General features: G+C 61.3%; 47 protein-coding genes and 1 other RNA gene (2 of these 48 only partly in view). 12 read left to right on the forward strand and 36 right to left on the reverse strand.

Features of this window, described 5'->3' with window-relative positions; genetic code table 11:
• Both JF539_RS14815 and JF539_RS14820 read left to right on the forward strand, forming a co-directional pair.
• Positions 1-104 carry the 3' end of an FGGY-family carbohydrate kinase gene (locus JF539_RS14815; protein WP_207141434.1) on the forward strand. 1,381 nt of this gene lie to the left of the window's left edge, so the window shows 104 of its 1,485 coding nt (coding positions 1,382-1,485); the start codon falls outside the window, past its left edge; the stop codon is at positions 102-104.
• A complete protein-coding gene (locus JF539_RS14820; protein WP_207141435.1) occupies positions 101-733 on the forward strand; it encodes an HAD family hydrolase in 633 nt (210 codons plus the stop codon). The genes JF539_RS14815 and JF539_RS14820 overlap by 4 nt, the downstream gene beginning before the upstream one ends.
• Positions 734-868: 135 nt before the next feature.
• Here the strand turns inward: JF539_RS14820 and JF539_RS14825 are convergent, their stop codons facing one another.
• Together JF539_RS14825 and JF539_RS14830 are read right to left on the reverse strand one after the other, a co-directional pair.
• Positions 869-4,708: an AsmA family protein gene (locus tag JF539_RS14825; protein WP_207141436.1), complete on the reverse strand. Its 3,840-nt coding sequence runs from the start codon at positions 4,706-4,708 to the stop codon at positions 869-871.
• A 221-nt stretch (positions 4,709-4,929) separates the two neighbouring features.
• The gene (locus JF539_RS14830; protein ID WP_207141437.1) at positions 4,930-6,354 is read right to left on the reverse strand and encodes an FAD-binding oxidoreductase; all 1,425 of its coding nucleotides are present in this window, start codon (positions 6,352-6,354) and stop codon (positions 4,930-4,932) included.
• Between the two features lie 120 nt (positions 6,355-6,474).
• Here JF539_RS14830 and JF539_RS14835 point away from each other — a divergent pair, with 120 nt between their 5' ends.
• Complete coding sequence (locus JF539_RS14835) at positions 6,475-6,972, forward strand: thioesterase family protein (protein WP_207141438.1); 498 nt, start codon at positions 6,475-6,477, stop codon at positions 6,970-6,972.
• A gap of 105 nt (positions 6,973-7,077) precedes the next feature.
• Positions 7,078-8,721 (forward strand): chloride channel protein, encoded by a 1,644-nt coding sequence (locus JF539_RS14840; RefSeq protein ID WP_207141439.1) that lies wholly within the window; start codon positions 7,078-7,080, stop codon positions 8,719-8,721.
• A 10-nt stretch (positions 8,722-8,731) separates the two neighbouring features.
• On the opposite strand, the gene JF539_RS14845 is transcribed toward JF539_RS14840, so the two are convergent.
• Positions 8,732-10,546 carry an aminopeptidase P family protein gene (locus JF539_RS14845; RefSeq protein ID WP_207141440.1) on the reverse strand — a complete coding sequence of 605 codons (1,815 nt, stop codon included), beginning with the start codon at positions 10,544-10,546 and terminating at the stop codon, positions 8,732-8,734.
• A 233-nt stretch (positions 10,547-10,779) separates the two neighbouring features.
• Between JF539_RS14845 and JF539_RS14850 the strand changes: the two genes are divergently transcribed.
• The gene (locus JF539_RS14850) at positions 10,780-10,998 is read left to right on the forward strand and encodes a hypothetical protein (RefSeq protein WP_207141441.1); all 219 of its coding nucleotides are present in this window, start codon (positions 10,780-10,782) and stop codon (positions 10,996-10,998) included.
• Between the two features lie 179 nt (positions 10,999-11,177).
• On the opposite strand, the gene JF539_RS14855 is transcribed toward JF539_RS14850, so the two are convergent.
• From JF539_RS14855 to JF539_RS14870, 4 genes are all read right to left on the reverse strand, one after another.
• Complete coding sequence (locus tag JF539_RS14855) at positions 11,178-11,654, reverse strand: GNAT family N-acetyltransferase (protein WP_207141442.1); 477 nt, start codon at positions 11,652-11,654, stop codon at positions 11,178-11,180.
• Positions 11,655-11,754: 100 nt separating this feature from the next.
• Entirely contained in the window at positions 11,755-12,645 is an 891-nt protein-coding gene (locus JF539_RS14860) for a 50S ribosomal protein L11 methyltransferase (RefSeq protein WP_207141443.1), read from the reverse strand.
• A gap of 102 nt (positions 12,646-12,747) precedes the next feature.
• On the reverse strand, positions 12,748-14,085 hold the full coding sequence (locus tag JF539_RS14865; RefSeq protein ID WP_207141444.1) for an ATP-binding protein: 1,338 nt from the start codon (positions 14,083-14,085) through the stop codon (positions 12,748-12,750).
• On the reverse strand, positions 14,082-14,837 hold the full coding sequence (locus JF539_RS14870; protein ID WP_207141445.1) for a response regulator: 756 nt from the start codon (positions 14,835-14,837) through the stop codon (positions 14,082-14,084). Before JF539_RS14870 ends, JF539_RS14865 begins: the two co-directional genes overlap by 4 nt.
• A 195-nt stretch (positions 14,838-15,032) precedes the next feature.
• Here JF539_RS14870 and JF539_RS14875 point away from each other — a divergent pair, with 195 nt between their 5' ends.
• Positions 15,033-15,536 carry a hypothetical protein gene (locus tag JF539_RS14875; RefSeq protein ID WP_207141446.1) on the forward strand — a complete coding sequence of 168 codons (504 nt, stop codon included), beginning with the start codon at positions 15,033-15,035 and terminating at the stop codon, positions 15,534-15,536.
• A 135-nt stretch (positions 15,537-15,671) separates the two neighbouring features.
• Here the strand turns inward: JF539_RS14875 and JF539_RS14880 are convergent, their stop codons facing one another.
• The 5 genes from JF539_RS14880 to ligA form a co-directional block, all read right to left on the reverse strand.
• Entirely contained in the window at positions 15,672-18,122 is a 2,451-nt protein-coding gene (locus JF539_RS14880; protein ID WP_207141447.1) for a DUF3553 domain-containing protein, read from the reverse strand.
• Between the two features lie 427 nt (positions 18,123-18,549).
• Positions 18,550-18,846: a GIY-YIG nuclease family protein gene (locus JF539_RS14885; RefSeq protein WP_236042488.1), complete on the reverse strand. Its 297-nt coding sequence runs from the start codon at positions 18,844-18,846 to the stop codon at positions 18,550-18,552.
• Between the two features lie 301 nt (positions 18,847-19,147).
• Entirely contained in the window at positions 19,148-20,848 is a 1,701-nt protein-coding gene (locus tag JF539_RS14890) for a methyl-accepting chemotaxis protein (protein WP_207141449.1), read from the reverse strand.
• A gap of 109 nt (positions 20,849-20,957) precedes the next feature.
• Positions 20,958-21,413, reverse strand: a complete 456-nt coding sequence (locus tag JF539_RS14895) for a cache domain-containing protein (protein WP_207141450.1) — start codon at positions 21,411-21,413, stop codon at positions 20,958-20,960.
• 554 nt (positions 21,414-21,967) lie between these two features.
• Positions 21,968-24,121, reverse strand: coding sequence for an NAD-dependent DNA ligase LigA (gene ligA, locus JF539_RS14900; RefSeq protein WP_207141451.1), 2,154 nt, complete (start codon positions 24,119-24,121; stop codon positions 21,968-21,970).
• Positions 24,122-24,285: 164 nt separating this feature from the next.
• On the opposite strand from ligA, the gene JF539_RS14905 reads away from it, so the two are divergent.
• Positions 24,286-24,468, forward strand: a complete 183-nt coding sequence (locus tag JF539_RS14905) for a hypothetical protein (protein ID WP_207141452.1) — start codon at positions 24,286-24,288, stop codon at positions 24,466-24,468.
• 24 nt (positions 24,469-24,492) lie between these two features.
• On the opposite strand, the gene recN is transcribed toward JF539_RS14905, so the two are convergent.
• The 23 genes from recN to rnpB form a co-directional block, all read right to left on the reverse strand.
• On the reverse strand, positions 24,493-26,163 hold the full coding sequence (gene recN / locus JF539_RS14910; protein WP_207141453.1) for a DNA repair protein RecN: 1,671 nt from the start codon (positions 26,161-26,163) through the stop codon (positions 24,493-24,495).
• Positions 26,164-26,466: 303 nt separating this feature from the next.
• The gene (locus JF539_RS14915; protein WP_207141556.1) at positions 26,467-27,279 is read right to left on the reverse strand and encodes an outer membrane protein assembly factor BamD; all 813 of its coding nucleotides are present in this window, start codon (positions 27,277-27,279) and stop codon (positions 26,467-26,469) included.
• Positions 27,280-27,556: 277 nt separating this feature from the next.
• Positions 27,557-28,501, reverse strand: a complete 945-nt coding sequence (gene lpxC, locus JF539_RS14920) for a UDP-3-O-acyl-N-acetylglucosamine deacetylase (protein ID WP_207141454.1) — start codon at positions 28,499-28,501, stop codon at positions 27,557-27,559.
• Between the two features lie 255 nt (positions 28,502-28,756).
• Positions 28,757-30,544: a cell division protein FtsZ gene (gene ftsZ / locus JF539_RS14925; RefSeq protein WP_207141455.1), complete on the reverse strand. Its 1,788-nt coding sequence runs from the start codon at positions 30,542-30,544 to the stop codon at positions 28,757-28,759.
• 115 nt (positions 30,545-30,659) lie between these two features.
• Positions 30,660-31,982 (reverse strand): cell division protein FtsA, encoded by a 1,323-nt coding sequence (ftsA, locus tag JF539_RS14930; RefSeq protein ID WP_207141456.1) that lies wholly within the window; start codon positions 31,980-31,982, stop codon positions 30,660-30,662.
• Positions 31,979-32,857, reverse strand: coding sequence for a cell division protein FtsQ/DivIB (locus tag JF539_RS14935; protein ID WP_209017300.1), 879 nt, complete (start codon positions 32,855-32,857; stop codon positions 31,979-31,981). Before JF539_RS14935 ends, ftsA begins: the two co-directional genes overlap by 4 nt.
• A gap of 23 nt (positions 32,858-32,880) precedes the next feature.
• A complete protein-coding gene (locus tag JF539_RS14940; RefSeq protein WP_207141458.1) occupies positions 32,881-33,807 on the reverse strand; it encodes a D-alanine--D-alanine ligase in 927 nt (308 codons plus the stop codon).
• Positions 33,808-34,779, reverse strand: a complete 972-nt coding sequence (murB, locus tag JF539_RS14945) for a UDP-N-acetylmuramate dehydrogenase (protein WP_207141459.1) — start codon at positions 34,777-34,779, stop codon at positions 33,808-33,810.
• A 9-nt stretch (positions 34,780-34,788) separates the two neighbouring features.
• The gene (gene murC / locus JF539_RS14950; RefSeq protein ID WP_207141460.1) at positions 34,789-36,189 is read right to left on the reverse strand and encodes a UDP-N-acetylmuramate--L-alanine ligase; all 1,401 of its coding nucleotides are present in this window, start codon (positions 36,187-36,189) and stop codon (positions 34,789-34,791) included.
• Positions 36,190-36,206: 17 nt separating this feature from the next.
• The gene (gene murG / locus JF539_RS14955) at positions 36,207-37,307 is read right to left on the reverse strand and encodes an undecaprenyldiphospho-muramoylpentapeptide beta-N-acetylglucosaminyltransferase (protein WP_207141461.1); all 1,101 of its coding nucleotides are present in this window, start codon (positions 37,305-37,307) and stop codon (positions 36,207-36,209) included.
• A 16-nt stretch (positions 37,308-37,323) separates the two neighbouring features.
• Positions 37,324-38,481, reverse strand: a complete 1,158-nt coding sequence (gene ftsW, locus JF539_RS14960) for a putative lipid II flippase FtsW (RefSeq protein WP_207141462.1) — start codon at positions 38,479-38,481, stop codon at positions 37,324-37,326.
• Positions 38,481-39,881, reverse strand: a complete 1,401-nt coding sequence (murD, locus tag JF539_RS14965) for a UDP-N-acetylmuramoyl-L-alanine--D-glutamate ligase (RefSeq protein WP_207141463.1) — start codon at positions 39,879-39,881, stop codon at positions 38,481-38,483. The genes ftsW and murD overlap by 1 nt, the downstream gene beginning before the upstream one ends.
• A 5-nt stretch (positions 39,882-39,886) precedes the next feature.
• A complete protein-coding gene (gene mraY, locus JF539_RS14970) occupies positions 39,887-40,972 on the reverse strand; it encodes a phospho-N-acetylmuramoyl-pentapeptide-transferase (protein ID WP_207141464.1) in 1,086 nt (361 codons plus the stop codon).
• Positions 40,973-40,982: 10 nt separating this feature from the next.
• On the reverse strand, positions 40,983-42,413 hold the full coding sequence (locus JF539_RS14975; protein ID WP_207141465.1) for a UDP-N-acetylmuramoylalanyl-D-glutamyl-2,6-diaminopimelate--D-alanyl-D-alanine ligase: 1,431 nt from the start codon (positions 42,411-42,413) through the stop codon (positions 40,983-40,985).
• Positions 42,410-43,879: a UDP-N-acetylmuramoyl-L-alanyl-D-glutamate--2,6-diaminopimelate ligase gene (locus tag JF539_RS14980; RefSeq protein WP_207141466.1), complete on the reverse strand. Its 1,470-nt coding sequence runs from the start codon at positions 43,877-43,879 to the stop codon at positions 42,410-42,412. Before JF539_RS14980 ends, JF539_RS14975 begins: the two co-directional genes overlap by 4 nt.
• A 107-nt stretch (positions 43,880-43,986) precedes the next feature.
• The gene (locus JF539_RS14985) at positions 43,987-45,699 is read right to left on the reverse strand and encodes a peptidoglycan D,D-transpeptidase FtsI family protein (RefSeq protein WP_207141467.1); all 1,713 of its coding nucleotides are present in this window, start codon (positions 45,697-45,699) and stop codon (positions 43,987-43,989) included.
• A gap of 10 nt (positions 45,700-45,709) precedes the next feature.
• Complete coding sequence (gene ftsL / locus JF539_RS14990) at positions 45,710-46,066, reverse strand: cell division protein FtsL (protein ID WP_207141468.1); 357 nt, start codon at positions 46,064-46,066, stop codon at positions 45,710-45,712.
• A 1-nt stretch (position 46,067) separates the two neighbouring features.
• Complete coding sequence (gene rsmH, locus JF539_RS14995) at positions 46,068-47,108, reverse strand: 16S rRNA (cytosine(1402)-N(4))-methyltransferase RsmH (RefSeq protein WP_207141469.1); 1,041 nt, start codon at positions 47,106-47,108, stop codon at positions 46,068-46,070.
• Positions 47,105-47,572, reverse strand: coding sequence for a division/cell wall cluster transcriptional repressor MraZ (locus tag JF539_RS15000; protein ID WP_207141470.1), 468 nt, complete (start codon positions 47,570-47,572; stop codon positions 47,105-47,107). The genes rsmH and JF539_RS15000 overlap by 4 nt, the downstream gene beginning before the upstream one ends.
• Before the next feature lie 578 nt (positions 47,573-48,150).
• Entirely contained in the window at positions 48,151-49,962 is a 1,812-nt protein-coding gene (locus JF539_RS15005) for a type VI secretion system contractile sheath domain-containing protein (protein ID WP_207141471.1), read from the reverse strand.
• 172 nt (positions 49,963-50,134) lie between these two features.
• Positions 50,135-51,634 (reverse strand): hypothetical protein, encoded by a 1,500-nt coding sequence (locus tag JF539_RS15010; RefSeq protein ID WP_207141472.1) that lies wholly within the window; start codon positions 51,632-51,634, stop codon positions 50,135-50,137.
• A 443-nt stretch (positions 51,635-52,077) separates the two neighbouring features.
• Complete coding sequence (locus tag JF539_RS15015) at positions 52,078-52,299, reverse strand: hypothetical protein (RefSeq protein WP_207141473.1); 222 nt, start codon at positions 52,297-52,299, stop codon at positions 52,078-52,080.
• 93 nt (positions 52,300-52,392) lie between these two features.
• An RNA gene (rnpB, locus tag JF539_RS15020) (RNase P RNA component class A) lies at positions 52,393-52,800 on the reverse strand.
• 295 nt (positions 52,801-53,095) lie between these two features.
• On the opposite strand from rnpB, the gene JF539_RS15025 reads away from it, so the two are divergent.
• The 4 genes from JF539_RS15025 (at position 53,096) to JF539_RS15040 (ending at position 55,740) form a co-directional block, all read left to right on the forward strand.
• Positions 53,096-53,662, forward strand: coding sequence for a carboxymuconolactone decarboxylase family protein (locus JF539_RS15025; protein WP_209017301.1), 567 nt, complete (start codon positions 53,096-53,098; stop codon positions 53,660-53,662).
• Positions 53,663-53,713: 51 nt separating this feature from the next.
• Positions 53,714-54,331, forward strand: a complete 618-nt coding sequence (locus JF539_RS15030; protein ID WP_207141474.1) for a TetR/AcrR family transcriptional regulator — start codon at positions 53,714-53,716, stop codon at positions 54,329-54,331.
• 106 nt (positions 54,332-54,437) lie between these two features.
• The gene (locus tag JF539_RS15035) at positions 54,438-55,100 is read left to right on the forward strand and encodes a CoA transferase subunit A (protein WP_207141475.1); all 663 of its coding nucleotides are present in this window, start codon (positions 54,438-54,440) and stop codon (positions 55,098-55,100) included.
• Positions 55,090-55,740, forward strand: coding sequence for a 3-oxoacid CoA-transferase subunit B (locus JF539_RS15040; protein WP_207141476.1), 651 nt, complete (start codon positions 55,090-55,092; stop codon positions 55,738-55,740). Before JF539_RS15035 ends, JF539_RS15040 begins: the two co-directional genes overlap by 11 nt.
• A 13-nt stretch (positions 55,741-55,753) precedes the next feature.
• On the opposite strand, the gene JF539_RS15045 is transcribed toward JF539_RS15040, so the two are convergent.
• Positions 55,754-57,196, reverse strand: a complete 1,443-nt coding sequence (locus JF539_RS15045) for a PLP-dependent aminotransferase family protein (protein WP_209017302.1) — start codon at positions 57,194-57,196, stop codon at positions 55,754-55,756.
• 128 nt (positions 57,197-57,324) lie between these two features.
• Between JF539_RS15045 and JF539_RS15050 the strand changes: the two genes are divergently transcribed.
• Positions 57,325-57,671: the 5' portion of a pyridoxamine 5'-phosphate oxidase family protein gene (locus tag JF539_RS15050; RefSeq protein WP_207141478.1), read on the forward strand. It continues 328 nt past the right edge of the window; 347 of the gene's 675 nt are visible here — the first part of the coding sequence; its start codon is at positions 57,325-57,327; its stop codon lies beyond the right edge, outside the window.

Here is a 57,671-nt window from a genome sequence, read left to right on the forward strand (position 1 = left end):
GCGATGCCCTGATCACACCGAATCCGGAGAACCGCCAAGTCTATGACGCTGGCTACGCCCAGTTCAGAAATCTCTATGAACGCCTGGAAGGAAGCTCTTCATGACCCTGCGTGCGATCGCCTGGGACATTGACGGAACGCTTGTCGACAGCGAGCCCCTGCATCATCGTGCGCTCGTCGCGGTCTGCGCTGCCTATGGCCTGGAAATCGATCCGCAGGACCAGAGTTTCGTCGGCGTTCACATCGGCCATGTCTGGGAGCGTTTGCAGCCGCGGTTTCCCGTCGCCGTCGAGGAACGGCAGTGGCACGAACAAATCCGCGCCTTCTACGCCAGGCACAGCGACAGCCTCGTCCCGATCCGGGGAGCCGTCGAAACGGTCAAAGCCCTTGCCGAGGCCGGCGTCAGACAGATCTGCGTTTCAAATTCCGACCGTGCTGTCGTCGATGTGAACCTGGCGAGCCTCGGCATTGCGGATATCATGTTGGGATCGATCAGCCTCGACGATGTGCCCGCCGGCAAACCCGATCCCGCGCCATACCGGATGGCGGCGGAGGCCCTGGAGCTGCCGCCGCAGAATGTTCTGGCGGTCGAAGACAGCGAAACGGGGATGCGATCGGCCCTCGCCGCGGGTCTGAAGGTCGCCCTGTTGGGAGGCAATCCGACGGACAGTTCGGCGCGCGCGCACTTTTGTCCGGTAAGCCTCTCCGAAATCCCCGGGCTTCTGGCCCGTTGAGCGACGGCGGCGGTTTGTGAAACGCGGAACCAGACCGCCGGGGCCGCCTTGATCCGGACATTCGCGTCAAAGCGCTTGACGGCAGATAGACGTCAGACCGGAGGATCGCTCCGGTCCATAGCCTGCGATTTCTCTTTATTGCACACCGGGAAGCACCAGAGGACCTTCCGTTTCCTGCGTGATCAGGTCATCGATCGAAACCGGCGGTTCGAGCGGCGGCAGACTGCCCGCCGGCTTGGCGGCCGGCGCTCCGCCCGGAGGCGGTGACACGTTGCCGAGACCGGAAGGCTCCAGAACAGCCCGAATGCGCTCGGCGAAGGGAGCCGGAGCCCCGGAAGGCGTGACGACGCCCTGCCGGAGCGGATCGGCCGAGCCGGACCCGGGCACGTCCGGCGCGGATGCGTCCGGCGACGGAAGCGCCGAATTCTCCAGGTCTTCAGGCTCTGCCTCTTGGGGAGCGGTCTCCTCAAGCTCCAGCCGCAAGCGCTCTTCCTCCGCGCGCTGCGCCGCCTCCGCCGCGAGCCGTTGCCGCCGGGCCTGCGCCTCTCGCTGGAATTTCAGCTCACGCAGCAGCCGGTCTCGCTCCAGGATTTCCGCCTGCAGCTTTTCGACCCGTTCGACTTCCTGCTCGAACGCGCGCAGCGTGAGATAGGCAGTAAAGGGTGCGATGTCGACCCGTCGTTCCGGACCGTCGACCGGTCCCTCGAACAACAGCCCGACCTGCGGTTCCGCGCCGGTCACCGCGTCTTCGCCGGGGTCAACCTTCAGGGAGAAATCCGCATCGAGACCGAGCTTGGACAAATCGACTTCCGCCGACCCGAAAATCTCCGCTTTTTCCGAATCGACAACCACGTTTCGGGCGCTCAGACGTCCGCCCACCAGGGTCAGAGTGCCGTCCACCCGTTTGAAAGGCAGGCTGCCCGCCGCCATGTGGCTGACAAAGACTTCCCGGATCTTTTCGTCGCGCAGATCGAGCCCCGCGTCGACCGCACGGGTAACGAGGGGAAAGGCCTGAGGATTAAGCCCGCGGAAATCGCCTTCTTCCATCTTGAAGGTGCCGCCGCCGTTCAGACCGGCAACGATCGCCGAAATCGAGCGGCCCGCTCCTTCGAACTCGAGAAAAAGGTCGAGTGACCCGGACGCCACGGCCCGGTTGTCAGGGCGCCAGATCACTTGCCGGAGGTCGGCCTTGTCCAGTTTGACCCGGCCGGACAAGGCGGCTTCGGCTTCGGTCCTGCGCAGGGAAAGGCTTCCTTCCAGACCGCCCCCGGCAAACGCCCCCGAAAGCCCGTCAAGCCGGAGCATGACGGGCGTCAGCCGCAAATCCGCGCGCGGGTTGGCGATCTCCGTGGTCTCGTCCACCATGAGCCGGCCGGCTTCAAAGGCCAGCGACAGGTCCAGACCGCCCAGAAGCGGTGCGCCGAATGTGGCAACCGGCCAGATGCTGGAGCCGTCTCCTGCGGAATACCACTGGTCCGGACCGAGGATCAGCTCCGTCAGGTTGCGCAGATCGGCCTGGGACACAGTGAGCGCCCCCGAGAACCGGCGGTTGCGTTCTCCCGGCGCCGGTTCGAGATCGCCCTCCAGATGACCTTCGAAACGCGTGCCGTCGATCGTGCCTTCCGCCGAGGTGATGGCAATTTCGCTGCCGGTGCCTTCCACGGCGACGGCGATTTCCGCAGGAATGGATCCGGTCATGACGGGCAGAACCCGGCCCGCCATCAGGGCGAGTGGGCCCAGGTCGCCGGTCGAACCCGTGAATTCAAAACGGTAATCGGGGTCGGTATCCTTCTTCAGGACGAGTTCCCCCTCGCCCGCCAGCTTGGACCCGCCGACCTCGGCCGCAAGGGTCACCGCCAGACCGTCGGCGGGCACTCCCGCGGCATGAAAGGACAGGCTGCCGCCGCCACCGGCATCGACCGGGAGAACGTCGAACCCGAGCTGTTGCAGCAGTTTCGCGCCGTCCGGACCTTCAAGAGAAAGGCCGAGATCCACCGCGGCTGCCTGCCAGCGGTCGACGCGGCCTTCCAGTTCCGCGTTGACGGCGGCATCGGCTCCGCCCGCGTTTCCGGCAAGGGTGAGCGTCATATCCGTACCCTCGCCAAGGGCGGCGGCTCTCAGTTCCGCATCGAACCTGGCCGGCACAAGGCTTCCCGCCGCCCTTTCCAGCCGGTCCAGGAACGCGGTTTCCGGAAACAGCCCGGCCGCCAGGGCGACAACGCCCGACAGGTCCCGGGCATCGAGGGTTCCGGTGACCACCCCTTGCGGCGCGGAAAACAGGCTCTTGATTTCCCCGGATACATCGAGCCGCGCACCCGCAAGGTCCTGGGCAAAGAGCCGGTCGATCCTGACCCCGCCGTCGGAATAATCCGCTTCGAGCGCAAGTCCCTCTCCGTCGACTCCGCGCGCCGATACCGTCTTGGCCCTGATGCGAACCGAGACATCGACGCCCTTCGGGTCTCCGGCGGTGTCCGGGCCGCTTTCCGGCCGGACCAGCGCCGCAAGGCCTTCGATCTGATCCAGATCCAGCCGGTCGGCATCCAGAGAGAGCGTGAATTCGGCATTTCCGGACCGCGGCTTCCGGTAGGACAACCCGCCCCGGGCCTGCGCGCCGGCAAGGGTCAGGCGAAGATTGTCCAGAGCGGCGCCGTCAGGAACCACATTCAGGCGACCTTCGAGCGCGACCGGATCGATTGCCGAAACACCCGTATCCTTCCGTTGCCACCAGCTCATGAGAGCCCCGGGTTGTTCCGAACTCACGGAAACCGCCCCCCGGTAGGTCAGAGCCGGATCGAGGCTTAGATCGCCCTGGGTCGCGACCGTCGTCCGTCCCGGCAGCCGTCCGGCAAGCCGCGCGATGCGCCAGCCACCAAGGATTGTTTCAAGATCGAGCCGGACATTCTGGATGATCCCGCCACCGGCGACCAGAGCCGGTACATCCAGCGAAACCGCTCCTTCGACCGGAGGCAGCGGAACCGCCCTCAATGCCGCAATCAGGCGGTCGCCCGCCTTGTTGACGTCAACGGGATCCTGAGGTCCTCCGCCCAGGAGCCGGTCCAGATCGATCTGTTTCGACTTCGCCCGGATCTCGAACCGTTTTTCGCCTGCATAGACAAGGTCCGCGCTTCCCGTCAGACTGAAGCGGCGGTCGTCAGGTCCGTAACGAAATTCGAAATCGGGCACGGCGACCTCGGCAATTCCGGCGGAAAATCCGCCTTGTGCCGTCCAGGCGGTTTGATCGTTGTCCTCAAGAGCGATCGAGGCGATGTTGAATTCGCCCTGAAATTCCGGAGCCGCGTCCGACTGGTTCAGCATGCCGTCGAAAGCGAAGTTGACCGGCAGATCGGTCGGCGTTACCTCACCCTTGACCCGCAGTCCGCTTCCCTCCTGCGCCCGGCCCGTGGCAAGGCTGATGTTGTAGGGTGCATCGTTGAGGGTCAGCCGGCCCGCCGCCTTGTAGGGTCCTTCCAGCGAGCGCGCGGAAACGGAAAGATTGCCCTCGTCGATCCGGTGGATGTCACCGGTTCGGGCATCGATGATCGACAGCGCCCCGTCGCGGATCTCAATCCTTTCAAAGGCCACGTCCTCAGGATCGATCCTGGCCAGGGCACCGCCCGGCGTCATGGCCGTCAGCCAGTCGAGGCGGCCGTCTTCATCGAGCGACAGGGTCAGGTGCGGCCGGTCCAGTTCCATGTCCAGCACGCGGATCTCGCCCTTCAGGAGCGGCGGCAACTCGATCCGCATCCTGAACTGGGAGACCACCAGTAGCGGGTCTTCGGCGGGCCCGACCCGGACATCGGAAAAACTGATGGAAGGCGCGGGCAGAAGGCGCAGATCCGCCTCGCCCAGAACCGTCACATCGTGCCCGAGCACCCGTTCCGCGTAGCTTTCGAACGTGGATCTGTATACCGTCCAGTCAATAAAGAACGGCCCGACCAGTGCGGCAACCAGCACCAGAATAACGGTAATGCCCAACGTGATGTAAACGTTGTTCAGACCCTGTCTCCTTGCTCTTCAAAATCACCGGCTTGTCAGATTCACCGGGAAACCGGCCCGACGGATACAGACCGGCTTCGCAGCGGTGCGAACACGCCGGCGAAGCCTTTCCGGCCCCGCCGAGGCCACACGCTCGAATGCGGCCCAGGCTACCGCCGGCACGGCTTCTTCAACTGATTCCGCACACTATCATGACTGCCTCATGACTGCGGCAGGATCTTGCCGGGATTCATAATATTATCGGGATCCATGGCCTGTTTGACCGCCTGCATGACGTCGAGCGCATCGCCATGCTCGCGACGCAGATATTTCGCCTTGCCCTGGCCCACGCCATGCTCTCCGGTACAGGTTCCCCCCACCTCGATCGCCCGGATCGCCAGACGTTCGACAAAGGCTTCCGTTTTGCGGACTTCCTCTTCGTTTGACAGGTCGACCAGGATCTGGACATGGAAGTTTCCGTCGCCGACATGCCCGACGATGGGGGCCAGAAAACCGTTTTCGCGAATGTCTTCCGCCGTCGACGTGACACACTCGGCAAGGCGGGAAATCGGTACGCAGACATCCGTCACCATGATGTCGGCGTCCGGTTTCAGGCCCTTGCCCGCCCAATAGGCATCGTGGCGCGCGGACCAGAGCCTGGTGCGTTCCTCTGCCGCCGTCGCCCATTTGAACGGTCCACCGCCGAGGTCCTCGGCGATCGCCGAAAAGGTTTCCGACTGTTCGCGCACGCCTGCCTCGGAGCCGTGAAACTCGAGAAAGAGTGTAGGCGTTTCCGCAAGGTCCATCTTCGAATAGGCGTTGCACGCCCTCACCTGCATTTCGTCCAGCAGTTCGATCCGGGCAACCGGAATACCCATCTGGATGGTGGCGATCACCGCGTTGCAGGCCGACTGCACGTCCGGAAAGGGGCAGACGCCACCGGAAATCGCTTCCGGCTGACCGCTCAGGCGCAACGTCAGCTCGGTGATGATGCCAAGCGTCCCCTCCGAACCGATGTAGAGCCGGGTCAGATCGTAACCGGCGGAGGATTTCTTGGCGCGGCCGCCGGTCCTGACGACCTTGCCCTGAGGTGTGACAACGGTGAGACCGAGAACCACATCCTTCATGGTGCCGTAACGCACCGCGTTGGTACCCGATGCCCGGGTCGCCGCCATCCCGCCGATGCTGGCGTTGGCCCCCGGATCGATGGGAAAGAACAGTCCTGTGTCGCGGATATAACTGTTGAGGTCCTTGCGCGTCACACCCGCTTCCACGCGGCAGTCGAGATCCTCCGCATTGACTTCCAGCACGCGGTTCATCCGCGACAGATCGATCGATATGCCGCCCAAGGGCGCGTTGAGATGGCCTTCCAGGGAAGACCCCGTGCCGAAGGCGATGACCGGAACCTTGTGTTCGGCGCAAAGACGGACCACCTCCGCGACATCCTCGGTGCTTTCGGCGAAGACAACCCCGTCCGGCGGCTGGTTCTTCAGCCAGGTCGTGGTGTGGCCGTGCTGCTCGCGCAACGCCATGGAGGTGGAAAAGCGGTCCTGAAACCGTTCCCTCAGTTTTGAGACAACAGCGTCGATATCGCTGTTCTGGTTGCTTGCTTTCAGCTGATCCATCGTGCTTGCCAGATCCGGCATGTTACTTTCCTCTCGTCGCACGGCTTTGCCGTGCGGTGAATATTTTGAATATGTTAGTGCCGGGGCTGACGTTCAAAGTCAAATCCGATACGACGCACCAATTGACACGGGAGAAACCGGATGACGGCATCCTTCGACGCGACCCCGCTTCAAAGCAAGGTCATGACGGTCAAGGAAGACTGGCTCGACTATAACGGCCATTTGAACATGGCCTATTACAATGTTCTGTTCGACACCGCCCTCGATGAAGCCCTGGAGCGCCTCAGGCTCGGCGCCGACTATCTGAAGACCAGAAACGCCTCTTATTTCACGGCCGAGGCCCATGTCTGTTACCTGCGTGAACTGGGCTCCGGTATGCCGGTCACCGGAACCGTTCAGCTTGTCGATTTCGACGCCAAACGCGCGCATTTTTACCAGGAACTGCATCATGCGGAGGAAGGCTGGCTCTCGGCGACCTCCGAGCAGTTGAGCCTTCATGTCGACATGGGCGCGCGCAAGGTCTGCCCCTGGCCGGAGGATATCCTCTCCAACCTGACCGCGCTCTTCAAGGCCCAATCCTCCCTTCCCCGCCCGGAGCGGGCCGGACGGAAGATCGAGATCCGGAAAAAGCCGGCCTGAACCCGATTGAGCTGGCAATTCGGCCTTAAAAGCTGTTCATTCGCGCCGACTCGGGCACAATGTGTGCAAGAGTTCAGTCCAGAATGATTTCGGCAAATCCGTTCGATGCGCAAAATTTTTGAAACAGCCGGTCAACTCCCTGAAATCCTGATCAGCTGGATAACCCCCAATTTGCGGCAGTTCCGGTCGAACCGGCTCCATTGGGTCTGGTTTCTTGCCGTGCTCGTCGGCGCCCTCGTCGCTCTGGCCGCGATTGCGTTCCGCACGGCCATTGGACTGGTCCAGCTGCCCTGGCTCCAGACAGCGAGCGAACTCACCATGCAGGCGGCGGCCCGACAACCCTGGTGGGTCATTCTGCTCGCACCTGCGGTCGCCGGCTTGCTGGTCGGCTGGATCCTTCACAAGTTTCACCCCTATCAACGCGCGGGCGGTGTCGCCGATGTGATCGAAGCCCGCGCCCATGGCGGGCGCGGGCTTCCGCTCGGAGCAGGCCTGTGGTCCGCGCTGGTGACGGTCATTTCGCTGGGAGGAGGCGCAAGTGCCGGTCGCGAAGGTCCAGTGGTCCATCTCGGCGCAACGCTTGGAACCGCGGTTTGCGAATATTTCAAACTGCCGGATTCCGCCCGGCGCATCCTTTTGGCCTGCGCCGTTGCGAGCGGCGTCTCCGCCTCGTTCAACGCCCCGATCGCGGGCGTTCTCTTTGCCCACGAAGTGGTGCTCGGCCATTACGCCGTCTCCGCCTTCGTGCCCATTGTCCTGGCCTCCGTGATGGGCGGGCTCATCTCGCGCATCTGGTTCGGCGATGTCGCGGCGTTTGAAATCCCGCAGTACGAAATCACCTCCTATCTCGAGATCCCCGCGTTCGCGCTGCTCGGCCTGACGTGCGCCGCCGTGGCGATCATCTTTCAATTCGCGCTGATCGGGACCGACTGGACAGCCCGCAATATCTCCATGCCGCTGTGGCTTCGCCCCGTTCTCGGCGGACTGGCCGTCGGCGCGCTCGGCATCTTCTTCCCCGGCATTCTGGGCGTCGGCTACGAGGCAACCGATCTTGCGCTCAAACATGCCCTGCCAATCTCGACCCTCCTGACCCTGCTGGTGGTCAAGACCGCGGCGACCGCGATCACTCTCGCCTCGCGTTTTGGCGGCGGCATTTTCTCGCCGTCGCTCTATCTCGGCGCGATGACGGGCGGGGCTTTCGGTCTGATCGCGGCTTCCGCCTTTCCGGAGATGGCGTCCTCGCACGGGCTCTACGCCATTCTCGGCATGGGCGCCGTCGCAGCCGCCGTTCTGGGGGCGCCGGTTTCGACAACCGTGATCGTCTTCGAACTGACCGGCGGCTACGCGCTGTCCATCGCGCTCCTGCTTGCCGTGTCGATCGCGACCGGCCTCACCCAGGCCGTCCACGGCAAATCCTATTTCCACTGGCAGCTCGGCATGCGGGGGTGCTTCGTGAACGAAGGCGTGCACCGGTTCTTGAGCGAAACCGTCAAGGTGAGCGACTTCATGGACCCGCCTCCGGAAGCCGAAGAGGAGCGTGTTTTCAATCCTGGGGAAGACGGTCCCTACCTTCACGAGACCGACAGCCTGGAGAGCGCGCTGAAGAGCTTCGATAGCTGCGGCAAGGCCAGCCTGCCCGTGGTTCGCAAGGGCGACGCCACCCGTATCGTCGGCATCGCCCGCCATGTGCGGGGGTTGCGCTATTTCAACGCCGCTCTCATCACCGCGACCCGGGAAGAGCACAGGTAAGGCGCTTGCCTCAAACCGCCCTTGTCGCGTGTTCCAGCCAGATCCTCTCCCGCGCGCCGACCAGCGGCCCGACCTCCCAGCGCACTCTCTCATGGTAGCGGTTTAGCCAGTCCCGTTCGGACTGCGTCAGCAGCGCGACCTCAACAAGACGCAGATCGAAGGGCACCAGCGTGATCGTCTCGAAGCCGAGCATCGGCCGCTCCCCTCCTTCAATCTCCCGCGCCTCGGTGACGATTTCCAGGTTCTCCAGCCGGATGCCGTATTCGCCGGCTGGATAATAACCCGGTTCATTTGACAGGATCATGCCGGGCTTCAACGGCACCGTGCCTGTCTTGGCGATGCGCTGCGGGCCTTCGTGCACACTCAGATAGGCACCGACACCGTGTCCGGTGCCGTGGTCGAAATCGAGCCCCGCCTTCCAGAGATCGATACGCGCGAGCGTATCCAGTTGCGCCCCCGTCGTGCCTTCCGGGAACTTAGCCGTCGAAATCGCGATATGACCTTTGAGCACCAGCGTGTAGTGCCGTTTCATCTCCGCGCTCATTTCGCCCACGGCAAGCGTGCGCGTGATGTCGGTCGTGCCATCGTCGTACTGGGCGCCGGAATCGATCAGATAGGGTTTTCCGAGCGGGATTTTCAGGTTGCTTTTCCAGCTCACACGGTAGTGGCAGATCGCCCCGTTGGGTCCCGCGCCGGAGATCGTTTCGAAGGAGATGTCCTTCAGGACGCCGGTGGCCTGCCGGAACTCCTCCAGCCGGACAGCCGCGCCGATTTCGTCGAGCTCGCCTTTCGGCGCTTCTTCGTCGAACCAGCAAAGGAAATTCACGTATGCCGCCGCATCGCGCAGATGGGCCGCCCGCGCACCTTTCAGCTCCACCGGATTTTTGACCGCTTTCGGCAGCAGGACCGGGTCCTGTGCCTCGATCAGCGTCCCGCCTGCCCCGGTTATGGCGTCGGCGATGCCGATCCCGGCCAGGGCGGGATCGATCAGCACCCGGGCACCGGCCTTGCCGAGGGTTTCCAGCCCCCCCTTGAACGCCCCAGGCTCGCCAAGTTCTGTAAGCCCCGACAGAACGTCGCGAACGGAGTTGGACAGTTTTCGGCCGTCGATGTAAAGCGACGGTTTTCCTTCCGCCGGAACGGTCGCGAAGGACAGCGGCAGCGGCGTATGGCTGACATCGTTGCCCCTGATATTGAACAACCAGGCGATGGAATCGGGCTGCGTGAGCACGCAGGCGTCCGCCTTCTTGTCCGAGAGCCCGGCCTGGATTTCGGCGATCTTGTCGCTTGCGGCTTTCCCCGCCAGCTCATCCGGATAAAGCGCGACCTGGCCCAGTGGCGGTTGCGGACGGTCTTCCCACACGGCGTCGACCGGGTTGTCCTCGAGCGCGACCAGCTCCGCGCCCGCCTCCTCGCACACCGTCTTGAGCCGGCGCACCTCACGGACCGTATGCAGCATCGCGTCGATGCCGAGTTTCTGACCGGGCTTCAGCCGGGCCGCCAGCCAGTCCGACACGGGCTCGTTCACCAGATGCTGCGCCGGAAAGACCGTCATATCGACCTGCTCGCGCACCTGGATGGTATAGCGCCCGTCGACAAAAATCGCTGCTTCCTCCCCCAGAACGGCCGCCGTTCCAGCCGAACCGGTAAAACCGGTCAGCCATTGCAGGCGGCAGTCGTGCGGCGGCACATATTCACCCTGATGGGCGTCGGCGCGGGGGATCAGAAAGCCGTCGAGCCCGCGGCGTTCAAGTTCTTTCCTCAAAAGCGCGGCATGCGGCGCTCCGCAGGAAGGATCGCTGAGATCGTCAAAAGTCTGGAACATGCGCGAACCGTAATTTGACCGCGCACGGGGATCAAGACGGATAATTATTCCAGATCTCATCGTTTGAAGGAAACGGATTTCCGATCTTTTGCATTGCAGCAATTCTTTTCGCATATGCGAAATGCGCAAGGCAGGCATGCGTTTGACGCCCTACCTAAGCCGGACGTGAATCGGCATATATCGATCAAGACAACAAGAAAGATGTTTTCCCTAGGGAAGCTCTAGAACTTCAAATGGGACTGATCACGATGACCATCGCAACAACCACCTCCACCCGCGCCGGCGGCGCATTCGTACGCCGTGCATTCGACCGAATGATCGAAGCCCGTACGCTCCAGGCCCGCCGTTACGTAAACGGTTACCTGCTTTCGCTCGACGATGCGACGCTTGCCGCCCACGGCTACGACCGCAACGAACTTGAGCGCGAAGGCGCAAGCACCAGCGCCTTTTAAGGGCTCGGGAAACCTTCAAGTCCACGTGGCACATCACCAAAGCTGTTCAGGCGGAAATCCGGCTTGAACGTAAAAGCGCCCCGCAGAGAAAAACTCTGCGGGGCGCTTTTACGTTCGCATATTTTCTCGCGTTTATAAAAACAACTGTTAGCAGATGGCTTTTCTGAACCCTGCTTTACCTAGAAAGGCGGCCCCTTCACTGGGCGTTGCAAAAAGCAGTGAGTTTCTGTCTGCCCAATTTCAACGAAACCATGGCGACGATAGAGTGAACCCACCGGATTCCAGTGCAGGTACTCGAGCCTGACCGGCAAGCTCAAACCATCCGAGATGGAAAGGCAGTGCTTAAGCACATGCGTGCCGGTCCCTCGCCTTTGAAAATCGGGAAACAAGTAGAACTCTCCGAGCCTGACGTGATCGGAGAAAACCTGAAAAGACAGCGTACCAAGACGACTTTCTCCCTTCCGGATCTCAAAGAATGGCTTTTCGGAAAAGCGTTGTATGTGCAGTTTTCGCTGAAAAGACTCCTCCCATCCCCAGCGTGAAACAATGTGAGGCCCCATCGCTGCCTGTTTCGCTTCGAATGCGAACTCGATGTCACTATGTAAGAGCCTAAGCTTTGGGAAAGTTATGTCGGGTTCCAGATCAGGGATATCCATCCTCGCAGAATAGCCTGCTGATAGTGACAGTTCTACCTAGAGAACTCGCTAACGGCAGATCCCTTTTTACTATTCAGATCTCCTTGAGCGACCACCCGGCTCAGGCGTGTTTCCGGCCCCGAACCAGCGTCAGGGTCAGCCAGCCGTCCTTTTCGCCACGCCGGTCTAGAATGAACCCCTGGCTTCGGTAGGCGAAGAGAATGCGCGGACCGTCCTCCACCCTGAGGCCGGACAGGACGAGGGTCGCCACAGGCGCCGTATGCGCGCCGATGGATTTCGCCATCCTCATGAGCGGCCGTGCCAGGATATTGGCGATCACGAGGTCGAACGGGCCGTGATCCAAGAACTTCCGGTCGTCCATACCGTTGGCGGTGAACGCCCTCACGAGATGGGCCGCTCCGTTGAGGCGAGCGTTTTCCAGGGCCGTGCGTGTGGCCACCGGATCGATGTCGGTCGCCAGAACAGGCTGCCGTGCCTTGAGGGCGGCTGCGATGGCGAGAACACCCGTTCCTGTGCCCAGATCGAGAATGCTGCCGTAATCGCGCAGGGACAGCAGCCGGTCGATCTCCTCAAGGCATCCGGCCGTCGTGCCATGATGCCCGGTTCCGAAAGCGAGCGCGGCCTCGATCTCAAGACCGATCGCTCCGGGCGGAACCTTGTCGCGATCGTGTCCACCGTGAACGACGAACCGTGCGGCGCGAACAGGTTTCAAGCCTTCCAGGCTCTTCTCGACCCAGTTGATATCGGGCAGTTCCTCAGCCTCGAGCGGGGCGGCAAAGGCGTCCGCTCCCACCCGGTCGCGCACCGTGTCCGCGGCTTCTTCCGGCTCCATGTCGAACAAGAGGATCTCCGTGGCCCAGATCCTGCCGTCCCCGGAGGCTTCGTAAACGGTCACCGGGTTGCCATCGTCCTCGAACGCGCGTTCCAGGATGTCGGAAATCCGCTTGGCTTCCAGTTCTTCGGCGGTGATCCGCACCCGAATGGTCTTCATGAGAGCTTGCGCCTTGATAAAAGAAAGTGAGGCGAGCGGTATAGCGGCAAGGCGCCGGTTAAGCCAGACTCAAAAACATGCGCAGACGTGTTGCGTGATGCTCTAACAGACCGGCAAAAGGAGCCGCACCGTCAGGCCGCCACCGGGGGTCTCCAGCAATTCGAGGCTTCCGGACGCTTCCTCGACAGTTGCCTTGCTGGTCGCCAGTCCGAGACCGAACCCCGCGCCATGGCGCAATTGCCTGGCGCTGTCGCCGCGTTCGAACGGTTCCAGCACGCGCGCACGATCCGCTTCGGCGATCCCCGGACCGTGGTCGACGATGTCGATACGTACCAGATCCCCCGTCCTTGCGGCCCGGATCTCGGCGCCGTCCGCGTAATGCAGGGCATTGTCGATCAGGTTCGACAGCGCGCGTGTGAGTTCGCCACTGCGCGCCATTACGGAGGCCTTGCCGTCGTAACGGATCTCTATCGGCCGCCCGGTATCCGAATACTGGTCGGCAAGCGACTGCAGAAGACTTGGAATGTTGACCCTCAGAACAGGTTCCGAACTCGCGCCATCGCGCAGGAAGGTCAACGCCGTGTCGATCTGCCGGTCCATGATATTCAGGTCTTCAAGGCTCCGGTCGCGGATATCGCTGTCCTCCAGAAGGTCGAGGCGCAACCTGAGCCGTGTCAGCGGAGTCCTGAGATCGTGGCTGATTGCCGCCAGCATCCGCGTCCGTTTCTCAACGAATTCGTTGATCCTGAGCTGCATCCGGTTGAAGGCACGGGCGGCCGTGCGCACTTCCTTGGGCCCGTGTTCGCGGATCGGCATCGGTTCGGTGGAGGTCGTTCCGAAGGACTTGGCGGAAACCGAAAGGTCCTTCAACGGTCCGACTAGGCCGTTCGCGGCCCAGACCAGCAGCCCGCACACCGTCAACGCCAGAATTCCGTAAAACAGGTACCCCGTCAGTCGGAAAATCGGCGGCGGAATGTTGCCGAAGCCCCACTCGACGCTCAAGAGGTTTCCATCCTGCATGCGGATGAACAGAACCGGCGCCCCCCTGTCCCGGCGCTCGTCCGGTCCGATCACATGTTCGATGCGCATCCCGAGCAGCGTCTTTCCGGTGATGAACGGACCGAAGTGTTCTCCCTCGCTCGCACCGCCCGCTTTTGTCAGGCGATCCTCATCCACGAATTCAATGGTCAGTTCCGGGACCTCGCGCCGCAGCTCGCTGAGGACCGCCTGGCGGTCGTCCGCAGGCGTCTCGTTCAGTTTGGCCACAGCGACGCTGACGATATGACTGTCCATGACCGGCGACGTCGTGTCGAAAGCCTGGCGGATATAATAGGAGACTACGGCCCCCGCCAGCATCATGACGACACTGGCAACCGCGATGAGAACCAGGATCTGGTGGAGCATTCTATCCGGCCAGATGCGCCTGATACCAAGGTTCATCGATGCTCCATAGCCAGGGCACTGACCGGTTCTGCGCTTTCGCGGGTGACCGGCGCGACAAACTCATACCCACCGGCCCTCACGGTCCGGATGAACTTGTAAGGCGCCCCACCCGCTTCCAGTTTCGAACGCAAGCGGCTGATAAGAATATCGATATTGCGCCCGTTCGAGGCGCCGATCCGGCCAAGGGTGAGATCGATAAGCTGGTCGCGGCTCAACACGCGTCCGTTCCGCTCGGCCAGGACCTGCAGAAGATCGAACTCCGCCGGCGTCAGGGAAACCAGGGCGTCTTCGGCATTGAAAAGCTGCCGCGACCGGCTGTCCATCCGCCAGCCTTCAAAAAACAGTTTGCCGTTTTCCGTCTGGCGGGTCACCCCGCCCAGTTCGACACGCCGGAACAGCGCTCTGACCCTGGCGATCAATTCGCGGGGGTTGAAAGGCTTGGCCACGTAGTCGTCGGCGCCGATCTCCAGGCCGATGACACGGTCGACATCCTCGTTCTTGGCAGAGACGATGATGATGGGGACCGGGCTGGAGGCACGCAGCCGGCGGCAGATACTGATGCCGTCTTCGCCGGGCAGCATGAGGTCCAGAAGAACAAGGTCGAATCGGCCGCTCTTGAGCTGCCGGTCCATTTCAACGCCGTCCTGCACCAGCGTCACTTTAAAGTCGTTCGAAACAAGATGGCGCTTGATCAGCAACCCGATTTCAGGATCGTCTTCGACAACGAGGATATTGAAGGATCTTTGCATGGCCGCGACTTTACGCCCGAATGCAACGATATGACATTCGAAATTTTCACGAGAATTGTTTCTGAAGATTTCAGTGCCCGACTTCGGAAACACAGCGAAACCACTGCCCGCGAACGGTTAAGATCGGGTTAACCTATTGGGCAGCACGGTGATCGGGCTACACGGCGTTAGCGACATAATTCAGGAGCAAGTCCCATGATGTCAATAGGCTCAATGCCCGCCATGCCCCCTTCCGGGCCATCACCGCGGGACCAGATTGTAAGCGAATTGGAAGAACAGGTCGAGGCGGGAGAAATCACCTCCGAAGACCAGGATGCCATGCTGGAAGCGCTGGACGCCATCCACGCCGAACGCATGGAAGCCGGCCCGCCCGACTTCAGCGCCGGGCCTCCTTCGGAAGAAGAAATGCAGGCCAATTTCGAATCCATGCTGTCGGAGCAGGTCGAAGCCGGCACGCTGGATCAGGACCAGGCCGATCAGCTTTCTGAAATGTTTGCCAGCGGCGAACTCGGCGGCCCTCCGGCCGGCGGCGACATGCCTCCCCCGCCGCCTCCGGGCGGAGGCGAGTCCGGCAGCGACTCGACGGAAGAGCTTATGACCACTCTCCTTGAGAGCCTGCAAAGCAGCAACAGCTACAACGAATCCGGAGATCAGGCCACGACCAGCATTTCTTCTCTGCTGGCCGACTACAAGGTCTGACCGTTCGAAATCGTCCGGACTCCCACGCCGGACGTGACCATAACAACGATTTGCCTGCCTTGAAAACTTGCGGCCGCTCTGGAAGCGGCCGTTTTGTTTTGCCGGGGCTCCTGTCGGGACGACGCAGACCCGGCCTCAATGACGTTCGACGAAGCTGTCGATGACCTTCTTCACGCCGGCCTTCTCGAAGTCGATGGTCAGTTTGTTGCCTTCAATGGACTGGATCGCGCCGTAGCCGAACTTGATGTGGAACACCCGTTCTCCAAGGGAATAGTCCGACGGCGTCTCGCTGACGGATTTGGCGACCAGCTCGCCCTCGATGGTCAGTGGCCCCTGCCGCTTCATGCGGGCCGATTTGTAGCCACGCCCGCCGCCGTCGGAAAACCCATCCGACGCCTGCCGCGCCTTTTGCGCGCGCTGCCAGCCGGGCGTGGAATAGCTGCCCTTGTCGAAAGGATCGTGGCTGTCGAAACGCGATGGCCCATAGCCACCGCCGCCATACCCGCCGTAATTGGAGGAAGGTTCCCCGATCTCGACATGGTCCGGCGGCAATTCGTCGAGGAAGCGCGAAGGGACCGTCGATTGCCACAAGCCGTGGATGCGCCGGTTGGACGCGAAGTAAAGCTTGGCGCGTTTTTTGGCGCGCGTGATGCCGACATAGGCGAGCCGCCGCTCTTCCTCCAGTCCGGCCCGTCCGCTTTCATCCAGGGAACGTTGATGCGGGAAAAGCCCCTCTTCCCAGCCCGGCAGAAAGACCGTGTCGAACTCCAGCCCCTTGGCCGAATGCAGGGTCATGATCGACACGGCGTCGGTTGCGTCGGCGTTGTCGCGGTCCATGACGAGAGCGATATGTTCCAGAAACCCCGCCATCGACTCGAAGTCTTCCATGGAGCGGATCAGTTCCTTCAGGTTGTCGAGCCGGCCGGGCGCCTCGGCGGAACGGTCCTGACGCCACATCTGCGTATAGCCGCTTTCGTCCAGAATGATTTCGGCAAGCTCCGTGTGCTTGATCCGGTCGAGCTCCCGCCGCCAGCGGTCGAAATTGTCGAGCACGGCCTTCAGCGCGTTGCGCGGCTTCGGTTTGAGCTCTTCCGTGTCGATCAGCTGGCTGGCCGCCTGCATCAGCGGCATGCGCTCGGCGCGGGCCAGCCCGTGCACGAGCTTCAGGGTTGCGTCGCCAAGGCCGCGCTTGGGCGTGTTGACGATCCGTTCGAACGCCAGGTCGTCCGCCGGCTGGGCCACGCAGCGGAAATAGGCCATGGCGTCGCGGATTTCCATGCGCTCGTAGAAGCGGGGGCCACCGATGACCCGGTAATTGAGACCGAGTGTGACAAAGCGGTCTTCGAACTCGCGCATCTGGAAGGACGCGCGCACCAGCACAGCCATTTCGTTCAGGGAATGGCCCTTCGCCTGCAGGGCCTCGATCTCATCGCCGATCGTTCGGGCCTCTTCCTCCGAATCCCAAACTGACGCAACAGAAACAAGATCATGGTCCGGTTCGTTGAAGTCGGTAAACAGCGTCTTGCCGAGGCGCCCCTCGTTGTGGGCGATCAGATGCGAGGCGGCGGCGAGGATATGGCTGGTGGAGCGGTAATTGCGCTCAAGCCGGATCACCTCCGCGCCCTTGAAGTCGTGCTCGAAGCGCAGGATGTTGTCCACCTCCGCACCGCGCCAGCCGTAGATCGACTGGTCGTCGTCGCCGACGCAACAGACGTTCGGATTGCCCTGGGCCAACAGCCGCAACCAGAGATACTGCGCGATGTTGGTATCCTGATACTCGTCCACCAGCATGTAGCGGAACCGGCGCTGGTATTCGGAAAGCACGTCCGGGTTGGTCTTGAACAGCGTGATGACATGGAGCAGCAGGTCGCCGAAGTCGGCGGCGTTCAGCACCGACAGGCGGTCCTGGTATTCTTCGTAGAGCTTTCGGCCCCTGCCGTTGGCGAAGGCCCGCGCCTCCCCTTCCGGGACCTGGTCCGGCGTCAGCGCGCGGTTCTTCCAGCTGTCGAGCGTGCTGGCGAAAGCCTTGGCCGTCCAGCGCTTGTCATCGAGCCCCTCGGCCTGGATGATCTGCTTGATCAGGCGAATCTGGTCGTCCGTGTCGAGAATCGAGAAACTCGATTTCAGCCCGACGAGTTCGGCATGCTTGCGCAGGATCTTGACGCAGATGGAGTGAAACGTGCCGAGCCAGGCCATGCCCTCCACATTGCCGCCGACGAAACCGGCGATACGCTCCTTCATCTCGCGAGCGGCCTTGTTGGTGAAGGTCACTGCTAGAATTTCCGAAGGCCTTGCTAGTCCCGATGCCAGAATATGCGCGATGCGGGTGGTCAGGACCCTTGTCTTGCCGGTACCCGCACCGGCCAGCACCAGAACCGGCCCCTCCGTCGTTTCCACGGCAAGGCGCTGTTCCGGGTTGAGACCGGTCAGATAATCCGGCGCCCGCCGGGCCGCCATGGCGCGGGCGGCAATCCCTCCTTGCGGGCGTTCCGGTACAGGCGCCGGGTTCGCTCGCGTGCCGACGGGCTGAAACGGATCGTCGAAAGGATCGTCAAAGGAGTCGTCATACCCGTTCGGGTCTGCCATGAAGTCTGGTCCGGTGTTCTCAGAAGCTGTCAGCGGAGAACAATATAGCAACAAAACGGCGCTGGCGAGGCGGGAAAAGGGGAAATGGTGGGGACAAGGGAGCTGTAACTCCTGAAGGCTGCCCTTCCCCTCCCCTTTCCTTGCCAACCCTGTGCAGGCCGGAATCCGCTAACTGCAAGCGCTCGCGGTTCCTTACCCATGCAGGGCGTACCAGATCCCGGTCCTGACGCTCCGCACCAAACCGGGACGACAACTGAGAGCCGTTGGCGAATATTTGTAAATTTCAAGCCCTCCGCACCTACCTTGTCATCCCTGCGCAGGCAGGGATCCAGTAATCGCAAGCGCTCGCGGCTCCTAACCCATGCAGGGCGTACTGGATCCCGGTCTTGACGCTCCGCGTCAAACCGGGACGACAAGAAGGGCGGTTTCAGGCGAGTTTTTGAAACAAGTCTTCCCAGTTGGGATTATGCTCCTCGATCATCCGGATTTTCCAGGCACGTTTCCAGCGCTTGATCTGCTTCTCGCGCTTGATTGCCTGTTCGATCTCCTCATGCACCTCGTAATAAACCAGCCGCTTCACGCCATATTTGGAAGTGAACACGCTGCCCAGGCCGCCGCGATGGAGAGAAACCCTGCCTAGAAGGTCGTTGGTGACACCGACATAGAGCGTGCCGCCAAGTCCGCTTGCAAGGATATAGACATAGTATTGCCGGTCGAGATGCAACGTTACTTCCTTGTGCAAATCACCCAAGAAACAGCACATTGTCGTCCCGGATTGGCTTTAGCCAAGTCCGGGATCCAGTACTCCCGAGAACTCGCGGTTCCAGCCACCGCAGGGCGTACCGGATCCCGGCCCTGACGCTCCGCGCCAAACCGGGACGACAAGGTGAAAGAACGGAGTGCATTTCAAAAGACAGATCCCTACGGCTTGACAGACGCGAAACAAAAAAAAGCGGCCAGGAAGCCGCCTTTCCAGTTCAATCTGCTGTCAGATACCGGAGCTCGACCCGGATCACGCCGAGGCGTTATGCCGCCCGGACCTGATGCAGGAAGCCTTCGACCTGGCTGCGAAGCGACTTTGCGTGTTCCGACAAGTCGACCGCAACTTCCAGAACGTCCGACGCCGCTGTGCCGGTGTCGGACGCTGCCTGCGCAACATCGCCGATCGTGCTGCCGACTTCCGCCGTTCCCTGCGCGGCCTGCTGGGTGCTGGAGGCGATTTCCTGGGTGGCGACACCCTGCTCGCCGACGGCGACCGAGATCGAGTCGGAGATCGACTTGATGCGCCCGATGGTCTCGCTGATCGACTGGATGGCTTCGACCGCCTCGCTCGTGGCCGACTGCATGCCGGCGATCTGCGCACCGATTTCCTCTGTCGCCTTCGCCGTCTGGGTGGCCAGGTTCTTCACTTCCGACGCCACCACGGCAAAGCCCTTACCCGCCTCGCCGGCCCGGGCCGCCTCGATGGTCGCGTTGAGAGCCAGAAGGTTGGTCTGTTCTGCAATCCCGCTGATAAGCTCGATCACTTCGCCGATCTTGTTGCCGGCATCAGCGAGCCCGCGAACGGTCTCGTTGGTTCTGAGCGCTTCCGCATTGGCCTGATTGGAAATCTCCGCCGCTTCACCGACCTGGCGGTTGATCTCGCCGATGGAGGCCGACATTTCCTCCGCCGCGGACGCCGCGGTCTGGACGTTCTGGGAGGCGTGTTCGGCGGAATTCGCAACCGAGGAGGCCTGCTGACGCGTCTGTTCCGCGACCGACGACATCGACTGCGCCGTCGTCTGCATCCGCGACGAGGACTCCGACACCGTCTCGACGATGCCCATCAGGCCGGTTTCAAACTGGTCGGCGAGTGCCGTCATGGCCGCACGCTTTTCCTGCGCGGCCTGCTGCTCCCGCTCGACCTTCTCCTGTTCCATGCGCTCCACCTCGAGGGCGTTGCGGCGGAACACTTCTAGCGCCTTGGCCATCTGGCCGATTTCGTCGCGGCGGTCGGCGGCCGGAACATCCACGTCGGAATTGCCGTCGGCCAGCGCTGTCATCGATCCGATGATGCGCGTGAACGGCCGCGAAATCATCCTTGAGATCAGCCAGTTCAAAAACAGGCCGACACCGGCAATCGCGACCGCCGTAATCAGGAAGAGGCGCAAGGCGTCCTTGGCATCGGCGAGCGTTGCCCCGGTTGCCGACATGCGCAACCCGTCAACCGTCTCGTTCAGCTTTTCGACATCCCCCTGAAGCAAGGCGTAATATTTGATTGCCGAATTCATGAAGATGCTGCCGGTCGCGACATCCAGAAGCGCCATTTCCGCGGTCTCAAGCGCCGAATTCTGATATTCCTTGGCATGCGCCACCGCTTCCGCCTGCAACTCCTGCAACCCGGCGTCCGACAGGGCACTAAAATCGAGCGACTCGAAATTCGAAACGATCGAGTTCAATTTCTCGACCGCCTGTTCGGCGCTCGCATTGATCTTGTCCTCGTTGGTTTCATTGACTGCGGTCGTCATGAGATCGTAAAGCGCGAGCTGCGCGTTCGACAGCTTGCCGCTTACCGCCGTCATGTCGGCGAATGCCCGGATCTGCACATTGCTGAGCGTATCGATGGCGCTCCGCTGGCGCTCGATCGTCAGGAAGGAAATAACCGTCACGATCGCCAGACCGGCCAGCAGGATCGCCGGGGTTACAAACATTTTCTTGGATAGCGCCAGGTTGGCAAACCAGTTCATTGCCCGACTCCGTTCTGTTCCGTTGCCGGAAGCCGGTGACATTTCGACAGTCACCGGCCTCCCGTCTCATGCCGAAGCCAGTCCGGCATCCAATTGATCGGCCCTGGCCTTACTTGTAGATACCGACGCCACAGACGTAATCATCGGCAGCCTTCACGACCGAAGACTTCTGTTCCACTTTCTTGCTGACAGGATTGGGCCAACGGTAATCGACCCAGCCACCGCCGGCTTTTCCTGTTGCGATGAGTTCCGCAATGAATGCCTTGCCGTCCGCATCCTTAAGGCCCGACAGATCGCGACCGATCATCTTCGCGTTCGCGCCATGGGCGACGGTGTTTCCAGCCGCGTCGAAGCAGAACAGATAGAGATCGCGATCCTGCCAGCCTTCGCCTTGCGCGGTAAAATCCTTGAAGGCCTTGTCTGCGCCGACGGACTGGTAATGCGCCACGGCCTTGTCGAGCATTGCGGAGGCTTCTTCCGCGGTTCCGTTGTCCCCGGCGACAGCCAGGCTGCCTACCATCGTCAATGCGGCGGCGGAAATTGCAACACACTTGAGAGTCTTCATGCTTCACTCCTCTTGAACTCAATTCAGAGTTTAGAGAAATGACCCGAAATTGCTAAAATAAGTATAACTGACAAGAAAATCTGTGCTTCAGATTCAAAATCATATGAAACAAAATAAAAATTACAAAATTTGCATTTTAAATAAAACAACAATGTACAAATTTATATATTTTACTTAGCGTAAATTTCAAAATCAAATGTAAAAACATTAAAAAATGAATTCCATTGAACGATAAAACGATAAAAAAATGAAATTTACGTCAGGATCAAAAGTTGAATTTTTGAGAAATCAGCCTGACGCAACGTCCGGAAAGGCGACAAAGCGGCACCGAATCACAACTTACGCTACGTCTTTCCGCATTATGGCACGCCGCCACAGACCCGACATCGAATACAACCGTAGGGAAGTCATCGAACCAGGCAACAAGCCTATTCCGCCGAAGGCCTGTCGCAGGCCGGTATGTCGACGTCTGGTACGGTCCGAAAGCCCCGGGAAACATCTCGGCCGACGCATATTCAAGGTTTTCCGGATTCGATCCGGAGCAGCGGAAGAGGTTACGCTCCGACCAGCTCGAACCATGCATCCTCGGAAATCACCTCGATTTCCAGCTCCTGCGCCTTTTTCAGTTTCGAGCCCGCTCCGGGTCCGGCGACGACCAGGTCCGTCTTCTTCGACACCGACCCGGCGGTCTTGGCGCCGAAGCGTTCCGCCATGGCCTTGGCCTCGTCCCGGGTCATGCGCTCCAGCGAGCCGGTGAAGACCACCGTCTTGCCGGCGACCGGCGAGCCGGAGGCCTCGATCTTTTCCGCGTCTTTCGGCCTGACTTCCTCGAGCAGCGCGTCGAGTTCGTCGCGATTGTGCTGTTCGGCGAAAAATTCCACCAGCGCCTCGGCGACGATGTGGCCGACACCGTCGATGCCGTTGAGCTCCGCCCAGGCTTCGCCGGTCTCGTCATGGGCGGCCTGCATGGCCTCGTAAAACGCCTGCCAGGAGCCATAGGCGCGCGCCAGCAGCTTGGCGTTGCCCTCCCCCACATGGCGGATGCCGAGCGCGAAGATGAACCGGTGCAGGTCAATCTCGCGGCGGGCGTTGATCGCCTCAAAGAGGTTTTTCGCCGAAACCACGCCCCAGCCTTCCCGGTTGCGCAGCTTGGTGAGCGACTTCTTGTCCCGCTCCTCCAGCGTAAAGATATCGGCCGGTCGCATCACCATGCCGTCCTTGTAGAAGGCATCGACCTGCTTGTCGCCGAAACCCTCGATGTCGAAGGCATTGCGGGAGACGAAGTGCTTGAGCTTTTCCGTCGCCTGGGCCGGGCAGATCAGACCGCCCGTGCAGCGGCGCACCGCGTCGACGCGGCCGGTCTTCTCGTTTTCCTCACGCACCGCATGGCTGCCGCAGGCCGGACAGACAGTCGGAAACTCGAACGGCACGGCATCTTCCGGGCGCTTGTCGAGATCGATATCAACGATCTGAGGGATGACATCCCCGGCGCGCTGGATCTTCACCGTATCGCCGACGCGCAGATCCTTGCCGCCGCGGATCGGTTCACCGTCCTGACCGATGCCCTTGATATAGTCCTCGTTGTGCAACGTCGCATTGGAGACCACCACGCCGCCGACCGTAATCGGCTCGAGTTTGGCCACCGGCGTCAAAGCCCCCGTGCGGCCAACCTGGATCTCGATGTCGTTCAGGATCGTGAAGGCCTGTTCGGCAGGAAACTTGTGCGCGATCGCCCAGCGGGGCGACCGGGAGACGAAGCCGAGCCGTTCCTGCAGATCCAGCCGGTCGACCTTGTAGACCACGCCGTCGATATCGTAATCGAGTTTCGCCCGGCTTTCCTCGATACCATGATAGACGGCGAGAAGCTCCTCCACTGTCTCGCAACGTTTCATCAGGGGATTGATCGTGAAGCCCCAGGCCTCCAGGCGTTCGGCCATGGCAAGCTGGGTCTCCTCCGGCATCTCGCTCATCTCGCCCCAGGCATAGGCGAAGAACCTGAGCGGCCTGGAAGCCGTGATTTCCGACTTGAGCTGACGGAGCGACCCGGCGGCGGCATTGCGCGGATTGGCGAACACCTTGCCGCCATTGGCCGCCATGCGCGCGTTGAGCGCCTGGAAATCCTTGTGCGCCATATAGACTTCGCCGCGCACCTCGACCACCTCCGGCACCTTCCCGGATAGCTTTTGGGGAATGTCACCAATGGTTTTGGCGTTGGCCGTGACATTCTCCCCCGTCGTGCCGTCGCCCCGGGTCGCCGCGTAGACCAGCTCCGCGTTCTCGTAGCGCAGCGACAGGGACAGGCCGTCGATCTTCGGTTCGGCGGTAACCGCCAGCCCCCCCATCAGCGGATCAAGCTTCAGGAAGCGGCGCACCCGCCCGACGAAGTCGCGCACATCCTCGTCGTCGAACGCGTTGTCGAGCGACAGCATCGGCACCCGGTGGGCGATCTTGCCGAACCCGGAGGCGGGCGCCGCGCCAACCTGCGCCGAGGGGCCATCCGCCAGAACAAGGTTCGGGAACCGTGCCTCGATTTCCGAGTTGCGACGCCGCAGGGCATCGTAGTCAGCGTCGGAAATCGTCGGAGCATCTTCCTGGTGGTACCGCCGGTCGTGTTCGGCGATCTCCTCCGCCAGACGCCTGAGTTCGGCTTGCGCCTCTTCCTGGGTCAGCTTTTCGACTTCGAAGCGGTCGGTAGAGGTCTCGGTCATTGTGTCTTCTTGCTTTGGAGGGCCGCCTGCCCGTGAGGAAACACCTGTCCCAACCGGATAAAGGAACCGAACCGGGGGCTCAAGCGTTGTTCCTGCAGTCGGGTGGCGAAAATGCGCTGCCCGTTCCATTAACAGAATGAAATCATGGACCTCAGGAGAAACCGATGGCTTATCAGGATCGTGAAACACGTGTTGTGGAGAAAACCGCCGGCACCGGTGCCGCCTGGTTCATCGCCGGCATTCTCGTGGCGGGCGCAATCATTGGCGGAATTCTTTATACGAACGGCTATTTCACGGACGATGACGTCAGCATCGAGCTGAAGTTGCCCGGGATCTCCGCTCAGTGACACTTATAAAGAACGGCGGGAGCATTATCCCGCCGTTTCCGTGAGAAGCCGGCCCGCCGCCGCACGGGCTTCCTCGGTGATCACGCTGCCCGCGAGCATGCGTGCGATTTCCTCTTTCCTGTGCCCCTCGTCGATGCGCTGAACCCGGGTGGCAACCCTGTCCGGCTTGGTCGCTTCCTTGGCGATCAGGAAATGGCCGGCGGCGCGAGCAGCCACCTGTGGGGCGTGGGTGACCGTCAGCACCTGAACACTTGACGCCAGCCGGGCGAGCCTGAGGCCAATCGCCTCCGCGACCGCTCCCCCGACTCCCGTATCGATTTCGTCAAACACGAGCGTGGGCGCCGAGCCCTTGTCGGCGAGCGACACCTTCAGCGCCAGCAGAAAGCGCGACAATTCCCCACCCGAAGCGACTTTCATCATCGGGCCGGGCCGTGTCCCCGGGTTGGTTTGAACATGAAATTCCAGCTGATCGATCCCGGTTCGCCCCCGGCTTTCCGGATCGCTCTTGAAATCGACGATAAACCTTGCCCGTTCCAGCTTCAGGTCCGGCAATTCCGCCTCAACGGCCTTTGCCAGCGCCTGCGCGGATTTTTGCCGCTTTTGCGAAAGCCCGGCGGCTTTCCTGTCATAGTCCTGTTTCGCTTTGGCAGCCGAATTCACAAGCGCCGCCAGCTTGTCCTCGCCCGCATCGAGATCGGAGAGGTCTCCGGCCATGCGCTCGCACAACACGGCCAGTTCATCGACAGGCACGGAATACTTCCGGGAAGCCGCCCGTAAAGCGAAAAGACGTTCCTCCACGCTCTCCAGTTCGTGCGGATCGTATTCCGTTTGCCGCAATGCGCTTTCCAGCCCGCCCCGGGTTTCTTCCAGCAGGTCCAGGGCTTCGGAAAGCGAACGCACCGGCTGGCCAAGCAGATGCGGAACATCATCGGCCTTCCTCTCGAGCCGGCGCAGCAGACTGGCAAGTTCCGGGATCGGCGAAGCCGTACCGTTCAGGGTCTCGAAGGCTTCGTTGAGATCGCCCGCGATCTTTTCCACCTTCATCATGTCCGTGCGGCGATTGGCGAGGTCCTCCTCCTCACCCCGTTCCGGCTTCAGTTTCGACAATTCGGCCACGGAAGCCCGCAGGTAGTCGGCTTCGTTTCGGGCCGCTTCAATCCGCTGTTCGTGATCGCTCACAGCCTTTTCCGCGGCTCTGAAGGCCGTGTACGCCTTTGCCACGGCGGTCGCGTCCGCAGACAGTCCACCGAAGACATCGATGAGCTCCCGGTGGCTATCCGGATCGACGAGCGCCCGGTCATCATGCTGACCGTGGATCTCGACCAGAAGCGCTCCGGCCTGCCGCATCAGCCCGGCGCTGACCGGCTGGTCGTTTATGAACGCGCGCGTGCGGCCATCCGACGTCTGAATTCGGCGCAGAATGATGTCGCCCTCGTCCTGAACGTCGTTTTCCTTCAACAGCGCGCGGACCGGATGGGCTGCAACAACGTCAAAGACCGCGGTGACCTGTCCCTGAGCCTCGCCATGGCGCACCAGCCCCGCATCGCCGCGCGCCCCGAGCGCCAGAGACAGCGAATCGAGAAGGATGGATTTACCGGCCCCGGTCTCGCCTGTCAGAACCGACATGCCGGAGGAAAAATCGAGATCGAGACGGTCGATCAGAACGATATCTCGGATGGACAGCGTCGCTAGCATAAAATGCAGGCTCCTTAGACTGATACCAGGCAACCGGAACTTTGTCCCATCAGATGAGACACTATCGCGGCCGCTTGGTCCAAAGCGCGGTCCACCATATAGGAGGAGCGTGTCGTCTTTCCAGAACCGTATATCACCCGAAGCGGATTATACCCCAATTGATCAGCCAGAGAGGATCGCGGCCAGAGCGCTTGAAGCGGTCGCCACCGCCTGCAAAGCGCTGCAACCACCTCCGGAAACCCTTTCACCCGTCCAAACGGTTCGAACTTGTCGCTTGGGTGGCGCTGGCGGACGCCAGCGGGCTCAGATGCTCCTGAACGCGCGGCTGATCCAGCTGCCGCTGTTTTCGGAAGGCTCGTAGCCTCCCTTGTTCAACAGCGAATAGGCGTCCTTGTACCAGGCGGTGTCGGGGTAGTTGTGACCGAGCACCGCGGCTGCGGTCTGCGCCTCGTTGATGACGCCAAGCGCATAGTAACATTCCGTCAGACGGAACAGCGCCTCCTCGACGTGCCTCGTGGTCTGGTAATCGAGAACCACGGACTTGAAGCGGTTGATTGCGGCAATGTAGTTGCGCTTCTTGAGATAGTAGCGCCCAACCTGCATTTCCTTGCCGCCGAGCTGATCCTTGACGATCCGCAGCTTCTCTTCCGCGTCCGAGATATACTCGGAATCGGGGTAGCGCTGGATCAGTTCGTTGAAGGCGCTCGCGGCTTTTTTGGTCACCGCCTGATCCCGTGTGATGTCCGGCATCTGATGGAAATAACTCTGTCCGGCGAGATAGAGCATGTAGGCGGAGTTCTCGTCGCCCGGATAAAGCGTCACATATCGTTTCGCAGCAGTAACCGTTTCCGTGTAGTTGCCGCGCGAATAGTTGAGATACGCAAGGTTCACGAGCGATTTCTTGGAATATTCCGAATAGGGATAGAGCTTGTCGAGTTCTTCGAACTTTTGTGTCGAGTCGCGCAGTTTTCCCTGGGCCCGCAACGCAAGGCCCTCGTTGTAGAGCACTTCCGGCGGCGTTTCGTTGAGCGCAAGTTCGTCAAGCTCGTCCTTGCCACTGCAAGCGGCCAGCGCGATCGGCAGCGCCAGGACGGCGACCTTGAAAAAGAGTTTCATGCGCTTGGTTCCGTCTTCTTCAGAACCAGTGTTCATTCCATTCACGCTCATACTCCCGAGCCGCTTCCGGTCCAACGTTCGGCCCCTACCAAAGATCATTGACCGGGCACGCAAATTTCGACAGGAGTGTGTAGCGGAAATTCATCGTCCCCGTCACGTCCCCATCGGCGATCTGACGGTTTTTTTAAGCAATTTTATGGCAATAGGAACAAATTGCACGGATTTCCGCACAAATGGACGGACGGCACCAAATCACGAATGACCGGGAACCGGCTCCTCAGGACACGTCCGGCCCGAAAGCCGCAGCCGCCGCAAGACCGCCCTTATCGACCTGCCCCACCTGACGAAAGGCAGGCGCCTCGACGATTTCGAACGCGCTGGTGTCTTCGAACAGCTTCACCAGGATGGCGTGGTTCATCTTGTGACCGCCCTTGAAGGACCGGTAAAGCCCGAGGATCGGCAGTCCGGCCAGCGCCAGATCCCCCACGGCATCCAGTGCTTTGTGGCGGGCGAACTCATCCGGCCAGCGTGTGCCTTCCGGGTTCAGAACCTTGTCGTCGGAAATCGCGACGGAATTCTCCAGCGAAGACCCGAGTGCAAAGCCCATTTTCCAGAGCTGCTCGACATCCTTGACGTTTCCGAAGGTCCGGGCGCGAGACAGGTCTTCGCGAAAGACGGAGGGGGTCATGTCGGACTCGAACCGCTGGCGGCCGATCAACGGCGTCTCGAAATCGATCGTGATATCGAACTTCGTCCCGTCGTAAGGGTGCAGTTCGCACCAGGCGCTGCCATTGTCGATCCGGACGGACTTCTTGATCTTGAGGTACCGGCGGCCCCGGTCCAGCTGCTTGAGCCCGACCTGCTCGATGGCTTCGACGAAGACCGAGCTGCTGCCGTCCATGATCGGCATTTCCGGACCGTCGATTTCAACGATCACATTATCGACGCCCATGCCGGCCAAGGCGGCCATCAGGTGTTCCACGGTCGCGACGCCGTCCGCTGAAGGGTCTCCGAGAACCGTGGAAAGAGAGGTTGCCGTAACCTTGCTCCAGTGGGCCGGAATTTCACTGCCACTGTCCTGGTCCGTGCGGGTGAACACAATCCCTACGCAAGCTTCGGCCGGTACCAGAGTGATCGATGCAGGCTTGCCCGAGTGGACACCGATCCCCGTCAGGGTTACCTGCTCGGCAAGCGTTGTCTGTCGATCAACAAATGTGGTCATGAACCCCAGCCCTTCCGGTTTGCAATCGAAAAAGCCGTGGACTTGAATCAATCCGTCTACGAACTTTTAACGATCGCGTGTTGGGGGCAACATAGTCTTGTTCGCAAAGAGAACGAAATAAAGCTTTATTACGCTTTGTAACGATCCACAGACACATAAGTATCTGTTTTCAAATATCATTTCATCCCATGTTACAAAAACAGCCCGAAGCGTGAGCTTCGGGCTGCCGCGATCAGGGAAGAAGATCGCTTGAAATCAGTTGGCCTGCCGGCGCAGGAACGCCGGAATTTCCAACTGTTCGTCATCGGCCGCGTTCAACGGCTTCGGCGCGGCGCGGCCGGTTCCGTCCAACTGACCGGTGGCCCCTTGCGCGGCCGGACGAGGCTGCGGGGCACGCGGCGCGGGCGCGGGCGCAGCCTGCATCTGCGGAGCGGACCGGGCGACCGGAGCCTCCTCCTCATGCTCTTCCTCGTCCTCCCGGCGGCCAAGTCCGCTGGCAAGACGGCGCAGCAGTCCCATGGGACGGCGGTCTTCCTCGTCGTGCTCGTCAAAGACGGCAGACGGAGCCGCGGGCCGGGCCGGAGCGGCTTCCGGTTGCGGAGCGCTGAACTGAGGCTGAACCGGTTTGGCCGCGACAGGCGCCTGCTGCGCCCGGATTTCACGCTGCGCGATCGGCGGAAAATCCTCGACCCGCGGCATGCGCGGCGCCGGGCTGTGCTCCTCGGCCTGAGGCGGAATATACGGTTCGCTGACCGGTGTGTCCTCAACAACGGAAGAAGGCGTATCCTCTTCCAGATCCATCATCGAGGACTTGGACGAAAGATCGCCGCTTGCGGGCTGAACACGCTTGATCTCGACATCCGGATCGGAAGCGACGGCGACCGGCTGCGGGTCCGGAATTGCCAGTTCCCGTTCCAGGCTGGCGACGGCTTTGGCGGCCGCATCGTCCGCTTTCGCCTGTTCCGCGGCAAAGCTGGATTTGGCGGTCGTGATTTCCGGCGTGTAGGCAGGTTCCTTCGCCTCGGGCTTCAGGGTGCGGGCGGCCGGGGTCGGAAAGGAAGCGGCCATTTCGCCCTCCTCCCGGTCGATCCCCGTTGCCACGACGGAGACGCGGATGATGCCATCCAGCGTTTCATCGAAGGTCGCGCCGAGAATGATGTTGGCGTCGCTGTCGACTTCCTCACGGATACGGGTCGCGGCTTCGTCCACCTCGAACAGCGTCAGATCGTTGCCGCCGGTGATCGAGATGAGCAGGCCCTTCGCCCCCTTCATGGAGGATTCGTCCAGAAGCGGGTTGGCGATGGCGGCTTCCGCGGCCTGTTGCGCGCGTTTCTCGCCGCTGGCCTCGCCGGTCCCCATCATCGCCTTGCCCATGCCGCGCATCACGGAGCGCACATCGGCGAAGTCGAGGTTGATGAGACCTTCCTTGACCATCAGATCGGTGATGCAGGCCACGCCGGAGTAAAGCACCTGGTCGGCCATCGCGAAAGCGTCGGCGAAGGTGGTCTGCGCGTTGGCGATCCGGAACAGGTTCTGGTTCGGAATGACAATCAGTGTATCGACATTGCGTTGCAGCTCGTCGATACCGCTGTCGGCAATCCGCATGCGCCGGGCACCCTCGAACTGGAACGGCTTGGTGACCACGCCGACCGTCAGGATACCCTGTTCGCGCGCCGCGCGGGCAATGACGGGAGCAGCGCCGGTGCCGGTGCCGCCGCCCATGCCGGCGGTGATGAACACCATATGCGAACCGGACAGGTGATCGTTGATCTCGTCGATCACTTCCTCAGCCGCGGCAGAGCCGACCTCCGGCTGGGATCCGGCCCCGAGACCTTCCGTCACGGCGACGCCCATCTGGACGAGCCGGTCGGACTGGTTCATGGCCAGTGCCTGGGCATCCGTGTTGGCCACGACGAAGTCGCACCCCTGGAGACCTGCTGTGATCATGTTATTGACGGCGTTTCCGCCCGCGCCGCCGACGCCGAAGACCGTAATGCGCGGCTTCAGCTCCTGAATGTCGGGCATCTTCAGGTTGATGGTCATATTTTCCTCGCGACCCACTGGCACCCCCGTTACGGGAGAACCCTCTTCTTCCCTAATTTCCACTGCCGGTACCGGCAGATTCATTTCCTGGTTGTCGTCTTGATGGCTCATGTCGTCAGAAGCTTTCCCTGATCCACTGACCGACACGGGCCAGGTAACCAGATTGCCCGCTCCACCCCGATCGACGGTTCTTGTGTTCGAACTGTTCGATCTGAGCGACTTGCGGATAAATCAAGAGGCCGACGGCAGCGGCAAATGCCGGTCCTTTGGCAGCCTCGGGAAGACCGGCGACACCTAACGGCCGGCCAAGACGGACGTTGCGCCCCAGAATGTGACGCGCAACTTCTCCAAGACCCGTCAACTGACTAGCGCCCCCTGTCAGTACGATCTGCTTGCCCACACGCCCGGCAAAACCGGACGCCGTCAGCCGATCTCTTACGAGTTCAAGGATTTCTTCCACACGCGGGCGGATGACCCGGGTCAGCGCCGAGCGCGGGATCTGGTTCGGCAGGTCGCTGTCGGATTCCAGCGGCGGCACCGTGAGCATGTCACGGTCGTCGGAGCTGGACGCCAGCGGCGAGCCGTAAAGGGTTTTAAGACGCTCCGCGTCCTGCAGGCGCGTTGCGAAAGCGCGCGCGATATCCGTCGTGACGTGATTTCCGCCGACGGCAATCGCATCGAGATGCACCATGTGGCCGTCGACGAAGACAGAGAGCGTCGTCGTGCCGCCGCCCATGTCGATGCAGGCAACGCCAAGCTCCGCCTCGTCGTCGACGATGGTGGAAAGACCGCTGGCAAACGGCGTCGCCACCAGGGTCTCTACATGAAGGTGACCGCGGTTGATACAGAGTTCCAGGTTGCGGACCGGCGGGACTTCCGCAGTCACGACCTGCATTTCGACGCCGAGTTTATGACCCATCATGCCGCGCGGATCGCGAATGCCCCGGCTGCCGTCCAGCGCATAGGAAATCGGCAGCGCATGGGTCACCGCACGGCCGTCGGTCACCGAATGGGACGATCCGGCGGACAGAACCCGTTGAATATCGGCTTCCGAGACGCTGTCGCCGGCCAGCGGCACGCTGGCACTGTAGATCTCGCTCTGCAGGCGGCCGCAGCTGATATTGGCGATCAGAGATTCCACCGTCACACCTGCCATGCGTTCGGCGCTGTCCACGGCCAGACGGATCGCATGCTCGGCGGCATCCATGTCGACGACCACGCCCGACTTGATGCCGCGCGAACGCTGATAGCCGTAACCAAGCACTTCCACCTTGTGGGAGCGGCTGGACAGGATCGCCTTTTCCTCGCAGGGAACAAGCTTGGCGATCAGGCAGCAGATCTTGGTCGAACCGACGTCGAGCACGGACATGATGACGGAGCGGCGGCTCGGCAGCGGCCGCATCTTGGGCAGGTAGAGATGGCTGGAGGCGCGGCTCATGTATCGCGCTCCTTCTTGCCGGTTCCACCGCGCCCGCCGGTCATGATCTTGCGCTGCTCGGCCGCTTCGTCCGAAAGCCGCACGCTCACCCGGTCGGGAAGGCGCATATCGATGGCAACAATGTCTCGCGACAACAGTCCGTTTTCCTTGTCCATGGACACTATGTCGGCCAGGGCCGCATCCATGTTTTCTTGCGGCAACCGAATGGAGATGCCGTTTTCAAGCTGCAGATCCCAGCGCCGGTCGCTGATCAGAAACGCCGCGCGCACGCGCGGGCGAAGCTCAGGCACTTTGTCCAGCGCCGTATTGATTTCCCCGGCCCGGCGCTGCGCGCCGTGATTGACCACCAGCAGGAGGTTGGCGTAGCGGCCGTCCACCTCGTCCGTGATCACATCGCCCGCCTCGTTGACGATAGATACGAGGTCGCCACGCTGCCAGAGGGCATAGGGCACACGTTCCTCGATATTGATCTGGAGCGTGCTCGGGTAAAGTTTCATCACCGAAGCGTTTTTGACCCAGGCCATCCGGCTCAGGCGCTCCCGCGCGGCCGCCGCGTCGAACAGAGCCAGGGAAGATCCTTCGTGGATCTCCAGAGCCTCGAGGATCTGAAACTCGTTGATTTCCCGCTGCCCGGAAAGCTTGACCGCCTCGACACCGAAGCCCGCTGCGGACAAAAGCGCCTCGGAGACCATGCGGCCATGGCCGCCTATGACTATTCCATAACCAATGGTTAAGGTTAAGAACCCCAGCGCGGCGGCAGAGCCCGTCCAGCGCGGCAGCTCCGCCAGACGGCCGGCGGACCGCCACACCGGCTGCCGGTGCAAACGCGCGACGCCGCGCCCGCGCGGCGCCAGTTCGGCCTCCAGCGGGGTCAACGTATTCCGGTCCTGTTTGAACCCTAGCGACAGCAACTCGCGTCCTCAACCATCCAAGTTACCAGGTCCTTGAAACTCATCCCCTTGTGAGCCGCCATTTCCGGCACAAGAGAAGTCGGCGTCATGCCTGGCTGCGTGTTCACTTCAAGGCAGATCAGTTCGCCGGTTCCGTCCTCGCGTTCGTCGAAACGGAAATCGGCCCGGGAAACTCCCCGGCAATCCAACGCCTGATGCGCCCTGACTGCTAGTGTCTCTATGTTTTGGTAAACAATCGGTGAAATTTTTGCAGGAAGAATGTGTTTTGATCCGCCTTCAACATATTTTGCGTCGTAGTCGTAGAAGCCATGCCCCTGCGGAACGATGTCTATTACACCGAGGGCCGTGTCGTTCATGACCGCGCAGGTCAGCTCCCGTCCGGGAATGAACCTTTCGCACATGAGAACATCCGGATAAGGCCAGTCCTCCCGGCTGAGCTCCTGCGGCGGAAATGCCTGATCTTCCTTGACAATCAGCACTCCGAAGCTCGAACCTTCATTGATCGGCTTCAGCACGTAGGGCGGCTTCATCGGGTGTTCGTTGCGGATCTCGTGACGGTTCACGATGAGGTGTTCGGTGACCGGAATACCGGCCGCCGCCATCACCGCCTTGGCCTTGATCTTGTTCATCGCAAGGCTGGAAGCCATCACTCCGGAATGCGTGTAGGGGATGTTAAGAAATTCTAAAATTCCCTGAATGCAACCGTCTTCCCCGTAAGGGCCGTGAAGGGCGTTGAACGCCACGTCGGGCTTCAATTCCTTCAGGACTGCGGAGATGTTCCGGTCCACATCGACACGGGTCACCTGGAACCCTGCCTCCTCGAGTGCATCCGCACAGTCCTTGCCGCTGGAAAGGCTGACCGGACGTTCGTGGACCCAGCCGCCCATCAGGACGGCAACATGTTTTCTGGCCATCTAAGCAGCCTCCCCTTCCTGTCCCAAAAACGGTTCGACCGCCCCTTCCGGGCCGAACGCTCCGAGACGTTTGATTTCCCATTCGAGCCGGATGCCGCTGTGCTTGAGAACGCGGGCCCGCACGGTCTCCCCCAGAAGTTCCAGGTCGTGACCGGTCGCGTTGCCCGTGTTGATCATGAAATTGCAGTGCATTTCCGACATTTGCGCCCCACCGACGGTCAGGCCGCGGCATCCCGCGGCATCGACTTCCTTCCAGGCGGATGTCCCCGGAGGGTTCTTGAAGGTCGATCCGCCGGTTTTCTCGCGGATCGGCTGAGCCCTTTCCCGGTGCGCGGTCACGTCGGCCATTTCCTGGCGGATCGCCTCTTCGTTCCGCGGTTCGCCTTCGAAGACGGCGGACGTGAAGATCAGATCCCCGGGTGCATCGGAATGCCGGTAGGCATAGCCCATGTCCGCATTGGTCAGAACGTGCCGGTTGCCGCCCCGGTCGTAGGCGGTGAGTTCGACCATGCGCTCCCGGGTTTCGGTTCCGTGGGCGCCAGCGTTCATGCGCAGGGCGCCGCCGAGCCCTCCGGGAATGCCGTTGTAGAACGCGAAGCCGCCAAGTCCCGCTTTCGCCGCGGCCTCGGCCAGACGCTTGTCGGGAACGGCGGCGCCGGCCTTCAACCGGTTGTTTCCGATCTCCTCAATCGCCCCGAAGCCCCTTGCGCTCAGACGGATCACAACGCCCTCAAGGCCTCCATCCCTGATCAGCAGGTTGGATCCGAGACCGACCGGCAGAACCGGAACTTCCCGGGGCAGCTTTTCAAGGAAGGTTGCAAGGTCCTCCTCGTCGGCGGGCTGGAACATGAGCTGCGCCGGACCGCCGGTGCGGAACCAGGTAACGGTCGACAGACGCTGATTGGCGGTGAGTTTTCCGCGCGTATCCTGACCCAGCTCCGGATAGCGTTCAAGAAGATCGGGAAAGTCCATGCCCCCTCCTCAAGCCTCTTCAAGCTGTTTCGGCAATGCATAGGCCCATTGGGTGATGTTGCCGGCTCCGAGACAGACCACGAAGTCGCCCGGCTCCGCCAGTTTCCGTATCAAGCCGGGCAGCTCTTCCGGACCGCCGACGGCCTGAACGTTTCTGTGCCCCCTGGTCTTGAGGCCGGAGACGAGATCGGTGTGCGAGGCGCCTTCGATGGGCTGCTCGCCGGCCGCATAGACCGGAGCAATCACGACAGCGTCGGCATCGTTGAAGCAGTTCGAGAAATCGTCGAACAGGCTGTGGAGACGGGAATAGCGATGCGGCTGCATCACGGCGATCACCTTGCCGGAAGTCGATTCCCTGGCTGCATGCAGGACCGCCCTGATCTCCACCGGGTGGTGGCCGTAATCGTCGAAAATCTGAACGCCATTGACCGTCCCTGTATGCGTGAACCGGCGCTTGACGCCACCGAAGGCGGATATTCCCTTCTGGATCGCCTCCGGACCGACGCCGAGCTGCGACGCCACCGCAATCGCCGCCGTTGCGTTGGAGACATTGTGAAGGCCGGGCATCGGCAGGACCAGATTGCGCAGTTCGATGGTTTCGCTGCTGCGCCGGTCGCGGATCGTCACCGAGAAGGTCGACTTTCCACCATCCATCGAAACATCGGAAAAGCGCACGTCGGCCTGCGGGTTGGTGCCGTAGGTCACGACCCGCCGGTCCTCGATCGTACCGATCATCGTCTGGACTTCCGGGTGATCCAGGCACATGACGGCGAAACCGTAAAAGGGCACGTTTTCCACGAACTGGCGGAAGGCCGCCCGGACACCGGCGAAGTCGCCATAGTGATCGAGGTGTTCGGGATCGATATTGGTGACGATGGCGACGTCGGCCGGCAGCTTGACGAAAGTGCCGTCGCTCTCGTCGGCCTCGACCACCATCCAGTCGCCTTCGCCCATGCGGGCATTGGTGCCATAGGCATTGATGATGCCGCCGTTGATCACCGTCGGATCGAGCCCGCCTGCATCGAGCAGCGCCGCCACCATGGACGTGGTGGTTGTCTTGCCATGGGTGCCGCCGACCGCGATCGCCTGTTTGAAGCGCATCAGTTCAGCCAGCATTTCCGCCCGCCGCACCACGGGGATCAGCCTTTCGCGGGCCGCGACCAGCTCCGGATTGTCCTTCCTGATGGCCGAGGATACGACCAGCACCTCGGCCTCGCCCAGATTGTCCGCGCTGTGGCCGACTGCGACGTCAATTCCGTGTGCGCGCAAGCGCTGCACATTGGCGTTTTCCGCCATGTCGGAGCCCTGAACCTGATAGCCGAGCGTCTTCAGCACCTCCGCGATGCCGCTCATGCCGATGCCCCCTATGCCGACGAAATGCACCGGGCCGATATCCTGCGGCATCTTCATGGCCGTTCTCCCTTGTCTTAATTCGCTCTTGTTGCCGCAACCGTTTCAACCAGATCGGCAAGACGCTTCACCGCATCCGGCTTCGCCACGCCCCGCGCCTTTTCCGCCGCCTGCGCAAGCATCTCCGGCGCATTCATGAAACGGGAAATTTCCCTGGAAAGCCGGTCCGGAGTGAGGTCCGCCTGCCGGATCGGCCAAGCACCGCCCACCTGTTCCAGAACCTTGGCATTGGCCGCCTGATCCTGATCGATCGCACCGGGCAGCGGCACGAGGATGGCGGGCCGCCCCAGCACGCTGAGTTCGCTGACCGTGGAGGCTCCCGACCGGCAGAGCACCAGATGCGCCAGTGCGATCCGTTGAGGCATGTCCTGGAAAAACGGCGCGCATTCTGAGGCAATTCCCAATTCCGCGTAGACCGCCTGCACACGCTCCATGTCTTCTGGCCGGCATTGCTGGACGATGCGCAGTCTCGCGCGGGTTTCCTCGTCAAGCAACTGCAGCGCGGGCGGCAAGAGGTCGGAAAAGAACCTGGCGCCTTGCGAACCGCCAAAAACCAGAAGCTTGAACTCACCACCGGCTTCCGGCGGCGTGTAAGGCAGTCCGGCGGCGTCCAGCACGGTGTCCCGCACGGGATTGCCGGTTTCGACCAGTTTGCCTGACAAGGCAGCAGGCAAATCCGCGATCGGCACACTGGTGGCGATTGCCGTGACACCCTTGGCAAGCAGCCTGTTGGCCCGGCCCATGACGCCATTGGCCTCATGCAGGATCGACGGTGTCCCGGTCAGGCGAGCGGCGAACATCGGCGGAAAGGTCGGATAACCGCCGAACCCCGCAACCACGTCCGGCTTCAAGGCCTTTATCACGGCGCGAGCCTGCAGCATTCCGCGCAACAAGCTGAAACCGGTGCGGGCAAGGGAAACCGGATTGCGTCCGCGGATGGTCTCCGACGCGATGATATGGACTTTCCGGGCGGGAAAGGCCGTACCGTATTTGTCGGCGCGCTCGTCCGTGGCAAGCTCCACGGTCCAGCCGCGCCGGTTCAGTTCGCTTGCCAGCGCCTGAGCGGGAAAAAGGTGGCCGCCTGTACCGCCGGCCGTCAGTAACACTGTCTTGCTCATAAAACCGGTCGAAAAGTTACATCAAAGAAGAAGGTGAAAGCCGGCTCACTGTGACGACGTCACCGCGGGTCGGCCGTGGCCGTTTGCGGGTCAGGGCCAGAATGGCGCCGGCGGTCATGGCGGAGGACAGCAGAGACGATCCGCCGTAGGAAATAAATGGCAGGGTCATGCCCTTTGAAGGCATCAAATGAAGGTTCACGGCCAGATTGATCGTTGCCTGAAGGCCGAACAGGACAACCAGCCCCGCAGTTGCCAGCCGGCTGAAGGCGTCCTGATCCCGGCTGGCGTGATTGAGGCCGCGCAGGACGATAAAGGCGAACACGGAGACCAGCAGCAGGCAGACGACGACACCGAATTCCTCGCCGACCACCGCGAAGATGAAATCCGTGTGGCTGTCGGGAAGAATCCGCTTCACCGTGCCCTCGCCCGGACCGCGCCCGAACCAGCCCCCGGCCAGAAAGGAATCCATCGCGGTGTCGACCTGGAACGTATCTCCGGAGCTTGGGTCGAGGAACCGGTCCACCCGGTTGGTAACGTGCGGCAGAAAGGCGTAGGCGGCGAACAATCCGGCGATGCCGACCACGCCGAGCGCCATGATGATCAGCCACGAGATCCCGTTGAGGAAAAACAATCCCGCCCAGACCAGCCCCAGAAGCATGGTCTGACCGAAATCCGGCTGTGCGATCAGAAGGGCTGCGCAGATGGCGAACAGGACAAAGGCGAACAGAACGCCCGGAACTTCGCGCCGCCGCCCGCTTTCCGAAAGGAGAAACGCGATCAGCACGACAAACGCGGGCTTGAGGAATTCGGACGGCTGAATGGAGAAGCCCGCGAGGTAGATCCAGCGACGCGCGCCCTTGGCTTCCAGGCCCACGAACAGTGTGGCGACCATCAAGACAAGCGACACGACGAAGAGGATCAGTGCCGCCCGCCGCACCATGCGCGGTGTCATGAGCGAGGCGCCAAGCATGACCGCGATGGCGGGCAGCAGAAAGAGCGACTGACGTTTGACGAAGAAGAAGGTCTCGACGCCGATCCGTTCCGCCACCGGAGGACTGGCGGCGAACGACAGGACCACGCCTCCGACCATCAGAATACCGAAAGCGGCAAGCAGGTAGTGATCCACGGTCCAGAGCCATTCGGCAAACCGGCTGCGATCCGCGCGCGACACCATTACGCCACCTCCTGATTGTTTTCAGCATCAGGCAAGGCACGCACCGCGTCTACAAAAGCTGCGCCCCGCAATTCGAAATTCGGAAACTGGTCGAAGCTCGCACAGGCGGGAGACAGCAGGATGGCGATTTCCGCAGCCTCGTCTTCCGCCGCCTCGGCCGCGGCGTCCGCGACCGCCTGGGGCAATGTTCCGCAGACTTTGTAGGGCACCCGCCCGTCCAGGGTCTTGGCGAAGTCGCCCGCCGCTTCTCCGATCAGAAATGTCTTTGCAATCCTGGGAAAATAATTGTCGAGCGAGGAAATCCCGCCCGCTTTCGCCCGTCCGCCCGCGATCCAGTAGATCCGGTCGAAACTGGACAGGGCCCGCGCCGCGGCATCCGCGTTGGTCGCCTTGGAATCGTTGATGAACAGGATACGCCCGCGCCTGTCCACGACCTCCATGCGGTGATGAAGGCCTGGAAAGGATTTCAGCGCCTCGGCGATCTTCTCCGCCGGAAGTTCCAGCGCGCGAAGCGTGGCCGCGGCTGCGGCCGCGTTCTGCCCATTGTGGTCGCCGCGCAGGCTGTCGATGCCGCCAAGAAGCGCGACTTCATGCTGGGCGCCGTCCTTCGCCTCGTACAGCCGGTCGTACCGCGCGTAGAGACCGTTGGTCAGTTCCCGCTCGCCGGCGATCCGGCAGACCGGTTTGCGCGCAAGTTCAAGCCTGTCGGCGATCGAGGACGACATCAGGTCGTCAACGCCGACAACCGCCACCTTGGCTCCCGCGACCAGGCGTTCCTTGATTGCGGCGTAATTTTCCATGGAACCGTGCCGGTCAAGGTGATCCGGCGAAAGGTTCAGGTGAACGCCGACTGTCGCGTCAAGCGTCGGCGCCAGGTCGATCTGATAGGAAGAGCATTCGATGACGTAGTGCCGCCCCGGCTGCGGCGGCTCAAGGTCCAGAACGGGTGTGCCGATGTTGCCTCCCATCTGAACGTCGCGGCCGAGCACCTTCAGCAGGTGGGCTATCAGCGCGGTCGTTGTCGATTTTCCGTTGGTGCCGGTAATCGCGATCAGGGGCGCCGCCGGACAGACCTGGCGCCGCTCGCGGCAGAAGAGCTCGACATCGCCTATGATTTCAACGCCGGCGTCCCGTGCAAGGACAGCGGACCAGTGCGGTTCCGGATGAGTGAGCGGCACGCCCGGCGCAAGCACCAACGCCGCGACCCCGTCCCACTCCAGGTCTCTCAGGTCTCTCGTGGCAAGGCCTTCCAGGGCGGCCGCCTCAACCCGAGCCGCATTGTCGTCGAAACACACCACATCCGCGCCACCCGCCTTCAAGGCCCGCGCCGTCGACAGGCCGGATCCGCCGAGCCCGAACAAGGCGACTTTTCTGTCCTTGAATGTGGTGACTGGGATCATGCGGCCTACCTCAGTTTCAGTGTGGCAAGGCCGATCAGGGCAAGGACCACCGAGATGATCCAGAAGCGGATCACCACCTGGCTTTCGGTCCAGCCCAGGATCTCGAAATGATGATGGATCGGCGCCATGCGGAACACGCGCTTGCCGGTCAGCTTGAAGGAAATCACCTGAACGATGACGGAAACCGCCTCAAGCACGAACAGGCCGCCGATGATCGCGAGAACGATCTCGTGTTTCGTGGCGACCGCGATGGCGCCGATCATTCCTCCGAGCGCAAGCGATCCGGTGTCGCCCATGAAGATCGCGGCCGGCGGCGCGTTGAACCAGAGAAACCCGAGCCCGGCTCCGATCACGGCACCGCAAAGAACCGCAAGCTCCCCCGTTCCGGCCACGTGATGGATCTGCAGGTAGTTTGCGAAAACCGCGTTCCCCGAAAGATAGGCAATCAGTCCGAAAGAGGCGCAGGCAATCATGACCGGAACGATCGCAAGGCCGTCGAGACCGTCGGTCAGATTGACCGCGTTGCCGGCCCCGACCATGACGATCGCGGCGAAGGGGATGAAGATCAGCCCGAGATTGAGCGTGAATTCCTTGATGAAGGGAAAGGCGATTGCTTCGGAGTACTCGGAAGAATCGAGCAGCGTCACAGCAAAGGCCGCGAGCGCCGCGATCACGAACTCCAGACCCAGCCTGGCCTTGCCGCCGAAACCCTTGTGGGACGATTTGGTCACCTTGAGGTAGTCGTCGTAAAAACCGATGGATCCGAAGCCGAGCGTTACCCCGATCACCACCCAGACATAGGGGTTGGACAGATCCGCCCACAACAGCGCGGCAACAAGGGCACCGGACAGGATCATCAGACCGCCCATCGTCGGCGTGCCCTTCTTGGTCAGAAGATGGCTTTCGGGACCGTCGGAGCGGATCGGCTGGCCGTGCCCCTGGCGCAGTCGCAGGCTGGCGATGATTTTCGGTCCGAAAAGGAACACGAAAAACAACGCCGTCATGATCGCTCCGCCGGTCCGGAACGTGATGTAGCGGAAAACATTCAGCGCTGAAATCTGATCTGCAAACTGGCCAAGAAAATAAAACATCGGTTGCCCCTTACGCCGCAGCGGTATCGTCCGCTGGCGGATATTCTTTTTTCAAGGCCTCGACAAGGGGCCCCATACGCGTTCCGAGCGACCCTTTGATCATAACAACATCGCCGGGGCGAACATCGCTCACAAGCACGTCTTCCAAACCTTTTGCGTCTTCCGCGTAATGGCAGCGCAATTTCTGTGGAAGTTCTTCCCAGAGCGCATGCATGTGCGGTCCGGCGCAATAGACGGCATCGATTCCGGCCTCTCCGATCGGCTGAGCCAGTTGCGCATGCAGGCGGTCCGCCTCCGCGCCGAGTTCGCGCATGTCGCCAATCACCGCGATCCGCCGGCCGGGGCGCTTGACGGGCGCCTCGCCAAGAACGGCAAGAGCCGCGCGCATGGACGCCGGATTGGCGTTGTAGCTCTCATCGATCAGGAACAGCTCTCCTCCCTTGAGAGGCAATCTGTTCACTTCGCCCCGCCCCTTGGGCGCCCGCATCTCGTCCAGGGCGAGCCCCGCCTTGGCGAGATCCGCGCCCAGGTCGCAAACCGCGGTCAACACCGCCAGACTGTTTTTCACGTGATGCTTGCCGGCCGCGCCAATCTTGTAAGTGATTTCCTGACCCAGGATCACCGCATCGACACTGGACCCGGACGGATAGCTTGCAACATTGCGCACATGACTGTCGGCGGACGGTGTCTCGCCGAAGGTGTGTATCTCGGGCACCCCCGCGGTCGCCGCCAGGAATCTGAGAAGATCGAACTGCAGATTGTCCCTGTTCAGGATCGCAATGCCGCCCGGCTCGAGACCGTCGAAGATTTCCGCCTTTGCCTGGGCGATCTTCTCAACCGATTCGAAAAACTCCAGGTGAACCGGCTGGACCGTGGTGATGACCGCCACATGCGGGCGCACCATCCTGACCAGCGGGGTGATTTCGCCCGGATGGTTCATGCCGATCTCGAACACGCCGTAGTCCGCGTCCGCCGGCATGCGAGCCAGGGTCAGCGGCACACCCCAGTGATTGTTGAAGGAGGCGACGGACGCATGCACCTTGCCCGAGGGTTCAAGGGTCAATCTGAGCGCTTCCTTCGTGCCGGTCTTGCCAACGGACCCGGTGACCGCCACGATGCGAGCATTCGTGCGCGCCCTGGCCGCGATCGCGAGTTTGCGCAGGGCATCCAGAGGATCCGGGACCACAACGTAGCGTCCATCGGCGGGCAGCTCCGACAGCTTTTGTTCGCCAACCAGAGCAAGCGCCGCGCCTGCCTCCAGCGCCGCGGCGACATAGTCGTGACCGTCCAGCCGGTCGCCCTTGATGGCGACAAAGGCGTCTCCGGGCTGAAGTGTCCTGCTGTCGATCGAGATCCCGCCGATTTCCGACCCCGCCTCGCCTTTCACTCGGCCACCGGCGGCTTCAACAAATTCGCTCAATGTCCAAAGCGGGTCGCTCATGGGTTTCCTTCAACACTGATCGCGCGTGCGACGGCTTCATGGTCCGAAAACGGAATCACTGTGTCCCCAACAATCTGGCCCGTTTCGTGGCCTTTTCCGGCTACACACAGAATATCGCCCGCGTTCAGCCTGCGGACCCCCTCGGCGATGGCCTCGTAGCGGTCGCCGATTTCAAGCGCGCCCGGCGCGCCGCTCAGGACGGCCTTGCGGATCTCGGCCGGGTTCTCCGAGCGCGGATTGTCGTCCGTGACGATGACAAGATCGGCATGGCGGGCGGCGGCGGCTCCCATCAGCTCGCGCTTGCCGGGGTCGCGGTCCCCGCCCGCTCCGATGACAACGCCAAGCTTGCCTTGCGTGAACGGTTTCAGCGACGCGAGCGCATTGTCCAGCGCGTCCGGCTTGTGCGCATAATCGACGAAGACCAGCCCGCCGTCCTTCGTTTTACCGGCAAGTTCCAGACGGCCCGGCGCGCCTTTCAGGTTTTCGAGCGCCCGCATGACCGCGCCCGTGTCGATGCCGGCGGCAATGGCGAGACCGGCCGCGACAAGAGCGTTGGAAACCTGGAACCGGCCGATCAGGGGCAAAAACACCTTGTATTCGCCGCGGGCGGTCTCGAGGGTGAGAAGCTGCCCCGCGCCTGAGGGACGCAACCCTGTCAGCCTGACATCCTTGCCGGTCTCGCCGACGGTCAGTACGGGATGCCCCTGCTCCGCCGCGACCGCCAGGACACGATCGGCGTATTTTTCGCCTGGGTCGACGACCACCGTTCCGCCTGCGGGAAGCAAATCCGCAAACAGCCGCAACTTGGCTTGCAGATAGTCCTCGATTGTCGGGTGGTAGTCCATGTGGTCGCGGCCGAGGTTGGTAAACGCCGCCGCGGTCAGATGTACGCCGTCGAGCCGGTGTTGATCCAGGCCGTGGGAAGAAGCTTCCAGCGCGACGTAGTCGATACCTTCGGCGGCAAGCGCGGAGAGTTCTTTTTGAAGAGCGACCGGATCCGGTGTCGTCAGGCCGCCATAGGACTCTCCGCCCGGCTTGATCGTACCGAGCGTCCCGAGACTGGCGGCCGGATGTCCGGCCGACTGAAAAATCTGACGGGCGAAATGTGCAACGGAGGTCTTTCCCGCCGTTCCGGTGACCGCAACGATCGTATCCGGCTGACGGCCATAGAAACGCGCCGCCATCTTCGCCAGCGCCTGCCGCGGTTCCTGCGCTCCGATGACGACAACCGTTTCAGGCACCATCGCGCGCACCTGCCCGATCGCGTCTTCCGCGCACAGGATGGCGGCCGCGCCGGCCGCGGCCGCATTGGGTGCGAACCGGGTTCCGTCGACCGAAGCGCCCTTCAAGGCGGCGAACAGAAAATCGGGCCCGACGACGCGGCTGTCCGCCGTCAGTCCCGTAATCTTCTTACCCTTTGCCGTGTCCGGCAGCATGAAGCCGGCGGCCAGATAGTCTAGATCCATGTCACCCGATCATCCGGTTTGTGCGTCGTCATTCCAGGCATTCCAGAACGCCGGTTTCCGGCTGCGACCCCGCCGGCGATCAATGCTCCCTGATATCGTCTTCCCCTCTAATAGGAAATCTCGATCGGTTCATCCCCCTTGCCGAAGCGAGGCATCACGCCGAGCATCGGAGCCGAGCGTCTGATGATCGCGCCGACCGCCGGCGCCGCGTTCAGACCTGCGGTCGCGCCGATGCCCTGCCGCTCCGGCTTGGGTTCGTCGATAACAACCAGAACGACGTAACGCGGGTCGTCCATCGGGAAAGCCGAAAGGAAAGAATTGCGCCGCTTGTTGCTGACGTACCGGCCGTTCTCGATTTTTTCCGCGGTTCCCGTCTTGCCGCCAACCGTATAGCCTGGCACATCGGCGCGACGGCCGGACCCGGACAGGACATTGAGACGGAAGAGGTAACGCATCATCCGGCTTGTTTCCTCGGAAATGACTTGTTTTCCAGCGGCTTGCACCTGTTCCGGCGTGCGCGGAAGGAAGCTCGGCGTCAACAGCGTCCCACCATTCACCAGAGCCGCGGCGGCCACCGCGGTCTGCATCGGCGTGACCGAAATTCCATGCCCGAAGGAAATCGTCATGGCGGCAAGCTCGTTCCATTTCGGCGGCAGCAGCGGCGCCGCGTTTTCCGGCAGTTCCGTCTTCAACCGCTCGGTCAGATGCAGCCGCCCCAGAAACTCCCTCTGCCGCGCGATACCGGTCGCCAGCATCATTTTCGCCGTGCCGATGTTGGACGAGTAAATGAAGATTTCCGGAACCGACAGAATCCGGTTTTTCCCGTGGAAATCGGTAATCGTGCGCCCGCCGGCCCGGATCGGGCGCGTCGCGTCGAAGCTGTCGTTGATGGAAACGGCACCCGAATCCAGGGCCATCGCGGTGGTGAAGGTCTTGAAGACGGACCCCATTTCGAACACGCCGCCGGTCGCCCGGTTCAAGCGGTCCTTGTCCAGGGCCTGCGCCCTATCGTTCGGGTCGTAGTCCGGAAGCGAGGACATCGCCAGCACTTCGCCGGTCTTGGCGTCGAGCACGATACCGGCCGCGGCGATTGCCTTGTAGCGGTCCATGGCCTTGACGAGTTCGTCACGCACCACGTGCTGAACCCTCAGATCGACGGAAAGACGCACCGGCTCCATGGAGCGGTCGGAAGCGAAGCCGAGGGACTGGAGATCGGCCAGCCATTCGTTGTCGATATACTTCTCGATGCCCGTAAGCCCCTGATTGTCGACGTTCACAGAGCCGACAATATGTCCGGCGGTCGGCCCGCCCGGATAAAAACGCTGGTTTTCGGACAGAAAGCCGATCCCCGGCAGACCGAGGTTGTGGATCTGCTCGACCTTTTGAGGCGTCAGCTCCCGCTTCAGCCAGACGAAACCGGCACCGCTTGCCAGCCGTTGGCGGACGATCTTGGCGTCGAGATCCGGCAACGCGCGGATCAGCCCTTCGACCGCCTCGTCCACGTCCAGTATCCGGCGCGGTTCGGCGTAGAGTGAAGCCGTCTTGATATCCGTTGCCAGGATCTCGCCGTTCCGGTCGATCAGATCCGGACGCGAGGCAGCGACCGAATCCTGCGCCGAGATCCATGCCCGGGAAGGCGCTTCTTCCGTTTGCGCCAACAGAACGAGACGGCCGCCGATTGCCAGATAGACGCAGGCGAAGGCCAGCATGGCCACATAGACCCTGGACTTCACGGCACTGGAGGAGACCGATCCCCGAGCAGCCCTGGGCTGTGCACGCCGCACCTGAAGAAAACTTGCCGGTTCGCTTATCATGGTCATGGTCGGCTCCTTACCGGACAACCGCCGATGAGCCGGCATAGCCGCCCATCTGGCCTGTGCCGCCAATCGGCTCGAGCATCACCGGACGGGCCGGAATATCCTCGGGCATGACGATCTGCTTGACATCCAACGGCTCAAGCTGGAGAAAATCGTTGTATCGGCCGACAAGAGACTGAAGCCGGTCCGGCTGGTTCAAAAGGCTCCATTCCGCCTTCAGATGCCGGATCGCGGTCCGCTCCTCATCGATTTCGCGCTGAAGTTCGGCAACCCTTTCGGCGGACTTTGTCGCGGCAAGCTTGAGATCGTAAACGGTCGCCGCGCCGATCACGACAGCCAGAATGAACACGATGTTCAGCGTCCGAACCATTTCAGCCCCCTAACCCGTGAAACTCCGCAAGACGCGGCACGCCCACGGTGTGAATATCCAAGGCGCGCGCAGGCGCGTCGGTCCGCTTCCCGGCTCGAAGCTTCGCCGAACGGGCGCGCGGATTGCCGTCTGTCTCGGCGGCTCCCGCCTCAACTGCCTTGCGCGTCAGCATTTCGAACGTCGCCGGCGGCACCTCTTCCTCCGGCATGTGACGGGACCCGCCACCGCGGGTCCGGGTCCGGTCCTGAAAGAACCGCTTCACGATCCGGTCCTCCAGGGAATGAAAGCTCACCAGAACAAGCCGCCCGCCGGGCTTCAGGATGCGCTCCGCCGCGCCCAGCGCCTGCGCCGCCTGGTGCAGTTCGCCGTTCACATAGATCCGAAGCGCCTGGAACGTGCGCGTCGCCGGGTGGATCTGCGCCTTTTTCGGCGAGCGGCCGAGCACCTTTTCAATCAGATTCGCCAGATCGAGGGTGCGCGTGAACGGTTTTTCCTTGCGGGCGTTATCGATCGCATGGGCAACCGACGTCGCCCGCTTCTCCTCACCCAGGAGACCGATGATGCGGATAAGGTCCCGAACCGGCAGCTCATTGACCACATCCGCCGCGGACGGGCCCGACTGCTCCATCCGCATGTCGAGCGGCCCGTCGCGCAGAAAGGAAAAGCCGCGCTCCGCCTCGTCGAGCTGCATGGAGGACACGCCGAGATCGAGAACGACACCATCAACCGCATCAAACCCCTGACCCCGGGTATGATCCTCGAGATCGGCAAACCGGCCGGGCACCAGGATCAGGCGCCCCTGTGCCTCCGCGACCAGGTCCTGACCGCCGGCAATCGCATCCGGGTCCCGGTCGATGCCGATGACCGTGGCGCCATGTTCCAGAAGGGCACGGGAATAACCGCCGGCCCCGAATGTGCCGTCGATGACAATCGCGCCCCTTTCGGGCGCGAGCCATTCCAGAACCTCGGCCAGGAGAACCGGCACATGGCGCTCGGGTCCGCCAGCGGCAGAAGATGTCTTCCTGTCGCCGAGCGCCATCATACCGGCTCTCCCTGAGAGGGTGCCGGGGCCTGCCCCGACAACATCGCGAGCGCGCGCTTCTGGGCCTCCGCGCTGTACTCGCGAAACTTTTCCGGCTCCCAGATCTGAAACTTGTACTTCAACCCGACAAAGGTGACCTGATCGGTGATCCCGGTATGGTCGCGGATCATTTCGGAAATGGTCATGCGCCCATCCCCGTCGATCTTCGGGTTTTCGCTCTCGCCGAAAAGCGCAATCGCGAGTGCATCGTGATCCGGGGACAGTTTGATGAAGTTTTCCGAGCGCTTTTCGATCTCCGCAAGCAGCTCGTTGCCCCCCGCGTCGACGGCGGAACAATGGGACGACTTGATACAGTAAAGACCTTCAAAACCATCTCTCGCCAAAACCGCACGGAAGGGCGCCGGGATCGAAACGCGACCCTTGGCATCCAGCCGGTTGGTAAAGTGAGAAACGAAACCGGCCATAACCCCTCAAAACGGGTTTCACCCCGTGGAAATCCCCAAAAACCCCGAAAGAAAAGAAACGGCCGGCACTCCGCCAGGACATGCATTTTGCGAAAGCAGCTCCTGCCGAGCCGTCAAATCACTGTCCCGAGCCCTGCTGAAATGGGCCTGCACTCCCCTTTCTGGGTACATATGGGATACCATGGGAAATCATGGGCGGTCAATGGAATCTCATGGATTCCAGCTCGATTTGATCGCGCACGACCCCGTCGAACGACCTTAGTCGCAACATGCTTAATGAAGCCTTGACAGAAAAGAAGAATCGGATTCGCAGGTTTACGGAGGTTTGCGAATGAAACCGGCCGGCAGGCGGCAAATTTTGCCGGGCTGCAATGACTTGTGGAGAACGAAAACGCCCTGCGACTGCGCGGCGTTGAAAGAACCAGATCCGGCCCTTTCATGATTTCGGCACGGCCACGTTACGCGGAGCCGGGAGACCGACAATGTCCGGCAGATCCTGCGAAGCGACGCTTCGACCGGCCCAGGTCTTGCCGGTGAAAGCAAAGCCCCGACACCTCAGTGTCTTGCCGAAGGGTTCCTTACGCTGCGCCCCCAACCTCGGGAATGAAGGTTTTGAATTGCACTGCCTCCTCGAACTTCGGCAGCATGAAGTGAGGCAAGACAGTCACCTCGACACACAGCGGATACGGACCACCCGGCACTTCCGACAATCGGACATGCCCGGTCCGCAGGGGATATTCAGCATTTGTCTCTCGGGGGGCCGTATCGTCCAAAAGCACATACTGCGAGATCCATGTCTCGACATGAGGCTGCGTGGACTCAAGCGTTTCCGATGCCGCCAGGCATTCCCGGACGACAAGATGCGCGCATTGGGCTATCCGCGAGGCCGTCAGAATCCTGGGCAACGTCACTTGAGCAGCCTTCGGGTCTGCGCTGGCGTTCGCTGAAAACGCTAACTTCTCACTCCCCTTTACGGTTGACGCCGTAACAATACCTGCAGAGTCCAGGGCCTGTGCGTTCTCGGGTGAGAACGGCACCTCGAGCGCTTCGTTTCGGCCAGAGCCCACGGCATTCAAACGCGGAACATTTTCCAGTAAGCCTCCATTCTCCAGCCCCGAGATCGCGGCCGGCCAGCCAAAATTTGTCACGGCCCGGGAAATTCGTTCGCCTATATGCCAGACCGGGCTCCCCCAAAGGTACGTCGCCGGTGGGCCGTCGGCGGAGACATCTTCCTCAAATCCCACCACCTCGCTCTGAAGCGTTTTCGCCCCATAGGGCAAACGCAACAAGAGGCGCGGGGCGCACAAATGAACGAAGTCCGCGCCCGGATTTGCGCGAAACGCCTTCCAAAGCCGTTTTTCCCGGTCATCAAGCGGTGTTTCGGGAAATGTCACGGCCAAGGCGGACAGGAAGGGGCAAACCGCTTCCGCCGCAATCGTACGGATATCTTCGAGCAGTTCGAGGTCTTGCTCGTTTATCTTGAATTCATAGCACCCGATCAGTACGGAGAAGGGATCCGTGTTCCCGAACCGATAGATCTTCGACTTCACCAGGCTATACAAGGCACTTTTCGAAGGCTCCTTTGCAGCCGCGAAATCTTCTTGAAGCTCTTTTTTCGAGACATCCAGAACGCGAATTTTAAGGCGCGGCCCGGTATCCGCATTTGCCACCAGGAACCAGAGCCCCCGCCACACCGCTTCCTGAGCCTGAAACGCCGGATGACGCAAGATGGCATTCAGGTCGGGACTTAGGCCAGCGTACAGCTCGTCCATCCGCGCCAGAATGTCTTTGTAGGGATCAACCGTTGCGGGCTCCAATGACAGAAGCGCGTCAGTCAGGGCCGAAAGATTTTCTTCAGGTACATCTCCCGCAGCCGCCAAAAAGCCTTTCTCCAGAACGCGATCCAGCATCGGGCCGGATCCGGCTTGAATATCAGTCATAAGACTTTGTTTTTGAGGCAGGTCCTTGGCAAGATTGATCAGAAAACCGGTAAATGCGTCATTGCCGTCAAGATGAGATAAAAGCCTTCCGAGGTTTTGAGCGCGCCGATGCCCATCGGCCAATTCCGGCACTTGTGCGATCAGATGGATCGGACTGAACTCCGACAAGCGCGAAAAACTGAGCTTGACTTCCCGACCGCTGGCCAGAGGCACACGTACACTCGGCGCCACCTCAGCCATGACCGCATCGAAGTTGCCACGATCGATCTCGACAAAGGCACGCTGCCCAACGGGCGGCCGATGCTCCGAAGACTGAGTTAAATCCGCAAGAACACCAATGACGTAAGGGATTTCCTTTTTGAGGATCGCCCCGTCCTCTTCAACCTCACGCGAAAGGTGGACCCTCGGTGGAGCGATCCGGGACAGCTTGTTCTGAATACTGATAGACACGGCAAACTCCAAACGTCTGGAAAGATTCAAGAAACATGCATTCGGACCAACAATGCTGAAACATGTTCCCCCACTTCTCCTAGCAGGAAGCCCAAGTCGATCGCTTTCCTTTCAGCCGCATTTGATCGCCGGCACGAAACCGGTAGACGAATTGGTTCGTGTTCGTTCTAGCTTACATCAGCGTGTCGGTATTGTTCCGGGTCTTCACCTGAGCGGCGTCACCTCTTTTCTTTTTGGCTCGGACCAGGATTTTGCGGCCGACGGGCTTGATTTGCCGGCCTGAAGGCCTGAGGTCGCGAAAATCCAACATGTCTTCTTCCGGATTTAAGGAGAGAGCGACAAACTCACGACCCCAGTCCTGAAATTTCCGGCTCGTATCAAGGTCCGCCCCAGAGACGTCATCGTCCTTTGCCTCGGGGGCACTCGATGACGTAGCGGCACCAGGCACCCCCTCGATCTCCGCCGCCTCAGTGGTTCCTGTTTCCGAGGCCGCTTCCTGTCTGCTATGATCCCGGTCCGTCTTTGCCGGCGCACCACCGGGCCCTTTTGGTGTCAAAAGTCTTTTGGTCGAGACGAGATAGACATCATCCGGATCCAATCCGAACGCATCCGCAAGGTTGTCAGCCAGAACCTGATCCCATCGGAATTCCATATTTCGTGCAACGAGATCGGCCTTGGTCACACCGGAAAAGATGAATTTCTGCCCACTCGGCAACGACCTGATCTCCATACCGCCCGGCGTGTCTTCAACGCGAGTGAAGCGCCCTCCGAAATAGAGAAAGCTGATTTTTTGCGTGAGCGGGTCGAAATCCTCAATGATCTGCGTGACACCATATTCATGCGACCGGATATAGACCGTGTCGGTCTTCCGGGGCCCCAGCCCCTTCTCCCAGGAAAGAATTCCGCCGATATCCAGACGCAAATGCTTGTGACTCACATGCCCGAAGTTCTCGGCCGACAGGTCCGACAAAAGCATTCCCTGCAGGATTTGCATCTCTGGTCCGCGAGGATCGTCGATAATCGCCTCACCAACCGGTGTCATGTTGAGGACAGCGCCATTTGCGGACGGACTGTCGAAATCGATCGTGTCGGTAACCGGGTTGAAACCGATGATGTCATCGGCGCTGAAATCCGCTGGCCATGTTACACCGCCAGCGTCACTGACCCCACTCGGAACCGGAGGATTGGCCCCGTCATTGTCGTAGACAACGCCACATCCGTCCCACTCGGCCCCGGATTTCGTGCGTGTGGCGCGTTCCGTTTCACCAGGCGCCGGCTCCATTAAGGCTGTGGCAATCGCTTCCAGGACTTCCCCGGCTGCACCGTCGTCGGAGACTCTGAAATTACTGGTCCTCAGGTCTCGGAGTTTCAGGCCAGCCAAAGTTAAAGCCTGATTGTTCGATGGCACCGATAAAATGACACCGGTGGCGGTTTCGGCGAACTGGAGCTTTGCCTCACCGAGCCTGTCAATGATTATGATCCCGGTCCGCGGGTCGAAATCGGCTACAACCTCGTCATGTCCCCAGGCAAGGGCAAACACGACATCCGCTCGGCTTTTGCCGGCATCCGCTTCACCGACATCGGCCGCACCATCCAGCGCGGTAGAACCGTCTGCGCCGAAACCGTTCCAACGCTCCTCACGGGCGAGACCGCCTTTTCGACCGGCGATCATCTCGGCCACCAAGAACGTATGATATGGAAAGGGGCGAGGCAGTCTTTCCGGTCTCGGGCCGCAGAAAACTGGTTTCCGACCCATCCAGTCTCTAGCGCCAGCCCCGCTGCCTTAGTGCCTTCGAAGGTCTCGCCCATTCGGTTCCCTCTGCCTCGTCACAACGCTTTAACGTTAAGCAGAAATCCGAGCCCGAAAAAGAGAGAACTGTTAAAATTTATTAAAACTTTTTACAGTTTCACCATGATTTTGAATAATTCACGGAAGAGAACCTGTAGAGCGACAACACAACACTTACGGAAGAGCTTTCTTCCGTAGGCGCGTGAAATAACGTGAAGTTCGAAGCCGAAAGATCGCTCGGGGTAAACCCTTCAAGCGTGACCGTCTGATTGTACGGCGCCACGGTGAAGACGATATTGCCGCCGCCGTCGCCGGATCGAAACCCGTCACCGTCCGGTCTCTCCCCAGGCCCAGGTGGTTGCCACGGTCGCGGTCGCCGCGGTCACGTCGGCTGTGCCATTGCCTGTCGTTCGAGTGGTGTCGCCCTCACCGCCCGTGTCGGCATCGCTGTCGTCGCGATCAGCGTCATCGGAATCCGTATCGTCGGAGTCACTGCCTGCGCTGCCATCCGTTTCAAGGGTGTCCGGCGTCTGCCCGCCTCCATCCACAAGCGCCAGGACCTTCTCCGCAGCGCTCTCGTCGACATCCGCGGCTCCGTTGCCGCCAATCAGGAATTTATTCCTTGAATTCCTGAAGCAAAATTTGCCAGCCGGCCTGTAAGCCGGGTTCTGTATGGCCCGCTTGCGCGGACGTGACAGCCATTCATCTGGGACGCCTGTTGCCAGACGCCTCGCGCAACCTACCCGGACAGCCGGCCTGGAAACCGGCCTGGACCTGTTGCCAGGTCCTGCTGTCCCTATTCGGTCTTGCTCCCGGTGGGGTTTACCATGCCGCCGCTGTTACCAGTTGCGCGGTGGGCTCTTACTCCACCCTTTCACCCTTACCCCGGACAAGGTCTTCCGACCCTGACCCGGGCGGTTTGCTTTCTGTGGCACTTTCCCTAAGGTCGCCCTCGCCGGGCGTTACCCGGCACCGTGTTTCCATGGAGCCCGGACTTTCCTCCCCCGCGGCCTTTCGGCGCTTGCGGCAGCGGCTGTCCGACCGACTGGCGCTTGCGGACTTAAGTGGGTTTGTTTTCAAGGTCAAGCGACACCGCTTGCTCTGCGCTGTCCGCCCCCCGGATTTGCCACCCGGTCCGCCTTTCATCCGTGAGGACGGCTCCATCGGCTAAAGCCGGTTTCACAAAAGCCGGTCTGACGCAGTTTCACGTTTTCTTGAGCAGAAGGAAAAATGGCGGTTTTCTGCTTTTTTTGAACCGTTTTCTATTTTTGACTATATAGTACAGAATACCCATATGCGTTGTGCCGGCACGATCGCCAGCGAACATTTTTCAAGGAGAGACAATTGACCGAGTTCACGCTTCACACCAAGGAAACCGCCCCTCAGGAGAGCAATGCTCTTCTCCAGGCCTCGGAAAAGGCCTTCGGCATGATTCCGAACCTGCACGCTGTGATGGCGGAGTCGCCACAGCATCTGGAAGCCTACCAGAAGCTCCATGAGCTGTTTCAGCAGACCAGCCTGTCCACGGCGGAGCAAACCGTCGTCTGGATGGCGATCAACGTCGAACACGGCTGCCACTACTGCGTGCCCGCCCATACGGCCATCGCCCACATGCAGAAAGTCGATGGCGGCGTTATCGAAGCGCTCCGCTCCGGTTCTCCGATCGCGGACGCAAAACTCGAAGCCTTGCGCCAGTTCACGCTGAAGGTCGTCCGTCAGCGCGGAAAAGTGACAGACTCCGACGTCAATGCGTTTATCGCCGCCGGTTTCACGAAACGTCAGGTTCTCGACATCGTCCTTGGCCTTGCCCAGAAAGTCATGTCAAACTACGTCAACCATCTGGCAGACACGCCGGTCGATGCCCCGTTCCGTAAATACGACTGGAGCCCGGCGGTCAACGCGGCGGAGTAAGACGAAGGGGTACCGGCGCGAAAGCGCCGGCCTCCCTCAAACAGAGGCGCTATGGCGGGACGTCCGAAATCCTTTGACCTGAACGAAGCGCTGAACGCTTTTCTTCAGGTATTCTGGACCAAGGGGTACAACCATACCTCGGTGGACGATCTTCAACTGGCCGCCGGCATCAAGCGCGGCAGCTTCTATGCCTCTTTCGGTTCGAAGGACGACGTTTTCGCGTCCGTCCTGAACACCTACTGGGACCGGGCCACCGAGTCGATCCTTCGAAACCTGGAGTGCTCCAAAGATCCGCGTGAGGCCGTCGCCCGCTTCTTGCGCTACGCAGGCAACTTCATGACAGAGAACACCCCGCGCGGCTGTCTGCTGCTGTCGTCAGCCGCCGACCTGTCCTGCACGGCCTCCCGTGACGGAGAACTCGTCAGGGAAAAGATGAATGCCCTGGAGGCACGCATCGCCGCGGCCATTCCGGAAGAAACACATCCGGCAAATCCGAAGCTTGCCGGACGGGATCAGGCAAGTGCTCTGACGTCTTTCGTGATGACGACTTTGCTCGGCCTCAATGCCATGGCGCGCAGCGGACAAAGCGCGGACAGGATACGCCAGGCAGCCGAATACGCGGCGGAAAGCGTTCTGAATTCAGGTGTGAGCCAACAATCCACTGTGTAATCGGTTTCACCGCGAAATTTCGTCCCGCGTCGCACAATCTTCATTTTCAAAGTTCCTGAACTAAGGCTAACGTCACTCTGTACGAGCGCAATTCGGGGAAGCACTCATGAAATATGCTATCAAGCCGGAAGAAGCCGCGGAGCTCATTCCGGAGGGGGCCACACTCCTGATCGGCGGCTTCATGGCGGTCGGAACGCCGCACAGGTTGATCGACGCCATTGTCGCAAGGGGCACGAAAAATCTGACCGTCGTCGCCAACGACACGGCCATGCCGGGACGCGGGATCGGCAAAATGATTTCGGCGGGCTGCATTTCCAAAGTGATCGCCTCCCATATCGGTCTTAATCCGGAAACCCAGCAGAAGATGATCGCGGGAGAGATCGATGTCGACCTCGTGCCACAGGGCACTTTGGTGGAACGGATCAGGGCCGCCGGGGTCGGCCTTGGTGGAATTCTGACCCCGACCGGGATCGGAACGATCGTCGAAGAGGGCAAGCAGAAGGTCACTGTCGACGGCAAGGATTTTCTCCTGGAAACGCCGATACACGGCGACTTCGCCCTGCTCTCGGCCTATCGCGCGGACTACGTCTGCAATCTCGAGTATTCCCTGACAGCGCACAACTTCAACCCGATCATGGCTCTGGCGGGCAAGACGGTGATCGCCGAACCGCATCATATCGTTCCGCTCGGTGTCATTTCACCCGACGCCGTCAAGACACCCGGTATCCTGGTGGATCATCTTTTGGAAAGGGAGCCTGATGGAAACTAAGGAAATCATCGCCCGCCGCGTGGCGCAGGAAATCGAACCGGAAACCCTGGTCAACCTTGGCATCGGCCTGCCGTCCCTTGTCGCCAACTACCTTCCCAGCGACGTCCATGTCTTCTTTCAGGCCGAAAACGGCGTGATCGGCCTGGGAGCCCGTCCGCCGGAAGGCATGGAAGATCCCGACCTGACCGACGCCGGCGGCGGCTTCGTCACCGCTGTTCCCGGCGCCGCCTCGATCGACAGCGCCATGAGTTTCGGCCTGATCCGCGGCGGTCACCTCGATATGACCGTTCTCGGCGGCCTGCAGGTGGACGAGCGCGGCTTTCTCGCCAACTGGATGATCCCGGGCAAGATGGTTCCCGGCATGGGCGGCGCGATGGACCTTGTGGCCGGCGCGCGGCATGTGATCGTCGCCATGGTTCATACCGCCAAGGGCAAACCGAAGATCCTGAAAGAATGCAATCTGCCTCTGACAGCGAAGCGCCGGGTCAGCCTGATCGTGACCGAAATGGCCGTTATCGAACCGACCGAAGACGGCCTGGTCCTGAAGGAGACCGGCCCGGATGCTTCCGTCGACGACGTCATTTCGGCGACTGAAGCCAATCTGATCGTCCGCGGTGACGTTCCGAAAATGCGGCTTTGAAGCCTGCCGGTTTTCAGCCCGCTCTTTTGTTCGCAAGCAGATCGCCCAGGGCTTCCACGCCCTGGGCGATCTGTTTTTCCGTCGCACCGGCAAAACCGACCACGAGCCCCGAGCGTTTTTCACTGCCGATATAGTAGCTGCTGAGCGGCGAGACGGCGAAACCGCGCTCATGCATTTCCAGCGCCAGAGCCACGTCATCTCGCGGCTGCCTAAAGGTCAGCGCCAGTTGAACATTGCCGGTCGGCCGGTCAACCTCAATGGAATTTCCAAGCCTTTCCTTCAGGGTTTCGACGAGCAGGCTGCCTCGTGCCTGATAGATCTGGCGAATGTTCTTCAGATGTTTGCGATAGCCGCCGCTGTCCATGAAAGACGCCAGGGCCGCCTGTGCCTGGACATTTGCAGCACACCCGAAGTTGCGTACGGCCTGTGCGAGCGGTTCCACGAGCGCAGGCGGCACTACGCAGTAGGCAACGCGCATTCCCGGCAAAAGGCTTTTCGAGAAGGTGCTCAGGTAAATCACCTGTCCTTCCTCGGCCAGTCCGAAGAGGGCGGCCACGGGTCGGCCGGAAAACAGGAATTCGCTGTCATAGTCGTCTTCGAGGATGACGGCCCCGCCTGTGCGCGCGGCCTCAAGCAGAGCCAGACGCCGGGCCAGCGGCATTCGTGCGCCGAGTGGAAACTGATGGGACGGTGTCACGTAAATCAGCCTGGGTGCCGCGGCAGCGGCGGGCATTTTTGCGATGTCGGCTCCTTCGCCATCCACCGGCAGAGGATGGATGGAAAGACCCGCCATGTGAAAGGCGGTGCGCGCGCCAACATAGCCCGGTTCTTCAAGCCAGGCACTGTCGCCTGCATCTGCAAGAGCCTGGGACACCAGGGTCAGCGAGGACTGCATCGAACTGGTGATCAGGATCTGTTCCGGTTCGGCGTGAACCCCTCGTTCGACAGCCAGATGAGCCGCCAATTGCTTTTGAAGCTCGGGAACTCCGGCAAAATTGCGGTAAAGCAGATCGGCGCCGCGCTCCAGGCGCGCCGCCCTGCGCAGGCACCTTGCCCATTCCTCGTACGGAAAACAGTCGAGCGCGGGTGCTCCTGGCTGAAAGGCACCGAACCGGTGCCCCCATCCCCTGCCGCGCAGGTTGGCCGCCATGGTCTCGCCACGCCGGGAAAGCAACGGTGCGGCAGGCGATCCTGACAGGGAAACCGATGCCCCTTCGGGAGGCAGGTCTTCGGTGATCCTTGGTGCCGAGCCGGGGCGCACTGAAACGATGCCCTCTGCGAGCAGAAGACCATAGGCCGCGTTGACGGTGTTTCTGGAAACGTCGAGCACGGCGGCCAGGCGCCGGGTCGATGGCAGTTTCGTGCCCGGCCGCAACACCGCGGACCGGACCGCATCCCTGATCGCCCTGTAGATTTGCTCGGGCAACGGGATCTCGCCCATTTTGTCGACGGTCACGATGCCTTCGGCCAACAGCGGAGGCTTTGCCAAAACTGGTTCTTTCATTTTTTAAAAACCGGATCTTTCACAGAACCAATATATCGCGCAAACAACACGACGGGAATAATCGATTTCAGGAGCAACCCATGCGGCCCATTGAAAAGCGCAAGGCAGCCGACCATCCGAACTATGCGAAGATCCGGCAGATGAAACGAGGCGGTTACGACCGCGGTCTCGCCTATGAGGTCCTGGATGCCGGGATGGTCGCCCATGTCGGCTTTCTTCACGAAAACCGCCCAATGGTTATCCCGATGGCTTACGCAAGGATCGGCGACAAACTCTACATACACGGAGCCAGCACGACGCGGATCGTCAAGCACAACGCATCGGGTGTTCCGGCCAGCTTGACGGTTACCCTTGTCGATGGACTTGTCGTGGCCCGCTCCGCCTTTCACCATTCGATGAATTACCGTTGCGCGATCGTCCACGGCAC

Origin of the sequence: Roseibium aggregatum, from assembly GCF_017309185.1 — a bacterium.
Lineage (GTDB): Bacteria > Pseudomonadota > Alphaproteobacteria > Rhizobiales > Stappiaceae > Roseibium > Roseibium aggregatum_B.

Bases quoted from the DNA above. Each gene is read 5' to 3' on its own strand.
- JF539_RS14820 (WP_207141435.1), top strand. From the start codon at position 101: ATGACCCTGCGTGCGATCGCCTGGGACATTGACGGAACGCTTGTCGAC.
- JF539_RS14830 (WP_207141437.1), bottom strand. From the start codon at position 6,354: ATGCCGGATCTGGCAAGCACGATGGATCAGCTGAAAGCAAGCAACCAG.
- JF539_RS14835 (WP_207141438.1), top strand. From the start codon at position 6,475: ATGACGGCATCCTTCGACGCGACCCCGCTTCAAAGCAAGGTCATGACG.
- JF539_RS14840 (WP_207141439.1), top strand. From the start codon at position 7,078: ATGCGCAAAATTTTTGAAACAGCCGGTCAACTCCCTGAAATCCTGATC.
- JF539_RS14845 (WP_207141440.1), bottom strand. From the start codon at position 10,546: ATGTTCCAGACTTTTGACGATCTCAGCGATCCTTCCTGCGGAGCGCCG.
- JF539_RS14850 (WP_207141441.1), top strand. From the start codon at position 10,780: ATGGGACTGATCACGATGACCATCGCAACAACCACCTCCACCCGCGCC.
- JF539_RS14855 (WP_207141442.1), bottom strand. From the start codon at position 11,654: ATGGATATCCCTGATCTGGAACCCGACATAACTTTCCCAAAGCTTAGG.
- JF539_RS14860 (WP_207141443.1), bottom strand. From the start codon at position 12,645: ATGAAGACCATTCGGGTGCGGATCACCGCCGAAGAACTGGAAGCCAAG.
- JF539_RS14865 (WP_207141444.1), bottom strand. From the start codon at position 14,085: ATGAACCTTGGTATCAGGCGCATCTGGCCGGATAGAATGCTCCACCAG.
- JF539_RS14870 (WP_207141445.1), bottom strand. From the start codon at position 14,837: ATGCAAAGATCCTTCAATATCCTCGTTGTCGAAGACGATCCTGAAATC.
- JF539_RS14875 (WP_207141446.1), top strand. From the start codon at position 15,033: ATGATGTCAATAGGCTCAATGCCCGCCATGCCCCCTTCCGGGCCATCA.
- JF539_RS14880 (WP_207141447.1), bottom strand. From the start codon at position 18,122: ATGGCAGACCCGAACGGGTATGACGACTCCTTTGACGATCCTTTCGAC.
- JF539_RS14890 (WP_207141449.1), bottom strand. From the start codon at position 20,848: ATGAACTGGTTTGCCAACCTGGCGCTATCCAAGAAAATGTTTGTAACC.
- JF539_RS14895 (WP_207141450.1), bottom strand. From the start codon at position 21,413: ATGAAGACTCTCAAGTGTGTTGCAATTTCCGCCGCCGCATTGACGATG.
- ligA (WP_207141451.1), bottom strand. From the start codon at position 24,121: ATGACCGAGACCTCTACCGACCGCTTCGAAGTCGAAAAGCTGACCCAG.
- JF539_RS14905 (WP_207141452.1), top strand. From the start codon at position 24,286: ATGGCTTATCAGGATCGTGAAACACGTGTTGTGGAGAAAACCGCCGGC.
- recN (WP_207141453.1), bottom strand. From the start codon at position 26,163: ATGCTAGCGACGCTGTCCATCCGAGATATCGTTCTGATCGACCGTCTC.
- JF539_RS14915 (WP_207141556.1), bottom strand. From the start codon at position 27,279: ATGAAACTCTTTTTCAAGGTCGCCGTCCTGGCGCTGCCGATCGCGCTG.
- lpxC (WP_207141454.1), bottom strand. From the start codon at position 28,501: ATGACCACATTTGTTGATCGACAGACAACGCTTGCCGAGCAGGTAACC.
- ftsZ (WP_207141455.1), bottom strand. From the start codon at position 30,544: ATGACCATCAACCTGAAGATGCCCGACATTCAGGAGCTGAAGCCGCGC.
- ftsA (WP_207141456.1), bottom strand. From the start codon at position 31,982: ATGAGCCGCGCCTCCAGCCATCTCTACCTGCCCAAGATGCGGCCGCTG.
- JF539_RS14940 (WP_207141458.1), bottom strand. From the start codon at position 33,807: ATGGCCAGAAAACATGTTGCCGTCCTGATGGGCGGCTGGGTCCACGAA.
- murB (WP_207141459.1), bottom strand. From the start codon at position 34,779: ATGGACTTTCCCGATCTTCTTGAACGCTATCCGGAGCTGGGTCAGGAT.
- murC (WP_207141460.1), bottom strand. From the start codon at position 36,189: ATGAAGATGCCGCAGGATATCGGCCCGGTGCATTTCGTCGGCATAGGG.
- murG (WP_207141461.1), bottom strand. From the start codon at position 37,307: ATGAGCAAGACAGTGTTACTGACGGCCGGCGGTACAGGCGGCCACCTT.
- ftsW (WP_207141462.1), bottom strand. From the start codon at position 38,481: ATGGTGTCGCGCGCGGATCGCAGCCGGTTTGCCGAATGGCTCTGGACC.
- murD (WP_207141463.1), bottom strand. From the start codon at position 39,881: ATGATCCCAGTCACCACATTCAAGGACAGAAAAGTCGCCTTGTTCGGG.
- mraY (WP_207141464.1), bottom strand. From the start codon at position 40,972: ATGTTTTATTTTCTTGGCCAGTTTGCAGATCAGATTTCAGCGCTGAAT.
- JF539_RS14975 (WP_207141465.1), bottom strand. From the start codon at position 42,413: ATGAGCGACCCGCTTTGGACATTGAGCGAATTTGTTGAAGCCGCCGGT.
- JF539_RS14980 (WP_207141466.1), bottom strand. From the start codon at position 43,879: ATGGATCTAGACTATCTGGCCGCCGGCTTCATGCTGCCGGACACGGCA.
- JF539_RS14985 (WP_207141467.1), bottom strand. From the start codon at position 45,699: ATGACCATGATAAGCGAACCGGCAAGTTTTCTTCAGGTGCGGCGTGCA.
- ftsL (WP_207141468.1), bottom strand. From the start codon at position 46,066: ATGGTTCGGACGCTGAACATCGTGTTCATTCTGGCTGTCGTGATCGGC.
- rsmH (WP_207141469.1), bottom strand. From the start codon at position 47,108: ATGATGGCGCTCGGCGACAGGAAGACATCTTCTGCCGCTGGCGGACCC.
- JF539_RS15000 (WP_207141470.1), bottom strand. From the start codon at position 47,572: ATGGCCGGTTTCGTTTCTCACTTTACCAACCGGCTGGATGCCAAGGGT.
- JF539_RS15010 (WP_207141472.1), bottom strand. From the start codon at position 51,634: ATGATCGCCGGTCGAAAAGGCGGTCTCGCCCGTGAGGAGCGTTGGAAC.
- JF539_RS15030 (WP_207141474.1), top strand. From the start codon at position 53,714: ATGGCGGGACGTCCGAAATCCTTTGACCTGAACGAAGCGCTGAACGCT.
- JF539_RS15035 (WP_207141475.1), top strand. From the start codon at position 54,438: ATGAAATATGCTATCAAGCCGGAAGAAGCCGCGGAGCTCATTCCGGAG.
- JF539_RS15040 (WP_207141476.1), top strand. From the start codon at position 55,090: ATGGAAACTAAGGAAATCATCGCCCGCCGCGTGGCGCAGGAAATCGAA.